This is a genomic window from Mycobacterium lentiflavum (genome assembly GCF_022374895.2).
GTDB lineage: Bacteria > Actinomycetota > Actinomycetes > Mycobacteriales > Mycobacteriaceae > Mycobacterium > Mycobacterium lentiflavum.
In genome coordinates, this window is record NZ_CP092423.2 from 571,431 (window position 1) to 629,101 (window position 57,671).

Consider the following 57,671-nt stretch of genomic DNA (forward strand, 5'->3'; position numbering starts at 1 on the left):
CGGCATTGTCTTCGTCGCCGTGTCCGCGTCGACGGTCGCGATCCCGATCCTGGCCTATGCGGCCGCGGGCCATCGCCTCGACGATTTCCTGGAGCGCGTCCGGGACTGGATGGAGAAGCACAATGCCGCACTGATGGCGGCCATCCTGGTCCTGATCGGTTTGATGGTGCTGCACAACGGAATCCGCGCCCTGTAGCACGGGCGCTCCAGCGGCTATCGGTAGCCGCCATCGGCCAGGCCGGCCTGCTCCTCGAGCCGGTTCGTCTTGCCAAACAGCCTGTCGCGGGCCACTTCCCACAGATAGGCAACGATCATCCGGGAGTGGCCCTTGGCGGCCCACTGCTGAGAATGCAGCTCCTCGTGGTGCAGTACCCGGTCCAGCGCGAGAGCGCTTTCCACGGGCCGGCCCTTGCGATCGGTGTACCACGCGTGCCCCGACTCGACGATCTGGCGCAGCCGTCGGGCGGTCGAGTCCGTGGCGTCGACCGCGACGTTGACCATGAAGATGTCACCCCACGCAGTGCCGCCCTGCTGGCTGAACAGCCGCTGAATCCAGTTGCCGCCCAAGCCCATCAGCATGCCGTTCGGTGTCGTAACGAGGCGTCCGCCATTGCGGTCGACAAACCCGACGTCCTCGTCGTAACTCCAGCTGTTCGCGTGCTGGCGATCGACGATTCGCTGCACCTCGTCGGCGGAGTACGGCGTCGCGGGAAAGTCGGTGGGCGGGCCGGTCGGGGCGCCGTAGCCGCTGCCCGCGTTGAGGATGTAGGTCATCAGCGTGGCCGTGCGCGCCGTGTCGCCGGTGGTGCCCGGAGGGATCAGGAAGAACGACTTGCCATCCGGATCGGTGATCTCAGCCAGTTCTTCCAGGACCCGAAAGCTCTCGTGCGTGATTCCGTGTTGCTCCGCGATCGCGGAGGTGACCGCGGCGGGCACGCCCAGACGTTCGGCATTGGCCAGCCACTTCAGGTGATGGTCCGCCGCCGGTCGTCTGGCCATAGTCCGTCAATTGTTATCAGTCGCACCGCTAGGGTGTAGCGAATGAGCAGGGGGCCCTGGCAACGCGCGCGTGGAGTCAAACAGATCACCCGGGGTTTGGGCACCCTTGATCGCGAGTTGTTCGTCGCCGTGGCCGAAACCCCCACGCCACTGCTCGACACGCTGATGCCGCCGCTGACGCGAGCGGCCGACCACTCCAAGCTGTGGTTCTTCATCGCCGCCGGGCTGCTCGCGACCAGGAAGCCCGGCGCGCAGCGCGGCGCGACGCGTGGGCTCGTGACGCTCGGCGTGACGAGCTTGTTCACCAATCAGATCGCCAAGCGAATCCGCCGGCGCTCGCGACCGCTCTACGAATCGGTGCCGGTGGTCAGACGAGCCCACCGCCGCCCGACATCCAACTCGTTCCCGTCGGGACACTCGGCCAGCGCGGCCGCATTCGCGGTCGGCGTGGGCCTGGAGAGTCCGCCGTTGGGCTTCGCACTGTCGCTGCTGGCCGGGCTGGTCGGGCTGTCGCGAGTGGCGACCGGCGCGCACTACCCAGGCGACGTCGTGGCGGGGCTAAGCGTCGGTGCCGGGATCGCTGTGCTGGGCGGCAAGCTGGTCCCACCCGTCGCCGAAACCGCTCTGCCGCAATCCGAACCACTGCGCATCGACACGCCGGAACGGCCCGACGGCGCCGGCGTGGTGTTCGTGGTCAATCCGGCCTCGGGCAGCGGCACCGGTGCTCGCGTCATCTCGCAGGTTCGCACCGAGTTGCCGAAGGCCGAGATCGTCGAGCTCGGTCCCGACGATGACCCCGAGCAAGTGCTGCGCACTGCCGCTGCGCGCGCCGAGGTGCTCGCGGTCGGCGGCGGCGACGGCACCGTGGCTACCGCCGCGGCGGTGGCTGTCGAGGCGGGGCTCCCGCTGGCTGTCTTTCCGGCCGGAACGTTCAACCACTTCGCTAAGGACATCGGCTGCGACACCGTCGGCAAAACGGTCGAGTCGATCCGTCGCGGCAGCGTGGCGTGCGTTGATCTGGTGCGCCTCAACGAAAGTCGGATGGTGATCAACACCGCCAGCATCGGCGCGTATCCGGCGTTCGTGCAGCAGCGCGAAAAGCTGGAGAAACGAATCGGCAAGCCGCTGGCCGGCTTCTACGCGATGCTGCACACGCTGCGCAACGATCAGCCCGTCCGCATCCGCTACGACAACAAGACCTTGCTGACGTCGCTGTTCTTTCTGGGCAATTCGCTTTATCTGCCAACGGGATTCGCCCCGTCGCGTCGAACTCGCATGGACGACGGTCTGATCGATGTGCGCATTCTCGAATCCGGCCGCCGGTTCGCCACGACCAGGATCCTGACCGCGCTCGCCTTCGGTCGGTTGCAGCGCAGCCCGCTCTACCACGAGCTGCAGGTGCCCGAATTCAGCTTCACGGCCGTTGACGCACCGACGGTGATCGCGCACGACGGCGAGGTCGGCGACGAATACCGCGAAGCGAGCTTCACCGCGAAATACCGGGTGCTACCGGTGTTCTCTCCGGTTCGCTGAGCTACCCGTTCGGCCGATCGGCCAGGCGATCGAGCCATTCCGCCACCATCGCGTTTTCCCCGGCGGTCAACACGCCATTAGCGCTGTCGCGCAATGCTTCTCGCAATGCCACGGCGCGTCCGGGAATCACCGAAGGTGCCGGCTGCCGCGAGCCGTCGATCCCGTCCGCCGACACGGCGGTCTATGCAATCGCCGAGATGATCGGCGGGTGAGGCCGCGGTTTTGCGACACGGACGATCACCCTGCCACGGTGAGAGCGCACGCCGGCACCTGGCATCGCGGCCGGGTCTGCGAAGTGTTCGTCGGTCGCCGGAAGTTCGGTGCCGGTGGGCGCGACGTTGGTGAGGCGTAGCGTGACACCGTGCAGTCGCCACAGAGTCTGCTGGAGGACACGGATTGGAGCAGCCTCGAACACGCCTACGGCCGAGCCGATGAGGCGCCGTTCGAATTGCTGCATCTGCTCACTGAGGATGCCGAATTATGCGGCAACGCAATCGCTTTCCTCGACGCAGTAGTCCTGCATCAGGACGCGATCTACTCCGCGACAGCTCCGGCGGCGCTGTTCGTGGCGGCGATCCTCGGCGACTCACGCACCCTCTTCGTGTGCGACACCACGCTGCCCTGGGATGATCGCGAACGGCCGGTGCGGGCGGCGCTGCTCGAGTGGCTCGCTCGTGTCGCCGCGGCCGCAGCATGGCGCGAACTCGACCCGGACGTCGACCTCGAGGACGAGGGTGCCGGCGCGATCGAGGCGTGCCGGGCCATTCGGCGCGACTTGCACGCTTGTGTCGCACCATTTCTCGATGACCCGGATGCGGTAGTACGCCAAGAGGCCACCAATGCCATGGCCCAGCTGCTGCAAGCCCCGGAACTGGCGGAGTTCCGCCCCGCGGCTGCCGAGCGCTTGTTGCGCCGGGCGGCTGACGCGGCGCCGGTGGAACGAGCGGGCATCGCGCTCACGGTCGGCGCCTGGGGTATACCACCCGGAATGTTCCTGACCGACGAGCACTTCGGGGTGCGAATCTGCGCGGCGTTGAGCCCGGCGCACGATGATGTACCAGGGGCTCTTGAGGAAATCCGTGCAGCACTGCGTGACCCACACGCCGCGGATGAAATCTTCGACGAGAACCCGCCCCAAATCTGGGGCCAGATGCGGTTCGCCCTCGTCGAGGCCTTGTTGCGCCGCACCGCGACATTCGACGAGATTGTGGACGAAGCGGTCGCGGTGGCACGGATGACCAATGCCCACACCGTCGGCTCCGATTGGGGGCCGCTGCTTGTGCGCGCTTTTCCGAACGGCCATGCGCCCGGTGCTTCGCCGTCAGAGAACCAGCGTCGTTTCCTGGCGGCGATCGTCGACAACGACGAGTGCTGGGGCGTCACCGCTAATCCCTACGGCTGGTTCCGCGGCGTCGGGCTGCCCACGGAACGTGACGAATTAAGTTCCCTCGCCTAAGCGAGCGCAGGGTCCGCGCATGGGCATTAAGGTGTGTGCGTGGCTTTCGCCGCGAGTCGCAGCTTGGCACGCAACCCGCAGTTGCGCATGCTCATGTCTGCCTGGACGGTCTTCTACATCGGGGCGTTTGCGCATTTGGTCTTGCTCATCGCTTTCACCTTCGCGGCCGGAGGTGCTGCCACTGTCGGTGCGGCGACCGTGCTGGCAACGCTGCCAGCGGGGCTGGTCGGGCCGCTGACTGCGTCGCTTGCCACTAGTTCGCGTCCGCAGTTTCATCTGGCGCTTGGGATCGGGGTTCGTTGCCTGGCGATGGTCGCGACGATCATTGCGGTGCTCAGCGGAGCGCCCGTCGGCGTCGTGCTGGTGCTCGTGGCCGTCGACTCCATTCTTTCGGCGGGGGTGCGGCCGCTGCACGGCGCGTTGGTGGTCCGACTTTCCAACACCGCAGCCGAAGCGGCCGCGGGAAATGCCATGACCAGCTCACTGGTCAGCGCCAGCGCGTTAATCGGACCGGCGATGGCAGCAGTGGCGTTAGAGTTTGGGGGCATCGCCTGGGCCTTCGCGCTCCCGGCTACCACCTTCGCTGTCGGCTTGGTCGTGGCGCTGCTGATCCGGGTGCCGGATGCCGACGATTCCCAAACTCCTACCTCGGGGCGGTCGGGCGGGTCGGTGAGGTCGCAGCTCAGGATGCTGGGGGCGGGGTTTCGCGCCATCGCCGCAAGCCGTCCGGCCGCCGCGGCCACCGTGTTGTTCGTGGCCAACGTCACCGTATTGGGCGTCTGGTTTGTCGCCAGTGCATTGGTGGCCAAGGAGCGGCTGCATCTAGGCGATGGCGGTGTCACAACGATCATGACGCTGTACGGCGCCGGGGGATTGGTCGGCGCGCTGGCGACGCTGTCGATTGTCGCGCGGCGCGGCCTGGCCGGCGTGCTCGTCGGGGCGCTGCTCGGCTTAGCCCTGGCCTTCGCGTCGCTAGGAGCGATCACTTCCCCTGGCATCGGCCTGACGCTGGCCGCTGGCCTTGGTGGCGCCGGTGCGGTCACTTACGCCATCGCGCCGACGTTGGTGCAGCGAAGTGTCGCCCGCGCCACGATGGTGCCGGCGGTGGCGAGCTTGCAGAGCCTGTACATGGTCGGCATGGCTTCGGGCGCGGTAATCGCGCCATTCCTGATCAGTCCGTTGGGGGTGCCCGAGACATTGAGCGTTGTGGGGGGTTTGGCGGGCCTGATCACGCTGTTGGCGTGGCCGCGGTTGCGCGGCGCCGACGAGTTGAGTGCTGAGGATGCCGCCAAGCTGGCGGTGATTCGCGCCGCCCCGATGCTGGCCCCGTTGCCGGCGCTGGCACTCGAACAGCTTGCCCGCGCCGCAACGCACGTGACGTTGCCGGCGGGGTGTGAGGTGTTCCGGCAGGGCGACAGCGGTGACCGCTTCTACGTGATCGCCGCGGGCCTGGCCGAGGTCGCGGTCGACGGGCGCCGGGTGGCGACGCTGGGGCCTGGTGGGTCGTTCGGGGAAATCGCGTTGTTGCATAAGGCGCCACGGTCCTCGACAGTGACAGCGCGCGAGGACCTCGACCTGGTCGCCATCGACCGCGCTGAGTTCCTCAGCGCGCTCTCCACCGACAATGTGTCAATGGGCCGCCTCGGTCGGATTGCCGAGACCCGCGTGGAGACCCCGCCGGTTGCCGAGCGACTCGTCGAGTTGAACCGCGAGGCGGCGCTGGGCAGCGGGGCCGCCCGCGAGCTGCTGTCGTCGCAGCCACCGATGGCCACGATCGAGGCAACGGCGCTGGGTGAGCTTGCCGATACGGCGCGGGTGTTCGAGGCCGGCGACGGTGCGCTGATCGCCCGCGAGGGCGACTACGGCGACACGTATTACGTGATCGTCGACGGCGCCGCAACGGTTTTCGAGGGCGACACCGAGATCCGTGAACTGCGGCCCGGGGACGGATTCGGCGAGCTGGCGATCCTGCGCGACGTCCCCCGCACCGCCACCGTGAAGGCACTGGGCGACACCACGCTGTTGGCCGTCGACCGGGACGCCTTTCAGCGTGCTCGACAAGCGGGCTAGCGCTCGACGAGCCAACCCGGAGGATCCGTCGCGACACAGACTGGTCGCCGGCTGTCGAGCGATGAGCGAATTATGTTGTCTGAGTTAACTTTCCGCGTCGGAACCCAGGTATGCGTCGGCCCAGGCGCCGATGATTCGGCCGGCCCGATGGGCCTGGCCGCGGGCGGTGAGCAGGTGATCGGATCCCTCGAGCGAGACGAAGCTGCGCGGGTGGCGGGCCAGCCGGAAGATCTCGCTCGCGTTCTCGATGCCGACCGTGTTGTCGGTGGGCGAGTGCAGGATGAGCAGCGGTAGGCGCAGGCTTTCGATTTTGTCGTGCAGGCGCGCCGCGCGGACATCCTCGACGAATGACCGCTTGAGGATCAGCGTGCGCCCACCGACCATCCACTCGGCGCTGCCGTCGGAAATGCAGCGGTCGACCACGGCGTCGTAATGCTTTTCGACGTGGCTGGGGTCAAACGGTGCCGCGACCGTGACGATCGACCGTACGCCCGGGGCCCGCATCGCCGCCGCGATCACCGCCGCGCCACCCCACGAGTGCCCGACCAGGATGTCGGCCGGGGTCCCGCGGCCGGCCATGAACTCGCATGCCTGGACGACGTCGTCGACCTTGACGGTGAACGACCCGTCGCCCCAGTTGCCGTCGGATCCACCGAGACCCAGCGCGTCGAAGCGCAGCATCCCAATGCCGTCCGACGCCAGCTGCTTGCAGATCCGGGCCGCGGCCGGACTGTCCTTGCCGAGGGTGAACCCGTGCGCGAACACACCCCAGCCGCGAACGGCCGTGTCCGGGACCTCTATGACCCCGGCCAGATTCGCGCCCGTGCAGCTTTGGAACGTGACGCGTTCGCCCATAGTGCCGATCTAACTACGTGTGGCCCGACGGTGCCCCGCGCGCGGCTACGTCGGTCATCGGGTAGCGCCTGCCCGGGCGGTGATTTCCAACCGGCTATGAACCGCATTTGAAACCAGCCTTGCAAGACGCGGCCGGCACCCATCCGCATAAGGTGTGTGCGTGGCCTTCGCCGCGAGTCGCAGGTTGGCGCGTAACCGACAGCTGTGCACGCTCATGGCGGCGTGGACTGCCTTTTATATCGGCGCGTTTTCGCACTTCGTCCTGGTCGTCACCTTCCTTTTCGCGGCGGGCGGTGCCACCACCGTCGGACTGGCGACCGTGCTGGTCACGCTGCCGGCGGGGCTGCTCGGGCCGCTGACGTCGCCACTGGCCGCGAGCGCGCGCCCAGAGCTTCATCTGGCTTTCGGTATCGGAAGTCGTTGCGTGGCAATGGCCGCGACCATCGCCACGGTGCTCAGCCACGGGTCCGTCGACGTGGTGCTGGTGCTCGTCACCGCGGAGTCACTGTTGTCGGCGGGAGTACGGCCGCTGCACGGTGCGCTGGTGGTTCGGCTTTCCAATACCGCCGGCGAGGCGGCCGCAGGGAATGCACTGACCAGCTCACTGGTCAGTGCCGCTGCGCTGGCCGGTCCGGCGTTGGCGGGAACGGCGCTGGATGTCGTGGGAATCGGGTGGGCCTTTGCGCTCCCGGCTATCGCGTTCGCCGTCGCGATGGCAGCGGCGCTGTTGATCCGGGTGCCGCGCGCCGACGGTGACTCATCGCGTAGCTCGGGAGGGTCGAAGGCTCCACGGGGATCACAACTCAAATTGCTCGGGGCCGGCTTTCGCGGGATCTTCGCCAGCCGTGCCGCCGCGGCGGCCACGATGCTGTTCGCCGTCAACGTGATTGTGCTGGGCGTCTGGTACGTCGGCGCCGCGCCGGTCGCCGCATACCGGCTACACCTGGGCGAGGCCGGCGTCGCGACGATCATGGCGTTCTACGGTGGCGGGGGATTGGTCGGCGCGCTGGCGACCCTGTCGATCGTCACGTGGCGCCGCCTGGCCGGAGTGCTCGGCGCGGGACTGCTCGGCATGGCGGCGGTGTTCGTGGGGCTGGGAGCGATCGGATCGCCGCCGGTCGGCCTGGCGCTTTCCGCTGTCCTGGGCGCCACGGGTGCGGTTATTTACGCCATCGCGCCGACCCTGGTACAGCGGGGCGTCTCGCGCGAGGCGATGGTGCCGGCGGTCGCGACATTGCAGAGCCTGTACCTCGTTGGCGAGGCGGTGGGCGCCGTCGTTACGCCGGTGCTCCTCGGTTCGTTGGGAGTTGCGGCCACGTTCGGCATCGTGGGTGGTGTGACAGGCCTGATCACGCTGCTGGCGTGGCCGCAGCTGCGGGGTGCCGACAAGCTCAGCGATGAGGACGCGGCCAAGCTGGCCCTGATTCGCGCCGCCCCGATGCTGCAACCCCTGCCGGCGCTGGCGCTCGAACAACTTGCTCGAGCCGCGACGCGTGTCGCGCTGCCCGCGGGGTGTGAGGTCTTCCGGCAGGGTGACCGTGGTGATCGGTTCTACGTCATTGCCGCGGGCGTGGCCGAGGTCGCGGTCGACGGGCGCCGGGTGGCGACGCTGGGACCCGGTGGGTCGTTCGGGGAAATCGCCTTGCTGCACAAGGTTCCACGCTCGTCCACCGTGACGGCGCGCGAGGATCTGGATCTGGTTGCCATCGACGGCGAGGAATTCCTCGCTGCGCTCAGCACCGACAGCGTGTCGGTCGGTCGCGTCGGCCGAATTGTCCGCGCCCGGATGGACACTCCGCCGGTTGCCGAACGCCTCGTCGAGGTCAACCGTGACAGGACGCTGAGCAGTGGGGCCGCCCGCGAGCTGCTGTCCTCGCAGCCACCGATGGCCGCGATCGAGGCGGCGGCGCTCGGCGAGCTTGCCGATACGGCGCGGGTGTTCGAGGCCGGCGACGGTGCGCTGATCACCCGCGAGGGCGACTACGGCGACACGTACTACGTGATAGTCGACGGCGCCGCAAAGGTTTTCGAAAGCGACACCGAGATCCGTGAACTGCGGCCCGGGGACGGATTCGGCGAGTTGGCGATCCTGCGCGACGTGCCCCGCACCGCCACCGTGCGCGCGCATGGCGACACCACGTTGCTGGCCGTGGACCGCGACGCGTTTCAGCGTGCCCGGCAGGCGCACTAGCAGCCGATTTGCGCAGGCGCGGGGCAGTATTCGCGCTACCTACTTGTGACGGCGTCGTAACGTCACCATTTGGAAACGGCGCGGTGCGGCGTGCGTCGTGCTGCGGGTCGCCCACCAACAATGGGGGCGGTCGTCGAGGGGCGACTTGGCTACGGCGATGTGGTTCTGCTGCGCGAATGAAGGAGTTGGACGTTGATGACGATCTTCGATCGATTCAACATCGGTGTTATTGCTAGCGCTGGATTGTGCGGTGCCGCTATAGCGTTGAGCCCGGACGCTGCAGCCGTCCCATATATGACGGGCGGCGGTGCGTGCATGTACGGCCAGTCTGGCGAAGCCGGTGCGCCGGCAGCGGGACCTGTGGGTGCCGGGGGCGCAGCCGGAGCGGCGGCACCGTGTGCCGCCCCGTTGACTGACATGGCCGGTGTTCCCATGGTGGTGCCCGGCCCCGGAATTGTCCCGGTTCCCGCGGGTGCTCCGTTGATCGCCCTCGGACCGCCGATTCCTCCGGTGCCGGTGGTCCCCCCGTTGCCGTTTGCGCCTCCGGTGCCGATCGGTGCTCCGTTGCCGCTGGGTGCTCCGCTGGTTGCCCTCGGTGGCGTCGCGGATGCCCTTCCGGTCGCCCCGCTGATCGACATGTCGGGGGTGAAGGACGCGCCGACTGGTCCGGCGCCGACCGGTGGGCCGGTGGCCGGTCAGCCCGTTTCGCCCGGTCCCTCGCCGGTGCACGGAGGCTAAACCCAAGCAGTGCAGTCAATGACCCGCTGGGCCGCACCCAGCGGGCATTTTCATTGCGGGAGAGCACCTTTGGCCGGGAGCACACGCCCATCGGGCCGGCGCACACCCCACGGCGGGTCTGCCGTCGAGTGTGACGCCACGGCGGGTCCGCCGTCGAGTGTGACGCCACGGCGGCCCCCCGTTGAGCGTGACGGCACGGCGGAAAATCCGCTGAAATCCCGCCGCGAGTTCACACTCGACGCCGCCAAGCCTCGCTAGAGATAGCGCTAGCGATTGTGCGACAACGGTTTACGACGAGGGCAGTTCGTTGGTGGCCTCGCGCACGACTACTGGGTCGCCGACGTTGACCGTGTTGTAGTACCACTCGGCGTCCTCGGGGCTCAGGCTGATGCACCCGTGGCTGACATTCTCCAGCCCGAGCGAATTGACCGCCCAGGGGGCGGAGTGCACGAAAAGACCATGGTTGGTGATGCGGACGGCGTAGTCGACCGTGACGAGATAACCGTCGGGATCGTTGACGGGAATGCCGACGCTGCTCGAATCCATTTGAACCGAGCGATCTTTGGACAGAACCGTGTAGGAGCCGATCGGGGTGGGATACTCGGGTCTGCCCAACGAGGCGGGCAGCACGCCTTCTTGGCCGAAGTGCGGCCGATGGTGCGGCGACGGCAGTGACGACGGCGGTCCCGCCTCAGCCCCGTCGATGCTCACGGTGAAAGTATGCTCGGAGATGCTGGCAATACCGATGACCCTTGGGCCCGTCTTGATCTCCGTAGGCTGGCCTTCCACCGTCAGCGCGATCGTGGAGTGCGCGGGCCAGTATCGGTCCGGAATCCACTGCACCACTTTGTTGTCGAGCCACTCGTATTTACCGGTCATCGCGGGCGTCGATTTCACGTCCAGGGCACGCTCGGCGGCGCGCCGGTCGGTGACGGGGGCGCGGAAAGTCACGATCACGGGGTGTGCCACGCCGACGGCCTGGCCGCTTGTGGGCTGCACGGACGCGATGGGGAACGGTACATAGGACAGGCTGGCCGCCGCGAGGTTCACATCGGCTGGCGCCGGCAGATTCACGACGGCGGTCCCCGCGACCACGCTCGCGCCGATTCCGATGACAGCCACGGCACACCGAATACCCGCGCGCATAACCCCAATTCCTTTTAACTGACAGAGTTGCAATAGGAATGGTAAATGCCCGCTGAACTGCGGAAGCGTAAGGGCGCGTTTGTAATTGATCAAGTGTCTGTCACGATTTGGCCACAGCGGTCCGATCTGCCAACGTGGGTCATACGCAGGGCGGATGTCTGAGCACCAGGGTTGTCAGCAGAGGAGGACGGCGTGTCGGCATGTTGGGTTCGTGGCATTGGTCTGGTGGGTGCCGCGCTGGTGTGCGCGACGGGTCTCGCGGGCCCGGCGGTCGCCGCGCCGCCTCCCGCGCCCGGGATTCTGGTCAGCGATGGAATCACCAAGTGCTCAACGGGTTTCGCGGCCCAAGGCGGCGACGGCAGCTACTATTTGTTCACCAGCGGGCATTGTGACCACGGGGCGCCGTTCACTTACGACGACAATGTCCCGCTCGGACACGTCACCGCCAGCGAGATGCTGGGCGACCTGAAAGACGCCGCGATCATCCGTCTGGACCCGGGCGTCGGCGCCCCCGGCGCTGACGTCGGCGGCCAACGCGTTCGGGGCGCCTTGAGCGCTTCCCAGATCAAGGCGGGTATGCCGTTCTGCAAGTTCGGCGCGATGTCCGGTGAGACCTGTGGCTCCGTCAAGAACATCGATGGCGAAGTCGTCCAAGCCAACGTGTTCGCCCAGCCCGGCGACAGCGGCGGTCCGGGCTATGTCAAGAACCCGGACGGCACCGTGACCGCGGTCGGCCTGGTGATGGAGACGTCGCTCACGGGTGACCCCAACACGACGTATTTCGTACTGGTGCAGCCCCTACTCGGCAGCTGGGGTGTGCACCTCCTGGGCTGACGACGGCGTTAGCTCGCGCCCGCCGCGATCACCTGGTCCACCTCGAGGGCCCGCTCGGCCATTTCGGCGTGTGCTTTGTCGAGCGCGTCGGCCTGATCCTCGTCGGCCTTCATCAGCGATTCGATGTCGAAGCCGGCCATGTCCAGGACACCCATGTCCGAGAAGGCCTTCTGGATCTTGTTCCCCCACAGTCCGATGTCCTTGACGATCGGCACGATGCGGCTGAACAGGTGCGAGCGGAACTGGATCATCAGTGGCGACGTGTCGACCCAGGCGGCGCACTCCTGGACGTCGAGGTCGAGGGTCTCGAACACCTCCTCGCCGCGGAACCGGTCGCGCATCAGGTAGCAGGCATCCACGACGAACTCTTCCCGCTCGTCGCGCTCGGCGTCCGTCAGCGCGCTGTAGTAGTCCTTCAGCGAGATTCGGCCAAAGGCGACGTGCCGGGCCTCGTCCTGCATGACGTAGGCCAGCAACTGCTTGGCCAGCGAGTCCGGTGCCGCCATGTCGCGCAGCACGCCGAACGCGGCGAGCGCTAGCCCTTCGATGAGGACCTGCATGCCGAGATACGGCATGTCCCAGCGCGAGTCGCGCAGGGTGTCCTCCAGCAGCGCGGTCAGGTGCTTGTTGATCGGGTAGACCAGGCCGACCTTCTCCTGCAGGAACCGCCCGAACGTCTCGACGTGCCGGGCCTCGTCCATCGTCTGGGTGGCCGCGTAGAACTTCGCGTCCAAGTCAGGGACGACCTCGACGATCTTGGCCGCGCACACCAGCGCGCCCTGCTCGCCGTGCAGGAACTGCGAGAAATTCCAGGCCTGGGAGTGCCGGCGCATCTCGGCGCGTCGTGATTCGTCGGCCGCCTCCCACGCCGGGCTGCCGAACAGCGGATTGAACTCGTCGGGCAGCCCGACCGGGTTCATCGGGTCGACGTCTTGTTCCCAGTCGATGCGCGACTGGGCGTCCCACTGCTTGTCCTTGCCCTTCTGATATAGGGAAAGGAGCCGTGCGCGCCCCTCGTCGTACTCCCAGGTGAACCTGGCGTCGCCGGTGCTGGGGACCTGCCACGAATAGGGCTCGGGCACTTGCGTGTACTTGTCTCTCGTGGTCATGGGCTGCCGCCTTTCTCCAGCGTGACCAGTGGTCATGTGATGGCTATCACAGTGCGCCGGATACGGCGGCACTGTCAACCCTCGTGAGCGAGCAAATGACCGCAGTCAAATGTCAGTGGAGGCGCGCGCTGCCGCCCAGGCCGATCTCGAGCACGCTTCCGGTGATGACCCCGGGATCGGTGACCAGATACAGCACGCCGCGACTGACGTCCTCGGGCTGCAGCCAGGGCTGTGGGATGGGGTTGGCTCTCATCATCCGGCGCACCAGATCGTCTGGGATGTCGTCACTTCCAGCCGGTTGCACCATCGGGGTTTGGACGGTGGTGGGGCAGATGACGTTGATCGTGATGCCCTCCTTGGCGACCTCTAACGCCGCGGACTTCGCCAGGCCGATGACACCCCACTTGGTGGCGTTGTAGGCGGCCAGCTCGGGAATGCCCATGCGGCCGCCCATCGAGGAGGTCACGACGATCCTGCCGAACCGCTGCTGTCGCATCACCGGTATCGCGGCCCGCAGGGTGTGGAATGTGCCGGTCAGGTTCGTATCGATGAGCTGTTGCCAGACCACATCGCTGACGTCTTCCAGCAGCCCGGTGCTGACGATTCCGGCATTGGCCACGACGATGTCGAGGCTGCCCATGTCGGCGACTATCTGCATGATCGCGGCGCCGACCGCGGCAGAATCACGCACGTCCAGGGTCAGCGGTAGGCACCGCCGGCCCAGTTCCTCGACGAGTTTTGTCGTCTGCTCCAAGTCTTCCTCGGTGCCCAGGGGGTAGGTCAGCTCCGCCATCGCTTCGGGGGCATCGGCGACCACGATGTCGGCTCCGGCTGCAGCCAACGCCAGCGCATGCGAGCGGCCCTGCCCTCGAGCCCCGCCGGTGATCAAGGCCACGCGTCCATCCAAGGCACCCATGGGGATAGAAGCTACCAGCGAGTTAGCCGCTTACCGGCCGCCGGTGTTGTCTCATGAAAGCTATTGTCGCGGAGCAGATTTCGTGGCTCACAGTCGGCTAGTGGTGGCCGCTACCGCTCTCGCCGCCGGAGCTGCTGCCGGTGCTGGAGCTTCCGCTGCTGCCGGATCCCGAGCTGCTGCTGCCGCTACTGCTAGAGCTGCTGCCAACTTCGGCGCCACCGCTGCTGCTGGAAGTGCTGCCACCGCCAACTTCGGCGCCACCGCTGCTCGGGCTGCTGCCGCCGCCGCTCGGGGTGCTGCCACCGCTGACGGGCCCGCCGGCGCTGGGGGTTTCGCCACCGCCGGTCGGCACACCGGCACTTGGGCCGCTGCCGCTGCCGCTGCTGCTCGGGGTGCTGCCGCCGCCGGTAGGCGTGCCGCCGGTAGGCGTGCCACCGGTTGCGGGCTCGCCAACGCCGGTCGGCGTGCCGCCGTGCGGACTGCCGCTGGTCGACCCGCCGCTGCCGGGCGAAGTGCCGCCCTCAGCAGGCCCGCCGCCCGGAGTGCCGGGGCCGGAAGCGGGCCCACCTCCGCCGGGAGAGCCGTGGCCGGGGCCGGTTCCCGGCAGTGGCCCGCCAGGGTGCGGCCCGCCGCTGCCGGGATTGCTGTGACCGGATCCCGGGCCACCAACCGGCCCGCCACCGCCGGAGCTGGGCGGTGGGCCTTGCCACGGGGGGCGGCCGGTGCAACGGCGGCGGGACGTAGATCGGCGGCCACGAGTGCGGCGGAGCCTCGACCACGGGCGGAGTCACCGTTGGGTTGGGCAGCTGAACCGGAGGCTCGGGAGCCGGGACGAACACGGGAACAGGCAGGGCCGGGGCCGCGGGGACCACAGCGGCCGGGGCCGCGGGCACCACAACGGGCGGCGCCGCCGGAGCCGGAGGCGGCATGATCCGCGGTGGACTCAACGGTTGAGGCGCCTCCATCTTCATCGCAGCGACTTCTGGAGCGGGCAAGAGTGCCTGCTGGACCGGGGCGACGATGCCCTTGATCGGGGCGGGCAACGCATCGACGGTCGTGCGGATGCCGAGTGACAGCGCGATCTCCAAGGCCAGTGCCGCACTGAATCCGGCTATTGCCACCACACTTCCGACCAGCAGCGCCGGCCTCGGGCGGGGCTGACTGTCATCCGGCGCGCCCAGGATCACCGTCGGGGCGTCGGCCTCGTCGTCGGCCACGGCGCTGTACGCGAGGTCGTCCTGGCCGAGCTGGGCGTCGGTGGCACTCAAATATTCAGGCACGGCAGATACGTGGACGGCACCCGTGCCGGGGTCTTGGGCGTAGGCCCACGCGGTGGTGGCCGACGCGAGCGTGTTCGCGGACGCCAGCGCCGCACCTCGGGCCAGTGCCGTCTCCGGTTCTTCCGGCACATTCACGACGAGCGACGTCGCCTCTTCTAACCGCCGCCTGATCGCGGTGACGTCGACACCGGTGCCGACCACGAACACGCCGCCGGGAGGAGTCGGCAGCTCGTCAAGGCCGGCGACCAGCTCGAGCAGCTCCGCGGTGACGATCTGCCCGGCCTCGGTATCCCACTGGTCTTCGTGGACATCGTTGATGGAGCCGTCGGAGGTCTCCACGACGGCCAACGTCGCGGTCTCGGGCCCCACGAAAAGCACTGCGGTGCGTTCGTAACCCATTGCCCCGCCGACAGATTGGGTCAATGCGGCCGCGGCCACAAACGCTGAGACCAGCAAGACGTTCTCAATCTTGTGGGCGGCCAGCACATCACGCAGCACTGCGGCTTCGAGCTGGTCGGTGCATGCCACGCCGATGGAGTCCAGTTCGAGTCCTGCGTCGGCCGCATCCTCGCGAGTACACGTGATCGCGGCAATCACGCGATCGGACGCGCTGACGGTAGGCGAATTGTCGGCAGCGGTGATGGGGAACTCGGTCTCGTCGATCGTTGCGCCGTCGGCATTTTCGCCTTGCAGCATCACCATTTGAACCGATTCCGGCGCTATCGAAACTCCGAGCACGATGTCCATTGCCCACGCCTCCCAGCCACGCGGTCTCAATGACCTGATCGTCGCTGTCGCGGCTGTGTCCAGATCCTGCGGATGCTATGTAGGCGTTATGAAGCCATGAAGCCATGAAGGCTATGACGGCTCGCCTTCGGCGGTGATACTGGTTGACAGATCGCAGAAACCTATCGATGTCGGCGGACGATGGTCAGTCCCTACCCAGCCGATCTGCATCACGCGCTGAACGTGTTGCGCGCGGGGCTGATCACTCGGGCTTACGGACCTCAACGAGCAGCCGGGTCGAGTGCGCGACGAACGGGCCCTCGCTCTCGATCTGTTCGTGAAGTTCCCGCAGCCGGTCCCGGTAGCGCTGCACGGTGAAGTCCGGCACCGTCCAAACCACCTTGCGCAGGAAATAGATAACGGCGCCGATGTCGAAAAATTCGGCCCGCAGCCGCTCCATGCGTAAGTCCACGATCTGTAGGCCCGCAGCTTGTGCTTGCGCGCGCACGGTGTCCGGATGCAACTCGGCCCATATCTCCAGTTGCGGCGCGGTGAAATACTCGACCAGCTCGCGCACCGTGGCAGGCCCGATGTGCTGCGCGAAGTAGGTGCCGCCCGGCCGAAGCACCCGAAGGATCTCGGCCCACCACACGGAGATCGGATGACGCGTGGTCACCAGGTCGAACGCTTCATCAGCGAACGGCAACGGTGGCTCATCTCGGGTCGCCACGAGCACCACGCCGAGCGGATGTAAGCGTTGGGTTGCCAGGGCCGCGTTCGGGGGCCAGGTCTCGAGGGCCGCCATGGTGGGTGGAAACGGTCCCGCGCCGGCCAGCACCTCCCCACCTCCGGTGTGAATGTCCAGCGCGGCCGACACCGTCGCCAAACGGTTGCTCAGCAACCGCTGATAGCCCCAGGACGGCCTTTCCTCGGTCGCACGGCCGTCGAGCCAGGAGAAGTCCCAGCCGTCAACGGATACTGACTCGGCTTCGGCAACGAGATCTTCGAATGTTCGAGACATACATTGCATCCTCGTCAAGTGTCGATCGCACGTCGTGGAAGCGATCGTAGGCACGCTCGACACAATGGCAACAACGCATAAAACTTCTGGATGGCGGCGTACGAGCAACCCGGGAGGGGTCGAATGCCATGAGACATGCAACGTATGTCATCGCCTCGACTCCTCGTTCGGGTAGTTCACTTCTGGCCGCGGGCCTCGTTGCGACTGGAGTTGCCGGGCGGCCCGAGGAGTACTTCACGCCCGACCACATCGGGGCCTACAAAAAAGATCTCAAACTGCCGATGAATTGCTCATGGGAGGAATATCTGGCGAAGGTTACGGAGTTCGCGGCGACCCCGAATGGTGTTCGGGGCGTGAAAATTCATTGGCGGCATGTCGTTTCGCTTGCGCAGACCCTGGGCTTGGGTGGCGATCCGGGAGTTGTTCTCGAAAAACTTTTCCCTACAGCAGTTTTCGTAAATATCGTCCGCGCTGATCAGCGCGCGCAGGCCCTTTCGCTGTTTCGTGCCGAAACGACCGGCGAGTGGTTTCGTTCTCGCGGATCATCGCGAAGTGTGCGCCCCTGGGGGCTCTATATGGCTCGGCCTACACCCGGCGAGGTCGCGGTCGATCTCACCCGCGTCGCGCCGACATACGAGCAGATAGTGGAGATAGAACGCAGTCTCAACGCCGAACAGGCAGCGTGGATCGACTACTTCACCACTCGGCGTCGTACGGTTCTGACGGTCCAGTACGAAGAGCTCGACGCGAATTATGCCGGTGCGATTGCGCGAGTTCTGCAGTTCCTCGGCGCCGATCCCGCGCGTGCCGCCGGCTTGCCCCAGCCCCCGCTTGAGCGTCAGTCCGACCACATCAACGACAGCTGGCGGCGACAAATTGACCAGCAGCATCGCGAGTTTCGCGGCTGGTGATAGCAGCGTCGATGTTGGGATCGGTAGCAACCCGCTGGGTGTGCACTTACCGCGACGAGATAATCCGCGCCACCCGAGGGAGTTCCCATGAGGATTGCCGCCATCGCACTTGCCGGTCTTTTGGCCGGCACATCGCTTACCGCTGGTCCCGCCCAGGCGGCCGTGACGGCCGGGCCGCTGCAAGCCCACAGCTATCCGCTGCAGCCACCGCCCGGTCCCGTTGTCGATCCCGATCCGCTGGTGGCGGTGCAGAACTTTCAAGCCCACATCTCCGATCTGCACGACAATTGGGATGCCCTCAGCCCGGACGAGCGGAATCGGCGGCTACAGGCCTTACAACAGGAGGCCCCCGTGGTCGAGGCCGAGACTCGCAATCTGCCGCCGGGTCAGCAGCTGCAGGTCGAGGGCATGCTCTTGTCGGCGATGTTTCAGCTGACCGATCTGCTTCGGCGCATGCGATAAGTGCACTGGCTCGGCTCCGCCCGTGGGAGTGATGCGTGGCGCGACGAGGACTGGCTCGGCTAACGGATCGCAGAGATCCGGAGTGTCCAGACAGTCCTGCGCACAGCACGACTCCCCGACGAAGACACTGAATCGCGTTGTGCGCGAGGTCGCTCACCCAGCCGCATTATTGCGTTTTCATCTGACTATTGATGTAATAGTTGACTTACGTAAAAATAGTAACGTGCGAAAAGAGAGGCCCTCCATGCCCGTGTATCAATGTGTCAGCTCTGCGGGGCTGGTATCCGCCGACGCCCGCGCCCGCATCGCGCAGGACATAACGCGCTTACACTGCGAAGTCACCGGCGCACCAGCAGCTTTCGTCAACGTGCTGTTCTCGGAGTACGTCAGCGGTGAGCTGTTCACCGGCGGCCAGCCCTCCCAGAATTCGTTCATTGCCGCAGAGATCCGGGCGGGCCGCGACTTGGACACCCGCCAGGCACTGCTGCGGGAACTGAGTGGGATTTGGACCGAGGCGACGGGTCAGAACGAAGCCCAACTGCTGGTCGCGATCAAGGAGACTCCTGCCGAGAATGCAATGGAGGCCGGACTGATGTTTCCCAAGCCCGGCGAGGAAGCGCAGTGGATGAGCGAAAACAGTGACAAGCTGGCGGCGCTCGGATGGAACGTCTCCACGTAGCATGCCCAAATGACCCGCGTGCCAGGGAGTAAGGGCTGGCTGCCGTACTGCCCTTACTACGCAGTGGCCGGTGACATTCTGAGCCAGCGATGGGCTGCGCTGATTCTGCGCGTGCTGGTGGCTGGTCCGGCGCGGTTTGGCGAGATCTCTTCGGCCATCCCCAACATGACCGACCGACTGCTGTCTCAACGCCTCAAGGACCTTGAGGCGGCCGGGCTTGTCGAACGTACCCTCGGCGACGGCCGTCCAGCGCGAATTCACTACCAGCTCACCGAGAAAGGCGTCGAGCTTGGCGCGGTGCTGCTCGAACTCAATCGCTGGGCCCTGAAGTGGGTGAACCCCGAGGACGTGGAGCGGCCAACGCCCGTCGACTGAACTCTTTGGCGCCACCCCGTCTCGAAGTGGAGAAAAAGCCTGGTGCAAAGGTCGTAGGCTCGCTTGGGCGGCCGCTCACACAGCGGGCTCACCTTCAATGGAGGCTTGATATGCGCGCCATACAGATTGAACAGTTCGGCGATCCCGCACAGGTGATCCGGGTCGTGGACATCGAGGAGCCGCCACCGCCGGGTCCGCGTGAGGTTTTGGTGGGCGTTGAGTTCTCGCCGTTGAACAAACACGACCTACTCGTCGTCCTCGGTATGCTGGCGCGACCGCCGCTGCCCCATATACCTGGCGCAGAGGGGGTCGCTCGCGTGCTTGCCACTGGCTCCGAGGTTGACGGGCTTCAGGTCGGCGATCTGGTCGTGCTACCTCTGTATTCGGGTGCATGGCGTGAGCGGCTCGTCGTGCCCGCGGATGGCCTGTTCGCACTCCCCGCCGGTGGTGACATCGAGCAGTACTCGATGCTGGGCAGCAATCCCCCGACGGCGGGGTTGATGCTCAGTGAATGCACCCGTCTGCAGCCCGGTGACTGGGTGGTTCAGAACGCCGCGAATTCCGGTGTGGGGCGGTCATTGATCGCGCTAGCAAAGCTTCGTGGACTGAAGACGATCAACCTGGTCCGTGATGACGCAACGTTCGCCGAGCTGACTGCAGCCGGGGCCGACGTGGTCCATGTCGATGACGACGATGCGGTCGGTGATGTTCGAGCAGCCATAGGCGACGCGCGAGTGGCGTTGGCAGTGGATTCCGTGGGTGGTCCAGGGGTGGCGCAGCAGCTCGGTTTGCTGTCCGATGGTGGATGGTTGGTCAGCTATTCCTGGGCCCGGGACGAACCGATGTGGGTCGATACCCCGATACTTGTCGCTAAGCACATCACGGTCCGTGGATTCTTTGTCGGCGACTTCGATTACCGCGACAAGGTGGTTCCTGTAATTCGTGAGGTGGCACCGCTGGTTGCCGACGGCTCTCTTGCTGTCCCCGTAGCAGCCGTGTACCCCCTGGAACAGATCTCGGACGCGGTGCAGAATCTCTTACGAGGCGGCAAGATCCTGCTGAAAGTGGCGGGGTGAGGCGGCCCGCTCAGCCACTGCGCTCGCCCGGGTAGCCGCGTGCCTCTCTCCGCCGAGCCAGACCTTCAATGGCACGCTTGGGATAGTAAAGCCGAGTACGGGACCGTCAGGGGACCGCCAGTCATCGCGTCGGACGCTCCGGCGCATAAGCCCTAGTAATCGTGGAGCCGATGACGGGAATCGAACCCGCGTATTCAGCTTGGGAAGCTGATGTTCTGCCATTGAACTACATCGGCGCGGTTGCCCAAGAAGGCTAGCATCCGGGCGCGCAACCAGCCGCGACAGTCGAATGCCGATATGGAATTGCGGCTATCCACTGAAATTTAAAATGCTCACATTTATTCTTTCGTGATCATGCCGTAATGTGCCCTGGGTGGGCCGACACAGGTTAGCCAAGAAGCGGCGGAAGTCGCCGGTTGCCCTGGCAGCGATGCTGGCCCCTGCCGCGGTGTTCTTCGCGGTGGGCGGAGACGTCGGCCCATTTGTCACGCCATCGGAAGCCAAGTCCGTTATTGGAGACGTCACTCCGAGCCGATTGGAAATCGTCGGGGCGGAAACGAAATTGGTGCATAGCGCGGCCGATGTGGGTGCCCCCGATCGCCAGCCGATGGCGTCGCGATATCACGTTCGGTCCCGCTTCTTGCCCGTCGGGCTCTGCCCGGAACAGGGCCTGCAGGTGCGCACGATCCTGGCGTCGCGCGCCATCAGCGCGACCTTCCCCGAGATTCACGAAATCGGCGGTGTGCGACCGGATCCGCTGCCCTGGCATCCCCTCGGCTTTGCGCTGGACGTGATGATCCCGAACCCCCAGAGCGCCCAGGGCATTGCGCTGGGCAACGCGATCGTCGCCTACGTGCTGAAGAACGCGAACCGATTCGGCATCCAGGACGCTATTTGGCGCGGCGTCTACTACACGCCCAACGGGGCACAACCGAGCAGACTCGGCCACTACGACCACGTCCACGTCACGACGACTGGAGGCGGCTACCCCAAGGGCGGCGAAACGTACCTCGCCGACTGAACGCGAGACAACGCAGCAGATAGGCTCGTCGCGTGCTGCTCTCCGATCGTGACCTCAGGGCCGAAATCTCCGCCGGCCGGTTGGGCATCGACCCGTTCGACGACGCTCTCGTACAACCCTCGAGCGTCGACGTTCGCCTCGACAGCATGTTCCGGGTGTTCAACAACACCCGCTACACCCACATCGACCCCGCCAAGCAGCAGGACGAACTGACCAGCCTGGTGGAACCCGCCGAAGGGGAGCCCTTCGTGCTGCACCCGGGCGAGTTCGTGCTGGGCTCCACCTTGGAGCAGGTCGCGTTGGCCGACGACCTCGCCGGGCGTCTGGAAGGCAAGTCGTCGCTGGGCCGGCTCGGCTTACTGACGCACTCGACCGCCGGGTTCATCGATCCTGGCTTCACCGGTCACATCACCCTCGAGCTGTCCAACGTCGCCAATCTGCCCATCACGTTATGGCCAGGCATGAAGATCGGGCAGCTGTGCATCCTGCGTTTGACCAGCCCGGCTGAACACCCCTACGGCAGTTCCCGGGTTGGCTCGAAATACCAGGGCCAGCGCGGACCGACACCTTCTCGCTCCTACGAGAACTTCATAAGAACTACATAGCTGCGGCGGGCTGCCCGCACCGCCTTTCTAAGGAAGTATGTAGTAGTCGGGATCGTTTCTTCCGGTCCGGGCATGGCTTGTCTTGCAACGCTTTTGGAGTGGTTCTTCGTGGATGTCGTGCTCGGGGTGTCAATCGCACCGACTTCGGTTCAGATGATCGTGGTCGAGGGCGAGAACGCCGACGGCGCCCTGGTGGAAGAGGATCAGTTTCCCCTCGGCGCGGCCGCTGACACCGAACCCACAGCCGTTTCCGATCGGGTGATCTCCGCGATTCTCGGCACTCGCGAGGGTGCCGCCGATGCCGGGCTGGAGCTGTCCTCGATCGGCGTGACGTGGACCGACCAGTTGCACGCAGCGGTGCTTCGCGACGCGCTGGCCTCCTACAAGCTCGAGAACGTGATGCTGGTCTCGTCCTTCCTCGCTGCCGCCGCACTTGGTCAATCCGTCGGTGGCGCAATGGGTTACGACACCACCGCAGTGCTGTTCGTCGAGCCCGACACCGCGACGCTCGCCGTCGTCGAGACCTCCGACGGGTCCATCACCGACGTCTACAAGGAACAAATCATCGCCGAGTCCTATGACGAGGCCACCGCGCAACTCACCGGGATGATCGCCTGGCTCGACGAGCTGGAGGCACCTCCCGGCGGGGTGTTCGTCGTCGGATCGGGCGTCGACGTCGGCCCAATCAAGCCGGCATTGGATTCCGCGACCTCGCTCAGCGTGAACGCGGCGGAAGAGCCCGAGACGGCGCTGGCCCTAGGGGCCGCGCTGGCATCGGCCAACGCGCCGCTGTTCGCATCGTCGACGGCGGCGCTGGCCTACGCGCAAGACCCGGGCACCGGCGTCGTCCATCCGGCTGCCGGGCCCGAATACCTTGGCGTGCCGTACCTTTCCGACGCGACCCTCGGACGCGATGAGCTCGCCTACAGCCTGGTGTCCGACGAGGATGCCGACGCGCCAACCGTCGTGATCGATCCGTCCGACTTGGGCGGCCCGGACCTAGGCCAGCCGAGTCGCAGGCCAGTGCTGTTGGTCGGCAGTGGGATGGCGGTGGTCGCCGTCAGCGCGGTGGTCGCACTAGAGATCGCACTGGCCATCGGCATTCGCACCACGAACGTCGCTGTGCAGCCCAGTCCTAACCAAAACCTCATCGTGCCAACACAACCGGCCTCCGCGCCCCCGCCGGCTGAGGCGTCGGTCGCTCAGCCGAAGATTGTCTTGCCTGCCCCCGCCGCGGCGCCTAAGCCGTTGCGTCCAGCGTTGGCGGCACCGCTGCCGGCAGCTCCGGCTCCCGCCGCCTTGCCACCACTGCCCGCGGCTCCTGCCGCTTTGCCGCCGCTGCCCGCGGCTCCTGCTCCGATTGCTCCGGTGGTGCCGGCTCCGGTCGTGGTGCCGATCCCGGTGCCCCAGATCCGCATGCCGGCTCCGGAATGGTTGATGAGTCCGCCGGTGATCCAGGCGCCACCGCGACCGGTGTTGCCACCCGTGGTGGTGCAGCAACCGCCGCCGATGGTGGTGCAGCAACCGCCACCCGTGGTGATGCAGCAACCGCCACATCAGGCTCCTCCAGAATCTGGCCCTGGCGGCCAGGGCGGTTGGCACGTTCCGCCGCCTGGTTCGGGTTCGGGTGGTGCCAGCGGTGGCGGCCCGGGAGGCTTTCCGGGCTCGGGTCCTGGTGGTCCTGGCGGTGGGCATGTTCCGCCGCCTAGCACGGGTTCCGGCGGCGGTGGCCACGGTTCGGGTGATCCTGCCGGCGGCGGACCGTTCGGTGGTGGTCCGGCTGGTGGTGGGCCGATCGTTGGCGGACCTGGCCACGGTGGTGGCGGACCGTTCGGTGGTGGTCCGGCTGGTGGTGGGCCGATCGTTGGCGGACCTGGCCACGGGGGCGGCGGTCCCATCGGTGGCGGGCCGTTCGGTGGTGGGCCAGTAGGCGGCGGCCCGATTGGTGGTGGTCCGATTGGTGGTGGTCCGGCCGGCGGCGGACCGTTCGGTGGTGGGTCTGGCCACGGTGGTGGTCCGGCCGGTGGCGGGCCGATTGGTGGTGGTCCGGCCGGTGGTGGCCCGTTCGGCGGCAGCCACGGTGGCGGTGGACCCATCGGCGGTGGACCCATCGGCGGCGGCGGTCACAGCAGCGGTGGCTTTGGCGGAGGCGGCGGTCGGGGTGGCGGAGGTGGCCTCGGCGGAGGCGGCGGTCTGGGTGGCGGAGGTGGCCTCGGCGGAGGCGGCGGCCTGGGTGGCAGCGGTGGCCTCGGCGGAGGCGGCGGTCACAGCAGCGGTGGCGGCGGCGGTGGCCATCACTAGCTGCCTCGATCCACGCGACCACGCTCGAGGGTGCGTAAAATCGGGTCGCTAGGGGAATACAGGGTGGGGAATTGCGCCGTCTCGAGGTAGCCGGAGCCTGCGATGACGACGTCCTCCACAGCACTGTCTAGCAAACGACAATGGAGGGGCATTGGACACCGTACTTGGGGTGTCGATGGCGCCAACGGCAGTCCGGATGGTTCTGGTCGAAGGCGAAAATGGCGATGGCGCCACCGTCGATGAAGACAATTTCGACATCGCTTCCGATGACGACGCGGCGACGACAAGCGCTGCGGATCAAGTGGTTTCGGCGATCCTGGGAACCCAGGAGGGTGCGGCTCAGGGCGGCTACCAGCTGACGTCGACGGGCGTCACCTGGACCGATCCCGTCGAGGCGGCCGCCCTGCGCGACGCACTGGCCGCGCACAAGGTCGAGAACGTGATGTTGGTCTCGGCGTTCCTCGCCGCGGCCGCCTTGGCGCAGGCGGTCGGCAACGAAACCAATTACGCGCAGACCGCGCTGCTGTTCATCGAACCCGACACCGCGACCTTGGCGCTTGTCGATACCGCCGACGGGTCGATCGCCGATGTGCATCGTCAGCCCCTGCCCGAAGACGACGACGCCGCGGTGGCACAGCTGGCCACGATGGTTTCCGAGGCCGAGACGCTGGACACCCGCCCGGGCGCGGTATTCGTCGTGGGCTCCGGCGTCGATGTTCCGCTGATCAAGCCCGCCCTGGAGGCCGCGACCACGCTCCCGCTGGCAATGCCCGAGGAGCCCGACACCGCACTGGCTCGCGGCGCCGCCCTGGCGTCGGCCCACGCGCCGCTGTTCGCCTCGTCCACCGCTGCGCAGGCCTACGCGCAGGACCCCGGCACCGGTGCCATCGACCCCTTCGCGATTGCCCCCGGTTATTTCGACAGCCCGGACTCCGGCGAGGGTGCGCTGGCGTACAGCGCCGTTCCCGAGAACTATGTCGACGCCTACACAAGCGAACACACCGCCGCCACCTCACTCATTGACTACCAAGAAACTGACTACCCGGAACGCAGTTCGTTTGGACTCGTAGGCAGCGTGGTGGCGTCGATCTTCATCGTCGGGGTGGCGGCGCTGATCGTTTCGCTGGCGGTCGCGATCCGGCCGACCGCCGGTGTGAAGCCGGTTCCCAGCCACAACATCGTCGCCCCCGCCACACCGGCGCCGGCGGCTCCGGCTCCCGCCGCGCCCGCACCGGCTCCCGCTGCGCCCGCCTCGGCTCCTGCGGCTCCCGCGCCCGCGGCGGCCCCGATCCAGGCTCCGGCGCCTGTTCCTCAGGCGCCCGCTCCGGCTCCGATACCCGACGCCCCGGCGCCGGTTCCGGTCCAGATCCCGGACGCACCTGCACCGATACCCGACGCACCCGCGCCGGTCCCGGTTCCGGCGGCCCCGGCGCCCGCGCCCGTGGCGCCGATTCCCGTGCCGATCCCGTTGCCGATACCTCCGGTTATCGGCGTGCCCGGCGTGCCGATCGGACCCGGCGGTGGTGGGTTCCCCGGCAGCCAGGGCCGCGGCGGTGGTGGCTTCCCCGGTAGCCAAGGCCCCGGCGAAGGTGGCTTCCCCGGCGGTGGTCACGGTGGCGGCGGCTTCCCCGGGGGTGGCGGTGGTCACGGTGGCGGCGGTTTTCCCGGCTTCCCCGGCGGTGGCGGCGGTCACGGTGGTTTCGGCGGCGGTCACGGCGGGTTTGGCCGCCATTAGGTCTCCGAGAGCCAGCTGTCACCTCCCGTTTGCCTCCCGCTCAGCACTGCGATGCAGTTAGCTCATCGCGACCACCTACACACGGTGGTATGCGATGCACCGTCTTCGGTACTGGATATCTGGGTGCTACGCACGCAGTCGGCATGGCTGTGCTGGGACACGAGGTCGTCGGGGTTGATATCGACCCAGGCAAAGTCGCCAAGCTCGCCGCGGGTGACATTCCCTTCTACGAGCCCGGTCTCCGAGAGTTGTTGACCGACAACCTGGCTGCCGGCAGATTGCGGTTCACCACCGACTACGACTTGGCGGCCGATTTCGCCGACGTGCACTTCCTGGGCGTCGGTACACCGCAAAAGAAGGGCGAGTACGGCGCCGACCTCAGCCACGTCAACGCCGTCATCGACAACCTTGTACCCCGGCTGGCTAGGCCGGCCGTGCTGGTCGGCAAATCGACTGTGCCAGTGGGCACTGCGGCCGAGCTCGCCGAGCGCGCCGCTGCACTGGCGCCCGCGGGGGTCGACGTCGAAATCGCGTGGAATCCCGAGTTCCTGCGTGAGGGACACGCGGTGCATGACACCTTGGAGCCCGACCGCATTGTGCTTGGTATTCAACAGGATTCGGTGCGCTCAGAGATCGTCATCCGCGAGTTGTACGCACCAATCCTCGAAGCGGGTGTGCCTTTCCTCGTAACCGATTTGCAGACAGCGGAATTGGTTAAGGTTTCAGCCAATGCCTTTCTTGCGACCAAGATTTCGTTCATCAATGCCGTCTCCGAGGTGTGTGAGGCCGCGGGGGCCGACGTCACGCTGCTCGCCGACGCGCTTGGGTACGATTCCCGCATCGGGCGCAAATTCCTGAACGCCGGCTTGGGTTTTGGCGGTGGCTGCCTGCCCAAGGACATTCGAGCTTTCATGGCGCGCGCCGGTGAGCTAGGTGCCAACCAGGCGCTGACGTTCCTGCGCGAGGTAGACAGCATCAACATGCGCCGGCGCACCAAGATGGTTGAGCTGGCCACCGCCGCGTGCGGCGGTTCGCTGTTGGGCGCCAATATCGCCGTGCTCGGAGCGGCTTTCAAGCCCGAGTCCGACGATGTCCGGGATTCACCGGCGCTCAACGTCGCCGGTCAGCTGCAGCTCAACGGGGCCGTGGTCAACGTCTACGACCCGAAAGCCCTGGAGAACGCGCGCCGCCTGTTCCCGACGCTGAACTACGCGGTGTCGGTGACCGAGGCCTGCGAGGGCGCGGACGCGGTCCTGGTGCTGACAGAGTGGCAGGAATTCACTGACCTCGACCCGGAAGACCTCGCCGATCGGGTGCGTGCCCGCGTCGTCGTCGACGGCCGCAACTGCCTGGACGTCGAGCGCTGGACGCACGCGGGCTGGAAGGTGTTCCGGCTCGGGGCGCGACGTCCGTAGATCGCACCCTGGCGAGTAGCCTGATCGCGTGGACTACGCGGCAGCCTTTCTCGACGAAAACCGGTCTTTTTCCGAGCTTTTCCGCGATGTCGACGAATCGCTGCCGGTGCCGACCTGCCCGGAGTGGAGCCTCAAGCAGCTGTTCCGCCATGTCGGCCGCGGCGATCGCTGGGCGGCGCAAATCGTGCGCGACCGACTCGACCAGCCGCCCGATGTCCGCAGCGTCGAAGGCGGCAAGCCGCCACCGGATCCCGCCGACGCGATCTCCTGGTTGCACGGCGGAGCCCAACGCCTGCTCGACGCCGTCGAGCTGTCCGGCGTCCAGACACCGGTATGGACCTTTCTCGGTGAGCGCCCAGCGAATTGGTGGATCCGACGCCGACTGCACGAGACGTCGGTACATCGCGCCGACGCGGCCATCGCGCTCGGGCGCGAATTCACCCTCGATCCCGCCGTCGCGGCGGACGGGATCACCGAGTTCCTCGAGCGCATCGCGGTCCAGGCCGGCAGCAACGGCGCCCCGCTGCCGCTCGAGGACGGCCACACCCTGCACCTGCACGCGACCGACCCCGGGCTGGGCGAAGCCGGCGAATGGACGATCAGTGTCGCGGACGGCGGCGTCGTCTGGTCACACGAGCACGGCAAGGGCAGTGCGGCGTTACGCGGCGGTGCCACCGAGCTGTTGCTGGCGATGGCGCGTCGAACTCGGCTCGGCGACACCGGTATCGAGATGTTCGGCGACGAGGCCGTCTGGCAAACCTGGCTGGAGCGCACGCCGCTCTAGCAACGTCGGGGAAACGACGTGCTGAGAAGTGGTACACGGTAATTTTTAGTCCATGACGACATCGGAGATTGCCACCGTGCTGGCTTGGCACGACGCTCTCGCCAGCGCGGACATCGAGACCTTGACGGCCCTATCCAGCGACGACATCGACCTGGGTGACGCGCACGGAGCAGCGCAGGGCCATGAGGCGCTGCGCACCTGGGCCTCCTCCAACCCGGCGACCACCGAACTCGGCAAGATGTACGTGCACGACGGCGTCGTGGTCGCCGAACAAACGGGCGGCGCGCCCGGCGCGTTGGCGTTCCGCGTGGTCCACGACCATGTCACCTCGGTGTTCCGCCACCAGGACTTGGCGTCGGCGCTGGCGGCCACCGAACTCACCCAGGCCGACCTCGTCACCTAGGACTTAGGAGCCATTTCATGCGCGGAATCATCTTGGCCGGCGGTTCGGGCACGCGCCTGCACCCGATCACGATGGGCATCAGCAAGCAGTTGCTGCCGGTCTACGACAAGCCGATGGTCTACTACCCGTTGTCCACCTTGATGATGGCCGGAATCCGCGACATCTTGGTGATCACCACCCCACACGACGCGGCCGGCTTTCAGCGACTGCTGGGCGACGGTTCGCAGTTCGGCATCAACCTCAGCTATGTCGAGCAGGCGAGCCCCGATGGCCTGGCACAGGCTTTTGTATTGGGCGACAAGCACATCGGCAACGATTCGGTGGCCTTGGTATTGGGGGACAACATCTTCTACGGCCCGGGACTGGGCACCAGCCTTGATCGCTTCCAATCCATCGACGGTGGGGCGATTTTCGCGTACTGGGTGGCCAACCCGTCGGCCTACGGTGTGGTCGAATTCAGTCCCGACGGACTGGCGTTGTCACTGGAGGAGAAACCGGCCACGCCGAAGTCGAATTACGCGGTGCCCGGGCTGTACTTCTACGACAACGACGTCATCGAAATCGCCAAGAGCCTGAAGCCGTCGGCGCGCGGCGAGTACGAGATCACCGACGTCAACCGGATCTACCTGAACCGCGGCCGGCTTGCGGTCGAGGTGATGGCCCGCGGCACCGCCTGGCTGGACACCGGAACCTTCGACTCGCTGCTGGACGCCAGTGACTTCGTGCGCACCCTGGAACGACGGCAAGGCCTGAAAGTCAGTGTGCCCGAAGAGGTTGGGTGGCGGCGGGGCTGGATCAACGACGACGAGCTGGCCACGCGTGCTCGCACGCTGCTCAAGTCCGGGTATGGCGGCTACCTGCTGGAGATGATGGAGCGGGGCTGAGCTCGCCCGGTTTGGCCAGCACGGCGGCGATCGCCGTGGTCAACGGCACCGACAGCGCGAGCGCAATTCCGCCCACCGCGGAACGCACGAGTTCGATCGCCACGCTCTCGCTGATCAGCACGTCGCTCAGCGATCGATTTGCGACGCTGAAGAGCAGCAGCAGCGGCAGCGAGCTGCCGGCGTATGCCAGCACCAGCGTGTAGACGGTGCTGGCAATGTGATCGCGCCCCACCCGTATTGCGCTCAGGAAGATCGTGCGCCGCGAGGTGTCGCCGCCGACATGGGCGAGCTCGAAGACGGTTGACGCCTGCGTCACCGTCACATCGTTGAGCACACCCAGCGACCCGATGATGAATCCGGCGAGCAGCAGCCCACTGATCGACACGCTGCCGAGATACGCGCTGACCGCCGAGTTCTGTTCATCAGACAGCCCGGTCAGATGCGCTAATTCGATTGCTCCCCAAGATAATCCGGCTGCCAACAGCAACGCCGCCAACGTGCCCAGCAGGGCGGCGCTGGTGCGCAGGTTGACTCCGTGGGCGAGATAGATGACCACGTACAGGATCGCCGCCGACGCCACCAGCGCCACCGGAACCGCGGGTGCGCCGTCGCGCAGCGCCGGCAGCAAGAAGACCACCAGCACCAGAAACGCGACCACGATACCGACCAGCGCCAGCAATCCGCGCCAACGCGCGACCGCGACGATGACCAATGCGAACGCCACGGCCAGCCCCACCAGCGCCCAGCCGCGCTCGAAGTCGTAGAACGCGTACGTGGTGGCGCCCTGCGGGTCGACCTGCCGCACCACCCGGATGTGGTCGTCCGCTGTGAAGTGCGGCTGACCGGGACCGGGCGAGAACTCCAACAGGGTCTTCGCGCCGGCATTCGGCCCCGAGTCGATCGCGACCAAGGTCTCGACGCATCGTCCCGTGCCCGGTGTCCCCGGTTGCGGAGCCGTGGTGAGCACCTGACTGGCCGACGGGCTGCCGCAGTCGGCCAGCCCGCTGGACAGCACGTGCGCACGCTCGGTGGTCACCGCCCCGCCGGTGGCGCTCTGAAACGGCATCGGGATGTCGACGTGCTGGCGGCTCGGCCACAACACCACCGCACCGGCAATCACGCCTATCCCGATCGCTACCAACAGCCCCACGACGATTTTGGCGGGCAGCGGACCCAGCAGGGACGGTCCTGACGACAGGTTGTGCGAATGCGAGTGGGTCACCCGCTCCACCGTAGAGGCGCTTACTGCCGATAGGCGGTCAGGAAGTTGCCCAGCCGTTCAATCGCCGCCGACAGATCACGTGCCCACGGCAGGGTGACGATGCGCAGGTGATCGGGGGCCGGCCAGTTGAAGCCGGTGCCCTGGCCTACCAGGATCTTCTCCTGCAGCAGCAGGTCGAGGACCAGCTGTTCGTCATCCTCGATGTCGTAGACCTCGGGGTCCAGCCGCGGAAACGCGTACAACGCCCCATCCGGCTTAACACAGGACACCCCGGGAATCTGGTTGAGCTTGGTCCATGCGATGTCACGTTGCTCGAGCAGCCGGCCCCCGGGCAGCACCAGGTCGTCGATGCTTTGGTAGCCGCCGAGGGCGACCTGGATCGCGTGCTGGGCAGGCACATTCGGGCATAGCCGCATGTTGGCCAGCAGGCTGATTCCCTCGATGAAGCTGCTGGCGTGGTCCTTGGGTCCGGTGATCGCCAGCCAGCCGGCCCGGTACCCGGCCACCCGGTAGGCCTTCGACAGGCCGTTGAAGGTCAGGCACAGCAGGTCCGGCGCGAGCGTGGCCAGGCTGATGTGCTTGGCGTCGCCGTAGAGGATCTTGTCGTAGATCTCGTCGGCCAGCAGCAGCAGCTGGTGCTTGCGGGCCAGCTCGACGATCTGGGTGAGGATTTCGCGGCTGTACACGGCGCCGGTGGGGTTGTTCGGATTGATCACGACCAGCGCCTTCGTGCGCGCGGTGATCTTCGACTCCATGTCGGCGATGTCGGGCTGCCACCCCTGGGTCTCGTCGCACAGGTAGTGCACCGGCGTGCCCCCCGCCAGGGATGTCGACGCCGTCCACAACGGGTAGTCGGGGGAGGGAATCAGCACCTGATCGCCGTTGTCGAGCAGGGCTTGCAGCGTCATCGTGATCAGCTCGGAGCACCCGTTGCCCAGGAAGACGTCGTCGACGTCGAAACGCGGGAAGCCGTCGACCAGCTCATAGCGGGTGACCACCGCGCGCCGGGCCGGCAGGATGCCCTGCGAATCCGAGTAACCCTGTGCGTAGGGCAGCGCCTGGATCATGTCGCGCATGATCACGTCGGGTGCGTCGAAGCCGAATGGCGCCGGGTTGCCGATGTTGAGCTTGAGGATGCGGTGGCCCTCGGCCTCGAGCCGCGCAGCGTGCTGGTGCACCGGGCCGCGGATTTCGTACAGAACGTCCTGAAGCTTGGACGACTGCGCGAAGGTCCGCTGCCGGTGGTGGCCGGGGATGTGCACGGGCACCTGGTGAGTGGTCACGTCACCAATGGTGCCATCGCCGTCCACCGATTTTTGCTGATAGAGGCCAATCTGTGATCAGCGCTTCCCCGGGGGGCGCGCCCCGCGCGCGATGCCGAGCCCCTTAACAGGGGCTGCCGGGGGCGCCGCGTCGCCGTTGGTGTCTTCGGACGGCTCCGGGCTCGGCTCGGGTTTGGTCTCAGCCTTTTGCTCGACGGGCGCGGCTGCCTCTGCTTTCGCTTCGGCGGCTGGGGCCGCCGGCGCGGCGGCCTTCTTGGCCCCCGGACGCTTGGCGCCGGCGGCGATGCCCAGGCCCTTGACGGGTGCGGCCGGCGCCTTGGGTTCCGCAGCCTCGGCGGGCTCGGTCTTTTCCTCGGTTTTTTCCGCGGCCTTCGGTGCGGCGGCCTCCGTGCTCTCCGGCGGCGCTTCGGTCGCCGGGGCCGCGGCGGCCGGTGCTGCCTTCTTGGCCCCCGGACGCTTGGCGCCGGCGGCCAGGCCCAGGCCCTTGGCGGGCGCGGCTTCCGTCTTGGCTTCCGCGGCCTCGGTGGCCGGTGCTGGCGCCGCAGGAGCCGCGGGTGCTTGCGCCGCTGGAGCCGCGGCCTTCTTGGCGCCGGGACGCTTGGCGCCGCCGGCGATACCCAGCCCCTTCGCGGGCGCTGCGGCCTTGGCGGGCTGCTCGGGCTCGGCGGGCGCGGGCTCCGCAACCGTCGCGGGCGCCTCCTCCGGTGCTGTCGCGGCGGGGGCAGCGGCCTTGGGCTCGGCCTTCGCGGCCCGCTCGCCTGCCTTTTCCGAAGCTTCCTTTGCGGCGGTGCCCTTCTCCGGCAGCGTCGCCTTGTCGTACTCGAGCGAGCCCAGCAGGATCTGCGCCACGTCGAGCACTTCGACCCCGCTGCGGCCCGCCTCTTCCTGCCGGTCGTTGACGCCGTCGGTGACCATCACCCGGCAGAACGGGCACCCGGTCGCGATCGTCGCGGCGTTGGTGGCCAGCGCTTCGTCGACGCGCTCGTGGTTGATGCGCTTACCGATGTGCTCTTCCATCCACATGCGCGCACCGCCGGCGCCGCAGCAGAAGCTGCGGTCGGAGTTGCGCGGCATCTCGGTGAGGTTCGCCCCGGCGAAGCCGATCAGCTCACGCGGCGCCTCGTACACCTTGTTGTGGCGGCCCAGGTAGCAAGGGTCGTGATACGTAATGTCTTGCGAGACAGGCGTTACGGGCACCAGCTTCTTGTCGCGCACCAACCGGTTCAGCAGCTGGGTGTGGTGCAGCACGCTGTAGTTGGCGCCCAGCTGGCGGTATTCCCTGCCGATTGTGTTGAAGCAGTGCGGGCAGGTGACGACGATCTTTCGGTCGACGGTCTCCACGCCCTCGAAGACACCGTCCAGCGTCTCGACGGCCTGGGCTGCCAGTTGCTGGAACAGGAACTCGTTGCCGGACCGGCGCGCCGAGTCACCGTTGCAGGTCTCCCCGGTGCCCAGCACCATGAACTTCACCCCGGCGATGGAAAGCAGCTCGGCGACGGCCTTCGTGGTCTTCTTGGCCTTGTCGTCGTAGGCGCCGGCGCAGCCCACCCAGAACAGGTACTCGTAGCCGTCGAAGCTTTCGACGTCCTCGCCGTAGACCGGGACGTCGAAGTCGACCTCGTCGATCCAGTTGGTCCGGTCGCCGGCGTTCTGGCCCCACGGGTTGCCCTTGGTCTCCAGGTTCTTGAACAGCACCGACAGCTCGGACGGGAACTCCGACTCCATCATCACCTGGTAGCGGCGCATATCGATGATGTGATCGACGTGCTCGATGTCCACCGGGCACTGTTCGACGCAGGCGCCGCAGGACACGCACGACCACAGCACGTCGGGATCGATCACACCGCCCTGCTCGGCGGTGCCGACCAGCGGGCGCGCCACCTGCTCGGGTCCGTGGCCGGGAACGCGGCCGAAGCCGGACTCCGGAACGTGATGGGCTTCTTCTTCGACCGTCTCGAGGTCCAGACCCTCCAGCGGCTCGGCGGTCTTCTCGCCCAGGATGTAGGGCGCCTTGGCCATCCAGTGATCGCGCAGGTCCATGATGACGAGCTTGGGCGACAACGGCTTTCCGGTATTCCAGGCTGGGCACTGCGACTGGCAGCGCCCGCACTCGGTACACGTGGCGAAGTCGAGGTTCGCCTTCCAGGTGAAGTCCTCGATCTTGCCGCGACCGAAAACGTCGTCCTCGCCTGGATCTTCGAAGTTGATCGGCTTGCCGCCGGATTCCATCGGCAGCAGCGGACCAAGGCCGTCGGGCAGGCGTTTGAAGGTGACGTTGATCGGCGCCAGGAAGATGTGCAGGTGCTTGGAGTGCAGCACGATGATCAAGAAGAACAGCGCCACCGCGATGTGAGCCAGCAGAGCGAAGGTCTCGATCCATTCGTTAGCAGTCACGCCCAGTGGTTGCATGAGGGCGCCCATGGCGTGCGAGAAGAACGCACCCCGGCCGTACGGGAAGTTGCCGGTGACGACAGAGGCGCCTCGGAAGATCGCGAAGCTGACGATGACCAGCGAGATCATGAACAGAATCAGCCAAGCGCCGCCGGTGTGGGAACCGTAGAACCGTGACGAACGGCCGTGTTCCTTTGGCTCACTGCGCAATCGGATGATCGCGAACGTGATGATGCCGGCCAGCACGGCGAGCGCGATGAAGTCCTGCAAGAAACCCAGTGCATCCCAGCGGCCGACGATCGGGATGTGGAAATTGGGTTGGAACAGGGTGCCGTATGCCTCGATGTACACCGTGATGAGGATGAAGAAGCCCCACATGGTGAAGAAGTGCGCAAGGCCGGGGATCGACCACTTCAGCAGCTTGCGCTGACCGAATACCTCGGCGATCTGCGTCCAGATGCGGGTGCCGATGTCGTTGGTGCGACCGCTGACCGGCTGCCCGGACATGACGAGTCGGTAGAGCCACCAGACGCGTTTGAGGGCGAACAACGCCACGATCGCCGTCAGGCCCAGCCCTAACACCAATCTGATGATCGTTTGCGTGGTCACCGAAGGTCTCTCCCCATTGCATCGTCGCTCAACGAAAACTCGTTCGATCTTTGCTAGCTCATAGTGACATCTGGGCTGCTAACGCCGCGAGAAAGGTTGCCCTAACTGGGATTCGTAAAAGCCTTTGACCTGCGGCTTAGCCTTCTGGGGCGAGCATGGCACGTAACATAGACAACATTTCCGAGCGTGAGCCAGCGCCCAGCCGACGGCGAATACGGGCTACGTGGTGCTCAACGGTCTTCGCCGAGATGAACAGTTGGGCGCCGATGTCGCGGTATGGCATGCCCAACAATAGGAGTTCGGCGACTTCGCGTTCGCGATGCGACAGCGGCGATCCCGAGGTTGGCTGGTGGGAGGGCGACGCAGCGGTGCCGTCGGGTTCGTCGCCGGGCATCCCGGTGGTGGGAAGGTCGCCTGGGGCCGCGCCCAATTTGAGATCCCGGGCCAGTTGCAGCATCGCTCCGGACACCCTGCCGTCGGGTGTCTGCAGCGCGGCCTGCCCGGCTAGCCGGGTCGCATCCGAGGTCAGCCCGACATGCGACAGCGCCCGGGCCGACGCGGTGACCTCGTCGGCGTCGACCTGGTTGGCCAGGACACGTAGCCAGGTGCGGCCGGAACCCGACAGGGCGTGCGCGAGGGTGCTGGCTCCGGCCGCAGCACCCAGCGCCTGCCCATGCGGGGCAACCAAATCCGGCGCGTTGGCGAGGATTCCCGCGTGCACGCCGGCCCAATGCAGTGGGATTGCCCACAAGGTCGGGTTGCCCAGCGATTCCAGCAGGGTGAACGCCTGATCCAAGGCGTGGCGCACCTGTTCGACCTGGCGTATTCGGGCGGCGCCCACCCACAATTCGCCCAACGGCAGCAGCGCGAACAGGTCGATGGAGTACTCGGACAGCACCTCCATGCCTGCGTACCAATGCTTTTGCAGCGCGCCGGGGTCGCCGCTACGACGCGCGATCGCCGTCTGCAGTGCCGCCGCCCACAACGCGTCGCGCCGGTGCAACCCTGCCGAACCGACCGCCGCGACGTCGGCGCTGGCCGACGACAGCTGCCCGTCCTGCATCTTGATCCAGCCGGACAGCAAGGTGTGCCGAGGTGCAAACAGCGCGTCACCGCCGGTGCGCACGGCGCGGCCGATCACGCTGCGGGCGCGGACCGGATCGCCGCCGTGGATCGCGGCCAGGGTCACCAGAGCGGCCGGACTGTCAGGAAGGACTTCGTTCACGGTCTGTTCGGCCGTGATGGCCTGGCCCAATTTCGTCATCGCGGCCGGATACGGCTGGTCCATCGTCAGCAGCAACCCCTCCGCCAGACTGCGCGCGGTGCGGGCGGCCATCGTCGGCGGGCCAGCGTCCTTGAGGCGCAGCGCGGCACGCGCCGCTACCAGATCACCGGTCGAGGCCAGCGCGATCGCGGCGGCGGCACCGACCAGTGCGTCCGGGTGCGGGCCCAGCCAGCTGAACAATTCCGCCGCCTGATTCGCGCTGCCCTCGTGGGCTGCAACGCTGGCCGAAATCCGAACCGCTGCAGCGCGTTCGGCCGAATCGGGTGAGCTCAGCAGCTTGTCGGCCAGTGCTGCCGCGGCGGCACAGTCCCCGTTGAGGGCCAGCGCGTCGGCGACCCGAGACGTTAGCCCTTCGGCGCCGGCCTCAATGGCAGCCTGGTAAAGCCTTGCGGCCCTGGTAGATTCGCCGCGTGCAGCCGTGGCTTGCTCAGCGAGGATGGCCGCTAGCCGGTCGTCTTTGAGCCCGTGTTCGGCGAGGCGCAACGCGAACGGCAGTGAAACCGTCGACATGTCCAATTGTGAACGCAGCAGTGCAGTTTCGACCTCGTGGTGGTGGGCATTGCCGACAATCTGGGCGATCGCGCCATGAACCAGCTGGAGGAATTCGGGCGAGTGCGAGGGCTCGATCAGCCCGCTGGCGCGGGCCCGATCTACGAGCTGGCGTGCGTCTGTTGCCGAAATATCCAGTGCCGCAGCTACATCAGCTGCTCCTAGCTCTTGGGTCAGCGACATGATGAGCAGCGCGTCGAGGTCGGGTTCGTCGAGGCGACGCAATCGCGCGATCAGGGCGAAGCCGGCTGCTTGCGCCGGGGCGGATGTGCTCTCGGACGTTGCGCGCACCAGAAAGGGGAGTCCCGCGGTGCATGCCAGAAGGTCTTCGTCGACGGGAAGCGGGCCCAGCGATATCGGCGGTCGATCCCGCTCCATCGCCACGGTCAGCTGGCGCAGGCGCTGCTGCGGCTCGGCGGCCACCACCACCGTGGTCCGCGGGTCGGCGACGCACTCGGTGAGGCTGAGCAGGTCGGGCTCGGTCAGCAGGTGAGCGTCGTCGATCACCCGCGCGGCGTCGGGCGGATCGCCGGCCCGAGGTGGGCGCGCGAGCACGGTCAGCCCGGCACCCCGCAGCGCGTCGCGCGCGGCGGCCAGGGCCGCGGTCTTGCCGGTCCCGATGCCGCCACTGATCACGAGCTTCACCGGAATCGTCGCCGCGTCGGCCAGGGCCTGGATGACTTGTTCGAGCATCGGGGAGTCGCTCACATCGCGTCCCCCTATCGGTGCTGCGCTGGTGGTCAGGAGCAGTTTCACACCATAGCCGCTCCAACCCCCGTATCAGGGTAGCCATCCCCGTAACCCCCCGGTTCCCCTAAACCACTACCCCCTAATGTCGACGGCCCGCAGGTGGGTTGTACACCGATCACAGCGCTCGGTCGGGCCGATAACATCGTGGTAATTGACTGGGCGGCCCCTGTGGATGCCGCCGGCAAGGGCAGCGAACGGCGAGGAGGTGTGCCCGATGGCAAACTCATTGCTCGACTTCGTGATTTCGCTGGTCCGCGACCCCGATGCTGCGGCGCGCTATGCGGCCAACCCCGCGCAGTCCATCGCGGATGCTCATCTTACCGATGTGACCAGCGCCGATGTGAATAACCTGATTCCAATGGTGACGGATTCGCTGTCGATGGGTACTCCCGCCGGGCCTGCCTTGGGCGTGCCCGTCCCCGATCACGGAAACGTCTGGGCAAGCGGCGCGGCCGCCGCCGCCCTGGATGCATTCACGCCGCACACCCCCACGGGAATCGTCGATTCGCATGGCCCGGCGAGCAGCGTGATCCATCCGCCGTCGACCCCCGCGCCCGTCCAGCCGCCGGCTGATCCGCGGCCCTTCGGCATTGACTCTCCGGCGGCATCGGTGCAGTTCACGGGGTCTGAGACGCCAGATAGTCCGGTCGATCACGGGGGAGTCCCGGCCCATGACCCGGGCCTCTGGGATCACCAGGTCACCCACCCGCACCCCGGCGAGCCCGACCACCACGACTTCGGCCTGCACGGCTGATTCTTCGGCTGCCGCAGTCCAATCCTGCAGTCCCGAGCTGCGTTAACACCGTCCAGTAGGGCGTCTTTAGTGGCGCGTTGGGGTTACCCCGCATATCCCCTAACCCCCTAACGGGCAGCCCCCATGGATCCCGATGGGGAACCGATCAGCCGGGGGATCCGTCCCCGATTCCGGGCAGGGGCGGAATCCATAGCGTGTATTGCAGACGCCGGTCGATCCGGCGCAGGGATTTGGAGGGGAATGAATCATGGACCGGCTGATCCAATACATCATGGATTTGTTTGGCAACCCGGACGCGGCCCGCGCTTTCGTCGCCGGCCCCGGGCAGGCCATGACCGACGCGGGCTTAGTCAACGTGGCTCCGGAGCAGTTCTCTTCCGCGGTGGCCAGCGCTCTCCCGGGCGTGCCCCTCGGTGCGGGCGACCCGATCGGTGGGTTGCAGCAGGTGCTGACCGACCAGTACGGCTTTGCCCCAAGTTATGACGGCTATGGCTACGACCAAGGTTATGGCGGCTACGACCCGGGCTACGGATACGGCCCCGTCGGCCTTGTCGGCGAAGTTGCCCAGGACGCGGGCGCCCTGGTGGGCGACGCGATTGCCCCGGTTGCCGACGGCGCCGGCGCCGTTCTCGGCCTGGGCAGCGCGATCGTCGGAAACGTGGGCGGCGGACTACTCGGCGCTGTCGACGCCGGACTCTACGGCGGCGCGTACGGCGGGTTCGGCCTGCAGCCTGGTTGGGGTTTTGGTCCCGGCACCGGCGGGTTTGGTCCCGGCTTCGGACCTGGCTGGGGCGAGCCCGGCTGGGGACATGGCTGGGGCGACGGGCGGCCCGGCTGGGGACATGGTTGGGGTGACGGGCGACCCGGCTGGGGACATGGTTGGGGCGACCGGCCCGGTTGGGGACATGGTTGGGGTGACGACCGACCTGGCTGGGGACATGGTTGGGGCGACGGGCGGCCCGGTTGGGGACATGGCTGGGGTGACCGGCCCGGCTTCGGCGAATTCGGCCATGGCACCGGCTTCGGTACCGGCTTCGGCGGCGAGTTTGGTCTGGGCGTTGGGATCAACGCCGGCCTGGGTCTTGGAGGTGGCTTTGGCGGACACACGGGCCTTGGTCTCGGCGGCGGCGGCCTGACGGGCATCGGTTTGGGTGCACAGACCGGATTCGGCGGCCGCGCAGGACTTGGTCTCGGCGGCGAGAGTGGCCTTGGCCTCGGTGGCGGCTTTGGCGGACATACCGGTTTCGGTCTGGCCAGTGAGGTCGGCCTGGGTGGTCGCACCGGCATCGGCGTCGGTGGTGAGAGCGGCTTTGGTGGCCACGCTGGTTTCGGTGAGGGTGTTGGGCTGCGGGCCGGCGGTGGACTTGAGGGTGGCGCTGGGTTCGGTGGCGGCGCTGGTCTTGGTGGTGAGAGCGGTCTTGGTGGCCACGCTGGTTTCGGTGAGGGTGTTGGGCTGCGGGCCGGCGGTGGACTTGAGGGTGGCGCTGGGTTCGGTGGCGGCGCTGGTCTTGGTGGTGAGGCTGGTCTTGGTGGTCGCACCGCGGTCGGTGCTGGTGCTGGATTCAACGGCGGTGGCGGATTTGGCGGCGACGGCGCGGGCCACGCGGGTGTTGGCTTGCGGGGTGAAGCCGGTGACGGGTTCGGCGCCGGTGCTGGAGTTGGCGGCCAAGCCGGTGGTGGTTTGGGCGTCGGAAGCCAGCTCGGTGGTGGCTTCGGTGCTGGTGTTGGTGCTGGTGGCCAGGCGGGTCTGGGGGGTCAGGCGGGTCTGGGGAGCCAGGCGGGCTTGGGTGCCGGTGGTCAGGCTGGCGTTGGTGGTGGCTTTGGCGGCCAAGCCGGTGGCGGTTTCGGTGCTGGTGGCCAGGCGGGTCTGGGGAGCCAGGCTGGTATGGCGAGCCAGGCGGGCTATGGTGCCGGCGGTCAAGCTGGCTTCGGCGGTCAGGCGGGTCTGGGGGGTCAGGCGGGCTTAGGTGCCGGTGGTCAGGCTGGCGTTGGTGGTGGCTTTGGCGGCCAAGCTGGTGGTGGTTTCGGCGTCGGAAGCCAGCTCGGTGGTGGCTTCGGTGCTGGTGCTGGTGCTGGTGGCCAGGCGGGTCTGGCGAGCCAGGCGGGCTTCGGTGCCGGTGGTCAGGCCGGCGGCGCGTTCGGTGCCGGCGGTGGACTGGCCGGCGCCAGCAACTTGGGCGGTCAAACTGGCTTCGGTGGTCAGGCCGCTCTCGCGAGCCAGGCCAGTTTCGGTGCCGGCAGCCAGCTGGCGGGTGCCGGCAATGCCGGCGCACTGGCCGGTGCAGGCGGTAATGCAGCCCTGGGGGTGGGCGGCAACGCAGCGCTGGGCGCGAGCGGTCAGGCGGGGTTGATCGCTAGCGAGGGCGCAGCGCTCAACGGCGCCGCCACTCCCCACGTCGCCGGCCCGCTTGGGGGTGTCGGGGTCGGCGGTCAAGGCGGTGCCACCGCGGCCGGTGGCGCTGGCCTTGGTATCGGCGGCGCCCGCAGCACCGGCTCGTTGAGCGGCGAGGGCGGGCTGGGAGGCCACGCCTCACCGCAATCCGCGGCTGTCGCCGGCGGCGCCGGCTTGGGCAGTCACGCTGAAGTCGGCGGGACCGGCGGCGCAGGTCTAGGCGGCCACGCCGGAGCTAACGGTGCCGCGGGGGCCGGCGTCGGTGGTGGCTTTCCGTCCGGCGGAGCCGGCGGCGGTGTCAACGCGGGTGCCGGCGCCGGAGCACACGGCGGCATCCTCGGCCAGGAGGGCGCGACGCTCGGCGGCGGTGTTGCCGGCGGTGGCGGCGTCGGCGCTCACGGCCCGGCCGGGCCTGCTGGACAGGCCCCGGTAATCCAGGGCGGCGGCGGTGCCGGAGGCGGTGTCGGCGGACACGCGACGCCGCCGTCGAACCCCGGCTCGGTCTTCCAGGGTGGAGGCTCGGGCGGTGCCGGCGGCCACGGCAGTGCGGGCGGACCGGTGATCCATGAGCCGGCGCAGCAGGCCCCGGTGCAGCACTCGCCGGCGCCGGTCCAGCATGCGCCGATCGAGCATTCACCTGCCCCGGTCCAGCATTCGCCGGCCCCGGTGCAGCATTCGCCGGCTCCGGTCGAGCACGCTCCGGCGCCGCACAGCCCGTCGGTGTTCGAAGGCACTCCGCACGCTCCGGCTCCGGTGCACGCTCCCGCGCCGGAACCGCACCCGTCGCCGTCGCACGTCGGCGGCCCGCACGGGTAACGCGTGGACGCAGCAAATCGGCGGGGATCTTTTGATCCCCGCCGATTCGCGCGCATACCGTAAGCACTGATGCGAGAAAGTGGGGGAACCGCGGTGACTCAAGCCAGTGATCCGAGGCGCGTCAGCGTGATCGTCGAGTTGATCGACCACACCATCGCAATCGCCGAACTCAACGACCGCAATGACCTCAAGCAGCGGCTGGTGCGCGCCCGCGAGCGCATCACCGACCCGCAGATCCGGGTGGTCATCGCGGGGCAACTCAAGCAGGGCAAGAGTCAGCTGCTCAACTCGTTGCTCAACCTGCCGGTGGCGCGCGTCGGCGACGACGAGGCCACCGTCGTGATCACCGTCGTCAGCCACGGCGACCCGCCGTCGGCCCGGCTGATCGTCGCCGCGGGCCCCAACGGCGAGCCCGTACCCGTCGACATCCCGGTCGACGACATCAGCACCGATCTGCGACGAGCGCCGCAAGCCGGCAACCGGGAAGTGCTGCGCATCGAGATCGGTGCCCCCAGCCCGCTGCTGCAGGGGGGCTTGGCCTTCATCGACACCCCGGGGGTGGGTGGCCATGGGCAGCCGCACTTGTCGGCGACGCTCGGACTGCTGCCCAACGCGGACGCACTGATCATGGTCAGCGACACCAGCCAGGAATTGACCGAACCCGAGATGTGGTTCATCCGGCAGGCGCACCGGATCTGCCCGGTCGCCGTATTGGCGGCCACCAAGACCGACCTTTATCCGCACTGGCGCGACATCGTCGACGCCAACACCGCGCACTTGCAGCGCGCCGGTGTATCGATGCCAATCCTGCCGGTCTCGTCGCTGCTGCGCAGTCACGCCGTCACATCCAATGACACCGAACTCAACGAGGAATCCAACTTCCCGGCGATCGTGAAGTTCCTCAGCGAGCGGGTGCTCTCCGGTGAGAGCGACCGGGTGCGCGACGAGGTTCTTCGCGATATCCGTTCGGCGGCAGAACAATTGACGATGGCTGCGGGCTCGGAACTCGCGGTCGTCAACGATCCGGGGCTTCGTGACCGGCTCGCCGACGACCTGGAGCGACGCAAGCGTGACGCGCTGGACGCGCTGGAACAGACCGCGCTGTGGCAGCAGGTGCTCAATGACGGCTTCACCGACCTGAGCACTGACGTCGATCACGACATGCGGGCCCGGTTCCGCGCGCTCACCGAGGACATCGAGCGCCAGATCGATTCGTGCGACCCGACCCGGCATTGGGCCGAAATCGGCAGCGACGTCGAGGAAGCGGTGGCCACCGCTGTCGGGGACAACTTCGTCTGGGCCTACCAACGCGCCGAGGAGCTGGCCGACGCCGTGGCGAATTCGTTCGCGGCGGCGGGGCTGGATTCAGTGCTAACGCCCGAGCTGAATCAACGCGCGATGGGCGAGGACTTCGGCCAGCTCAAGTCGGTGTCCGACCTGGAGTCCAAGCCGGCGGGCAAGGGTCAGAAGATGGTGAGCGGACTGCGTGGTTCCTATGGCGGCGTGGTGATGATCGGCATGTTGTCCTCGGTGGCGGGGCTCGGCCTGTTCAACCCGTTGTCGGTGGGCGCCGGGCTGATCCTTGGCCGCATGGCCTACAAGGAGGACAAGGAAAACCGGCTGCTGCGGGCGCGTGCCGAGGCCAAGACGAATGTGCGGCGCTTCGTCGACGACGTCTCGTTCGTGGTGGGCAAGGAATCTCGCGACAGGCTCAAGATCATCCACCGCACGCTGCGCGACCATTACCGCGACATCGCCAATGAGATCTCCCGTTCGCTTAACGAATCGCTGCAGTCCACCATCGCCGCGGCGCATGTGGAAGAAGCCGAACGCGACGCCAAGATCCGGGAACTCGAGCGGCAGTTGAATATCCTGAACCAGGTCATCGACAATGTGGACAAACTAACGCCACAGGTGACCGTAGGACGGGTGTGAGCACTAGCGATCGAGTCCGTGCGATTTTGGGCGGGACCGTCCAGGCCTACCGTGGTGAGCCCGCGTTCCGGAACCGGCCCGAAGTTTTCTACGAACTGGACCGCATCGGCGCGCGGCTGAACGAGCCGATTCGCATCGCCCTGGCCGGCACGCTCAAGGCCGGAAAGTCCACTCTGCTCAACGCTTTGGTGGGCCAAGACATCGCCCCGACCGACGCCACCGAGGCCACCCGTATCGTGACCTGGTTCCGGCACGGCCCTACCCCGAAGGTTACCGCAAACCATTGGGGTGGAAGGCATTCCAATGTGCCGATCAACCACAGCGCCGGGCTGACGTTCGACTTCCGGACACTCAACCCGGCCGACGTGGCCGATCTGGATGTCGAGTGGCCCGCCGAAGAGCTGGTCGAGACCACGATCATCGACACCCCGGGAACGTCGTCGCTGACGCGTGAGGCCTCCGATCGCACACTGAGGTTGCTGGTGCCCCCCGACGGGGTGCCGCGGGTCGACGCCGTGGTCTTCTTGCTGCGCACCCTCAACGCCGCAGATATCGCCCTGCTCAAGCAGATTGGGCAACTCGTCGGCGGATCCGCGGGCGCGCTGGGCATCATCGGTGTGGCGTCGCGGGCCGACGAGATCGGCGCGGGCCGCATCGACGCGATGCTCTCGGCCGCCGACGTCGCGCAGCGGTTCACCAAGGAGATGAACGAGACCGGCATCTGCCAAGCCGTGGTGCCGGTCTCGGGGCTGTTGGCGCTGACCGCGCGCACGCTACGGCAAAGCGAGTTCATCGCCCTGCAGAAGCTGGCCGCGGCCGACAAGACCGAACTCAGTAAGGCCATGCTCAGCGTGGACCGTTTCGTTCGTGTCGAGAGCCCGCTGCCCGTCGACGCGGCGACCCGTGCCCAATTGCTGGACCGGTTCGGCATGTTCGGACTGCGGATTTCCCTCGCGGTGTTGGCTACCGGTGTCGCCGACGCGGTGGGGCTGGCCGACGAATTGCTGGAGCGCAGTGGGCTGGTGGCGCTGCGTGAGGTCATCGATCAGCAATTCGCGCAACGCGCCGACATGCTCAAGGCACACACCGCGCTGGTGTCGTTGCGCCGGTTCGTAGAGGCGTTCCCGATCGTCGCGACGCCCTACGTCATCGCCGACATCGACCCGCTACTGGCCGACACGCACGCATTCGAAGAGCTTCGGCTGCTCAGCCAATTATCCTCTCGTCCAACATCTTTGAATGACGAAGAGCTGGCGTCGCTGCGCCGGATCATCGGCGGATCGGGCACCCGCCCGGCCAGCCGGCTAGGCCTGGACCCCGAGAACAAAAACCCCGGCGAGGGGCCACGGGCGGCGTTCGCCGCGGCGCAGCGCTGGCGCCGCCGGGCCGAGCATCCGCTCAACGACCCATTCACCACCAGGGCGTGCCGCGCCGCGGTGCGCAGCGCCGAGGCGATGGTCGCCGACTTCCACGGCGCCAACATCGCGCCTCAGTAGCGCCGCCACGGCCAGTGCGGCCGCTCCCGTTCGGTCGGCAGCGGCGGCGGAACGGTCGTGGTTGGCGGTGGGACCGTCGTCGTGGGCGGCGGCTGATAGGTCGTGGTGGGCGGCGGCTGATATGTCGTCGTGGGCACCTCGGTGGTGGTCGGGGTCGTCGACGGCGGCGGTGGTGGCGGCGCGGTCACCGTCTCGGTCGACTCGGTCACGGTCACCGTTTGCTCGGGCGGCGGGGCGGTCGGCTGGGTCGGCGTCGGGGTCTGCACCGGGCGGGGGCTCTCCTCGCCGAGGGTCAACGCCAGGATCACGGCAACGAGTATGGCCATGGCCGCGGCGGCCAGGCTCAAGACGATGGCGGTGCGCTTGTACCATACCGGCGGCGGAGCACCGTAAGGTTCTTCGTCATCGAAATCCATTGCGTCCCGGACATATTGGCCACTATGCTCGGGCCCGGTGTAGGGGACGGGATCTTCCTCGTCGTCATCCTCCGACCAGGCCAGGGGACGCTCTTCTTCGATCCGGGCGTTTGGCATGACTTGGGTCATGTCGGCCGGCGCCGCGGCGGCCAATTGCGTCGGGGTCTCGACGACTGGGCTCGGCACCGCGCCCGGCACGGGGTGCTGCTGACCGAAGCTGGCCGCGCCGAGGGCGGCGGTGAGGGCGGGGCGCGGTGCGGTGCGGATCGGCACCCCGAGACGTTCGGACAGCCGGGTGGCCAGCAGTGGGATGGCGGCCCCGCCGCCGACGGTGGCCACGGCGGCCAGGCGTTCGGTCGGAATCTCGTTGCGCTGCAGCATGTTTTCGATGCCGGTGATGAAATCGTTCAGCGGCCCGGCGATCAGCTCCTCGAATTCGTTGCGGGACAACTCGATATCCTCGCCGGTTACGGCAGGGACCGTGGTGACAGTCGCTGTCGACAGCTGCTCCTTGGCAGCGCGGTACTGATCGAGCAGGCGGGCCAGCGATCCCATCCGTGTCGTGCTGGCCAGCCCGCCGGAGGTGTCGCTCGGGGCGCGGTCCCGCATGTGATCGAGGATCAGTTGGTCGATCCCGTCGCCGGAGAATTCGGAGTACCGCATCGACGGCCCGATCTGGGCAAAGTCCGACCCGGCGTCGCTCAGCGTCACGGTGGTGCCGCTGGCGCCGAAGTCGCACAACGCGACGATGCCCTCGGTGGGGAAGTCAGGTTCGGCCCGCAGCGCGGTGAGCGCGGCGGTGGCATCGGAGATCAGCGCCGGCGGTACGCCGCCCGGCGCCAGGCCCGGTTGGGCGAAGAATTCCTCACGCAGTGCCGTGGACTGCTCCGGCGACCAGTACGCGGGTATCGCGATCGTGACCGGTGTTCCGTAGTCGACGGTCCGGGCCATCGCCTCGAGCGCTTCGACCGTCAGGGCGTCGCCCAGGTACTTCGTCCCATCGGCTGCCACCAGCGGAGTGCGGTCCCCGACCCGTTCGACGAATCCCCGCATCACCAGGCCGGCTTCGGCCGCATCTGGACGTTCCTCCGGCAGGCCGACTTCTGATGCCCGCTGGTCAAACAGGGTGAGCACGGAGCTGCGAGTCACCGCATCGCCACCCGCACGGGCGGCGACCAGATTGGCCGTCCCGATGGACAACCCGAGCGACTCGGACATCTGGCGTTCCCCTGTGCTTTGGCGTAAGAGTGGCTGTGGGTTCCCGCGAGTCTAGGTGGGAGCCCATCTCACAGACCGGGCGGCAGCGTGATCTCGGTCGGTAGCCCGGGCAGCGCGGGCAGCGTGATCACGGACGGCAGCTGTGGCAATGGGTACGTCTGGCCCGACGGCGTGGTCGCGGTGGTGGTGGCGGTCGACGGCAGCGTGTCCTCGGTGGACGCCGTCGGAGCGTCGGTGGGTGTGGTGACCGGCGGCGCGCTCGATTGCGGCGGAGCCACGCTGGCGGTGCTCGACGGCCGGGGCACCGTGGTGGTGGCGGTCGCGGGGGTGGGGTTGGTTACCGGCTCCTGCGGCGGGGCGCCATGTATGAGCTGGATGATGCCCCAGACGATCAGCGCGATCAGGACCGCGATGAGGACGCCCCACCCGGCCAACGCAATCGGTTTACGCCAACCGGGAATCGGGTCGTCAGGGTCGGGCTCCGTGCTGCCGTCTTCTCCGTAGTGGATGTAGACGGTCGGTTCGTCGTCGACGAAATAGTCTGCCGGCGCGTGCCTTGCCATGGTCGCAGAGACTAGCGGGGCGGTGTCGGCCGAGGTGGGACCCACACGGGCAGGTTCGGATCGGCCGTCAAACGTTGACTTAATTGCAACCAACTCGTTAGGGGATCGCGGGGATGGTGGTCGGTAGCCACGATGGCCAGTGATGCCGACGCGTCGGTTCTTGGCGCGTGGGTTGTGGTGCCGGCGCGACCGCAGTGCTGGTGGTCGGCGGCTCAGTCGTGGCGGTTGTGGTGGTCGGCGCTGTGGTCGTCGTGGGGGGCGTCGTCGTGCTGGTGGTGGTGGTCGGCGCCGTCGTGGTGGTCGTCGGGTGGGTGCTGGGGGCGTTACCGGTGCCCTTGTCTCCGATGAGCTCGATGATGCCGTAGACGATCAGGGCGATCAGGATCAGAACGGACAGGCCCCAGATGAGGAGCCCCACCGGCTTGCGGTACCACGGGGTGGGCTCGGTGTCCTCGTCGAAAGGATGGAGCGGGGGGTCCGCCGGGTCGGGCTGATCGGGCGCAGGCGGCGGTTCACCGGCGGGCGGGTGCTCGCCCCTGCCGACGTCTCGATACCGCGTCGGCTCATTGTTGAAGTCGTCCGGTGGGCCTGCCACGGCACCGATCGTACTGACCGGCGTCAGAAGGTGGTGACCTTCTCCACGCTTACGAACATGCCGTGCCCGGTGCGCCCGTTGGTGAACTTGGTGCCGGCCTCGGATGCCTCGATCGTCCAGCCCTGCGCGTCGTAGGTCTTGTAGTCGATCGGGACGGTGGGAATGGCGCCCAGATTGCCCAGCACCCACTGCACGGATCCGGCAGAGGTGATGTGGACGCCGTTGGCGTGTTCACCATCCTGCATGGGCGAGTCGGTGAACGGTGCCTCGCATCCGACGCTGTCCTTGTTGATTTGGCAGCGCGTGACGCCGGACTTGGTCTCGATGAAGACGTAGCCGTTCTGGTCTGGCGGTAGCGGGATGGCGCCGGCCGGTGCGTTCGGGTTGACCGGCGTTGTCGGTGGGATCCCGGTGGGGTTCGACGGCGCGGCGCTCGGGCGCGGAGCGGGAAATGCGGGTTCGGTCGGTCCGGCGCCCGGCGCGGCGACCGGCCTGCCCTCGATGACGGACGAACAGCCGTTGATCAGCATCGGACTAAGCACCAATACGGGCGAAAGCAGCAAGGTTCCGCCGGCCAGACTCCACCGTGTCCTCTGCGAAAACCGCACGCGTCGCTCCCGAATCTCGGAGGTATCAGAAGCAGACTACGCAGCAGACGGCGCAATGTGCTGAGGTGACGCGCGTTTGAAATGTCGCTGATAGCAAAGTGTTATCGCCACGCGGCAGGCGCGTGGCGACGGATTGTCCTGAGGCATCATGGGAGTGTGGCGCAGTTCACCGGAGTGTTGCTGGCCGCGGGCGCCGGCCGCCGGTACGGGAAGCCCAAAGTCTTGGTCGAGGGCTGGCTGGACATCGCGGTCGGGGCGCTGCGCGACGGGGGGTGTTCCGACGTCGTCCTGGTCTTGGGGGCCGCCGAGGTCGCGGCCCCGCCCGGCGTCACGGCCATCACCGCGCCGCAATGGCACGACGGGCTCAGCGCGTCGGTGCGCGCCGGGCTGGCCGAGGCCGACCGGATGGGCGCCGACTACGCCGTGGTGCACGTGATCGACACTCCCGACGTGGGCCCCGACGTCGTCGCGCGGGTGCTCGGCCGCGTCACGGACACCGGGCTGGCGCGCGCGTACTTCGGCGACCGGCCGGGGCATCCGGTGGTTATCGCGCGCCGGCACTGGCCCGAGGTGCTGGCCCGGATCTCCGGAGACAACGGCGCCGGGACGTATCTGCGCGGCCGCCACGACGTCGAGATCGTCGACTGCGGTGACCTCGCCGGCGGTCACGACGTCGACGAGCCCGGCTAAGTCACAGACCCAGCAGCTTCTCGGCGTTGCGATGGCTGATGCGCGCCCGGTCGTCGTCGCTCAGGGGGAGCCCGTCCAGGAACGCGCGGGCTGCCTTCATCGACCCGAACGGGTAGTCGGCCGAGAACGCCACTCGGTCGATCCCCACCTGAGCGACCAGATTGGCGTATGTCGCTTCGTCGTTGAAGTTGGCGAAGGTGTAGTGCACATTGCGTCGCAGGTAGGTGCTGACGGGGTGTTCGAGTCCGGTCAATTCCGGCGTCAGCGTGGCGTCGAAGCGCGGCAGCATGAACGACGTCGCCTCGCCCATGTGCCCGATCACGATCTGCAACGCCGGGTAGCGGTCGAACACGCCACCGAGAATCAGCCGCAGCAGATGTGTGGCGGTGTTGATGTGCCAGCCCCAGCCCACCGTCGCGAATGCGAACGTCACCGCGGGGGAGAAACCCGCGTAGCTGGATTCGATGACGCCCGCCGGCGGGATGGTCGGGTGCAGGTAGATCGGAGCGTGAAGCCGCGCCGCGCGATCGAGAATCGGCTCGAAGAACGGGTCGTCCAGATAGCGACCTTGGCTGTGTCCGTTGATCACCGCGCCCTTGAAGCCGAGCGTGCGCATCGCCCGCTCCAATTCGTCGGCCGCCGCGTTGGGCGCGCTGATCGGCACGCACGCAAAGCCCGCCAGCCGCTCGGGGTACCGGGCGACCGCCGCCGCGAGTTCGTCGTTGCAGTCGCGGGCCAGCGGGGCGGCTTCCGAGCCGTCCAGCTGCTCGACACCGGGCGCGGCCAGCGACAGCACCGCCAGATCGATACCGGCCTCGTCCATCGCGGCGATGCGGTCGTCGCCGAGATCGGCGATGGCCTCGATCACGCCGGCGCGCGACGCAAGCCAGCTCCCCGGTCCGCGCAGGAATCCCGCTGTGGCGTAATGCTCTTCGAGTGCGATGGTCCGCACCGGGTTCTCCTTAAGTCTCCAGCACGCGGCTGGCCGCGGTCCAGTAGGGCAGCTCATCGCGCTTGGCGGCCCACCGAATCGTCTTGGTGTAGCCGTATTCGGCCAGCGTCTCCTCGGCGTGCTCGCGTCCGAATCCGCTGTGGCCGACCCCGCCGAATCCCGTGCCGATCGCGATCCGGACATAGTTGTTGACGAAGACGGCTCCGGCGCGGATCTGCCGGCTCACCCGCAACGCGCGGTCGCCGTCCTGAGTGAACACCGCCGCCACCAGTCCGAACGGGGTGCTATTGGCGATCCGCACCGCCTCACCCTCTTCGGTGAACGGGATCAGGGTGACGACCGGTCCGAAGATCTCCTCCCGGGCGACCCGCATCCGCGGAGTCACGTCGGTCAGCACGGTGGGCGACACGTAGAACCCGTCCGCCAGGCGAGGATCGTCGGGCAGCGGCGCCTGGGCGGCGATCCGCGCACCTTCGGCCACCCCGAGTTTGAGGTAGTCCAGCACCTGCTTCTGCTGCGCACGGGTGACCAACGGCCCGACGTCCGTCGTGGGATCGGCTCCGTCACCCACCCGCAGCTTGGTCACCGCCTTGCACAACTTCGCGGAGAACTCCTTATAAATCTTGTCCTGCACCAAGATTCGCGACGACGCGGTACACGCCTCGCCTTGGTTGAAGAAGCCACCGTCGATGGCGGCCATCAGCGCCTCGTGCATGTTGGCGTCGTCGAACACGATCAACGGGTTCTTGCCGCCCAGCTCCATCAGCGTCGGGGTCAGGTTGCAGGCGGCATTGCGCATCACGGCCGAACCCGTCCGCGGCGACCCGGTGAAGGACACCTTGCCCACCAGGCGATGTCCGGCGAGCGCGGCACCCACCTCGCCCTTGCCCGGCACGGCGTGCACCACGCGGTCCGGCAGCACCGACTGGATCAGCTCGACCATGCGCAGCACGACCGAGGGCGTCTGCTCCGGTGGCTTCAGCACGACGGCGTTACCGACGGCGAGTGCCGGAGCGATCTTTCCGGCGGTGTGGATCGGCGGCCAGTTGAACGGCACGATGGCCGCGATCACGCCGTACGGCTCGAGCGTCGTGACGTCCAGGACGGTGTCGTGGTCCCGCGCCTTGTTCGGCAGATTCTCCACGATGCTGCTGAAGAATTCGAAGATGGAGATCGCCGCTTCGAGATCGAACTGGCGCGCCTGGACGATCGGCTTGCCCATTTCCCGGGACTCGAGCATCGCGAGTTCGTCCGCATGCGCGCGGATGACCTCGGCGACCTGGCGCAGATAGGCCCCGCGCTCCCGAGCCGGCCGCAACTTCCAGCGCAGGTGTGCCGCGTGGGCTTTGCGCACCGCCTGGTCGACCTCGTTGGGCCCCGCTCCCTGCACCACCGTGACGGTTCGGCCCGTCGCGGGATTCTCGACGACGAATTGGTCGTCGGTGGAGGGAGACGACCAGCGCGTTCTGGTTCTGGTCAGGGCGGCAGCTTGCACAGTCATTGGCACGTCCAGCAAGGTTGGGGGTGAGGGCGGTCGACGGGCGGTCAGGCACGCTCGACGTCGTCGACGTTACGTTTACCTGCGGCATCAGGACCAACGAAATGTTCTGATGGGTACTAGCACGGGCGGTGATAATTGCTGCATGGAGCTGCGTCATCTGGAGTATTTCCTCGCCGTCGCGGACAACCGGAGCTTCACCGAGGCCGCGAAAAAGTTGCACGTCGTCCAATCGGGTGTGTCCGCGACGATCAAGGCCCTGGAACGAGAACTCGGCGCAGAGCTATTCGTCCGGGGTTCGGCGGGCGTCGAGCTGACTCCAGCGGGCGAGGAGCTACGACCCCGCGCCCGCGAAACCCTGGATGCCGCCCGCGCGGCCAAGGATGCCGTCAACGCCACCCGCGGCTCGATCCGCGGCACCGTCACGGTGGGGATTCTGACGTCGATCAGCGTGATCGACATGCCCGCGGTGCTGGCCGAACTGCACACCCGGCATCCGGGAGTTACGGTGCACTTGCGTGCCGCGAGCGCCGGATCGGCCGGCCTCGCCCGCCAGCTCCGCGACGGCGATCTCGACGTCGCCTTTCTGGTCTTCACCGGGCCACCGCCGGCCGACCTAACCGCCCGGCTCGTCGCGGCCGTCCCGCTGCTTCTGGTCGTACCCGCCGATCATCCACTGGCCCAACGGGATTCGGTGGCGTTGGCTGAGCTGGAAGGAATGTCGTTCGTCGACAGCCCACCGGGATACGGCACCAGGACCGTGATCGACAACGCGTTCACCGCCGCGGGCGTGGAACGGACCGTCGCGGTGGAGGTCGCCGACCTCGGTACGGCCGCGACCTACATCCGCAACGGCCTGGGAATCGGCTTTCTCAGTTGGACCATCCTCGACGAAATCGACGATTTCGGCCTGGCCACCCTACGTGTCAGCGACTACGACCTGGAATGGCGATTGTTCGTCACCACGTCCGCGGCCCGGTCGACCAGCGCGGCTACCCGCGCCGTCCTCGCGTTGATCGAGGAAGTCGCCTCCCGCTGAATCAGCTTGCGATGGCTACCTGTTCGACCGCAGCGTCCTCGGCCACCGCCCCGTAGCCGTAGCGATCGATGACCTCGGCCCAGCGGTCCGCGATGATCGCGCGCTGCTCGGCCGTCACCTCATACTTGTTCGTCCGGTAGGAAGCCTTGTCGTCCAGGTATTTCCGCAGCCGTGGCAGGTACCGATCAAAGTCACCCAGATCCAGGTGCTCGTACATCGTGCGCAACTGACCCTCGGGATCGTCGATCAGATCCTCATAGCGCAATTCGAAAAACCTTGACGGGTCGACGAGCTCGCGCCCTTCGTCCAGCTTCCGATGCAAATCGAGATAGTTGGACAAGACGTTTTCATCCAGTCCCTGGAAAGTCGGCCGCTGTAGCCCGTGCACCAGAGAGAACGCCTTGAAGAGGTTGACGGTAGAGGGATAGACGACGTAGGGATCCCGGACGATGTGAATGAACTTCGCCTGTGGAAATATGTCCAGCAGCACCTTGATCCGGAAACTGTGCGTCGGACTCTTCAGGACGATTGCCTGGCGGCGGCGGAAGTACACCTGCCGAACGAACCGGAAAAAGGTCTGCTTCCAGGTTTCCAGTTCTTGGGCGCTGAGCTTGTCCATGTCCAGGTAATGCTCGTCCTGGGTGGGCCGGTTCGGGAACGCGATGGTGAGGTAGGGCGAGGGCAGTCCCAGCATGCACCAGGCGAACTCGTCTTCCTGGGGGTGCGCCATGCTCATGTCCATGTTGTCCATCGCGCGATGCTTCGACGTCAGGCATTCGGCGAAACGGGCGAACCGCTGGGTCAGCAGAAAGTGGTGCGGCGCAATGCATTCGTAGGTCGTCGGACCGGTGTGATGCTCGTCGAGCACCATCATCTCGTGCAGCATGGTGGTGCCGCTGCGCCAGTGCCCGATGATGAAGATCGGCGCATGTCCGATTGCCGTGTTGGCGACTCGTTTGCCGAACACGATGTTCTGGCACAACCCCAAGAGAGAGTTCACGACCGACAGACCCGTGTAGAGCACCGCGTAGTGCCAGCGGCTCCAGTGCACGGCGAAGCGGTTGCGGATCAGCAGGCGGGTCCAGGCGGTGAAGTTACAGCCGATCCACAGCGGCGCGGCCCACTCTTGCCACCGCGCTACCGGCGATGCCGAACGGCCGGCCTTCATCGCGGGTGGGAACAACAGTCTGGGGTTGCGCGAAGCGCAACGACGACCCGCGGATCAGCCATGACCATTCGCCCTTCTCGTGGTGAAACTGGAGCAGACGTACAACCTGGAACAGATGTACAACTCGGTGCGGACGCTAACATCCAGTTGTCTTACGCATGCCTAATTAACAAGAACGTCATTGCCAAGACACGGCGGATTCAAGATGGGCGCCGTCTTTGCTGTTAGCCGGGCCAATCGCGACCTTGAGAAAAATCGTAAGTCCCCCGGGAACAAGCTCCCGACACCAATCGTTAGGATGGTCGACAAGTTGAGTGACCCAGACTCAATACTGGGTTGACAGGCGGGCTCTCCCGGGGGCAGGCTTGAGCGGGGTTCACTCAGCATAGTGGCACCAAAGAAGCTCTACACAATCAGGAGGAATCACTATGGCTCGTGCGGTCGGTATCGACCTCGGGACCACCAACTCCGTCGTCGCGGTCCTGGAAGGTGGCGACCCCGTGGTCGTCGCGAACTCCGAGGGCTCACGCACCACACCGTCTATCGTCGCCTTCGCGCGCAACGGTGAGGTGCTCGTCGGCCAGCCCGCCAAGAACCAGGCGGTCACCAACGTTGACCGCACTATCCGTTCGGTCAAGCGGCACATGGGCACGGACTGGTCCATCGAGATCGACGACAAGAAATACACCGCTCAGGAGATCAGCGCCCGCATTCTGCAGAAGCTGAAGCGCGACGCGGAAGCTTACCTGGGTGAGGACGTCGCCGACGCGGTCGTGACCGTTCCCGCGTACTTCAACGACGCCCAGCGTCAGGCCACCAAGGAAGCCGGCCAGATCGCCGGCCTCAACGTGCTGCGCATCGTCAACGAGCCGACCGCGGCGGCACTTGCCTACGGTCTGGACAAGGGCGAGAAGGAACAAACCATCCTGGTGTTCGACCTCGGGGGCGGTACGTTCGACGTCTCGCTGCTCGAGATCGGCGAGGGTGTGGTCGAGGTCCGTGCCACCAGTGGTGACAACCACCTCGGTGGTGACGACTGGGATGACCGTGTCGTCGAGTGGCTCGTCGACAAGTTCAAGGGCACCAGTGGAATTGACCTGACCAAGGACAAGATGGCGATGCAGCGGCTGCGTGAGGCCGCCGAGAAGGCCAAGATCGAGCTCTCGAGTTCGCAGAGCACCTCGATCAACCTGCCTTACATCACCGTCGACGCGGACAAGAACCCGCTGTTCCTCGACGAGCAGCTGACCCGCGCCGAATTCCAGCGCATCACCCAGGATCTGCTCGACCGCACGCGTCAGCCGTTCCAGTCGGTCATCAAGGACGCTGGCATCTCGGTGTCCGAGATCGACCACGTGGTGCTGGTGGGTGGTTCCACCCGCATGCCGGCGGTGACCGAGCTGGTCAAGGAGCTCACCGGCGGTAAGGAGCCCAACAAGGGCGTCAACCCCGACGAGGTTGTGGCCGTTGGTGCCGCGCTGCAGGCGGGTGTCCTCAAGGGCGAGGTGAAAGATGTTCTGCTGCTTGACGTCACACCGCTGAGCCTCGGCATTGAGACCAAGGGTGGCGTGATGACCAAGCTGATCGAGCGCAACACCACGATCCCGACCAAGCGGTCGGAGACCTTCACCACGGCCGACGACAATCAGCCGTCGGTGCAGATCCAGGTCTTCCAGGGTGAGCGCGAAATCGCTTCGCACAACAAGCTCCTCGGCTCGTTCGAGCTGACCGGTATCCCGCCGGCTCCGCGCGGTGTCCCGCAGATCGAGGTCACCTTCGACATCGACGCCAACGGCATCGTGCACGTCACGGCCAAGGACAAGGGCACCGGCAAGGAGAACACGATCAAAATCCAAGAGGGCTCCGGCCTGTCCAAGGAGGAGATCGACCGGATGATCAAGGACGCCGAGGCGCATGCCGAGGAGGACCGCAAGCGTCGCGAAGAGGCCGATGTCCGTAACCAGGCCGAGTCGCTGGTCTACCAGACCGAGAAGTTCATCGCTGAACAACGGAGCGCAGCGTCCGAGTCTGGCGGGTCGCAGGTTCCCGAGGAGACGCTGGCCAAGGTCGACGGCGCGATCGCCGAGGCCAAGTCGGCGCTGGGCGGCACCGACATCGCCGCGATCAAGACGGCGATGGAGAAGCTCGGCCAGGAGTCTCAGGCGCTGGGTCAGGCGATCTACGAAGCTACTCAAGCGGCCGGCGGACAGTCCGGCGGCGCCGAGTCCGGCGGCTCATCCGGCTCCGCTGATGATGTCGTGGACGCGGAGGTGGTCGACGACGACCGGGAGTCCAAGTGACTCAAGGAGATCAACAACGGGATGGCAATCCGCAAGAACAGGTAACTGTCACCGACAAGCGGCGGATTGATCCCGAGACCGGAGAAGTACGCGATGTCCCACCCGGCCCCCAAACAGCAGGGGCGCCGGGCGGGGCGGCGTCCGGACCATTCGCCGGCGAAACTCCGGAGGAGGCAGGCAAGGCGGCCGAACTGATCGCCGACCTGCAACGGGTTCAAGCCGATTTCGCGAACTACCGCAAGCGTGCGCTGCGCGACCAGCAGGCTGCGGCGGATCGGGCCAAGGCCACCGTTGTGAGCCAATTGCTGGGCGTGCTCGACGATCTCGACCGCGCGCGCAAGCACGGTGACCTGGAGTCCGGCCCGCTGAAGTCGGTTGCCGACAAGCTGATGAGCGCGCTGACCGGACTCGGCCTGGTGGCGTTCGGTGCCGAGGGCGAAGATTTCGACCCGGTGCTACACGAAGCCGTCCAGCATGAGGGTGATGGCGGCGAGGGCTCCAAACCGGTGATCGGCACCGTGATGCGCGAGGGCTACAAACTGGGCGACAACGTATTGCGTCACGCCCTGGTTGGCGTCGTGGACACGGTCTCGGGCGGGGGCGACGAAGCCAACGCCTCGCCGAGCGCGGCCCCCGCCGCGAGCGACACCGACGAAAATGCCGACACCTCCGGTGGTTAAGGCACAGAATCAGCACAACAGAAATAGCGAAAGGTGAGGGGAGGTGACGCGACATGGCCCAGCGTGAGTGGGTCGAAAAGGACTTCTACAAGGAGCTTGGCGTCTCCTCCGACGCCAGCCCCGAAGAGATAAAGCGCGCCTATCGCAAGTTGGCGCGCGACCTGCATCCGGATGCGAATCCCGACAACCCCGCCGCCGGTGAACGGTTCAAAGCGGTGTCGGAAGCGCATAACGTGCTGTCGGATCCGGCCAAGCGCAAGGAGTACGACGAAACCCGCCGGCTCTTCGCCGGTGGTGGCCTGGGCGGTCGGCGGTTCGACACCGGCGGCTTCGGTGGCTTCAACGTCGGCGGCGACGGTGCCGAGTTCAATCTCAACGATTTGTTCGACGCAGCGGGCCGCAGTGGGGGCACCAACATCGGCGACCTCTTCGGTGGCTTGTTCGGACGCGGCGCGGGTGCTCGTCCCAGCCGGCCCCGGCGTGGCAACGATCTGGAAACCGAAACCGAGCTGGATTTCGTCGAGGCCGCCAATGGCGTCGCGATGCCGTTGCGGTTGACCAGCCCCGCACCATGCACCAATTGCCATGGCAGCGGCGCACGTCCGGGTACCAGTCCGAAGGTGTGTCCCACCTGTAACGGAGCCGGTGTGGTCAGCAGCAACCAGGGTGCATTCGGTTTCTCCGAGCCCTGCACCGACTGCCGGGGCAGTGGCTCGATCATCGAGCACCCGTGCGACGAGTGCAAAGGCACCGGCGTCACCACTCGCACCCGCACCATCAACGTGCGTATCCCTCCCGGCGTCGAAGACGGACAACGGATTCGACTGCCCGGGCAGGGTGAGGCGGGATTGCGCGGTGCGCCGTCGGGTGACCTCTACGTGACGGTGCATGTGCGGCCGGACAAGGTCTTCAGCCGCGACGGCGACGACCTGACCGT

49 protein-coding genes, 1 tRNA gene and 1 pseudogene (2 of these 51 cut by a window edge) are annotated in these 57,671 nt (G+C 66.9%); 30 read left to right on the forward strand and 21 right to left on the reverse strand.

Features of this window, described 5'->3' with window-relative positions:
- Window positions 1-196 carry the 3' end of a GAP family protein gene (locus MJO58_RS02735; protein ID WP_090608372.1) on the forward strand. Its footprint begins 497 nt before the window's first position, so the window shows 196 of its 693 coding nt (coding positions 498-693); its start codon lies off the left edge, out of view; the stop codon is at window positions 194-196.
- Window positions 197-213: 17 nt separating this feature from the next.
- On the opposite strand, the gene MJO58_RS02740 is transcribed toward MJO58_RS02735, so the two are convergent.
- Window positions 214-999: a hypothetical protein gene (locus tag MJO58_RS02740; RefSeq protein ID WP_090599056.1), complete on the reverse strand. Its 786-nt coding sequence runs from the start codon at window positions 997-999 to the stop codon at window positions 214-216.
- 42 nt (window positions 1,000-1,041) lie between these two features.
- Between MJO58_RS02740 and MJO58_RS02745 the strand changes: the two genes are divergently transcribed.
- The 3 genes from MJO58_RS02745 to MJO58_RS02755 all read left to right on the forward strand — a co-directional run bounded on the left by MJO58_RS02745 (window position 1,042) and on the right by MJO58_RS02755 (window position 6,058).
- Complete coding sequence (locus tag MJO58_RS02745) at window positions 1,042-2,532, forward strand: bifunctional phosphatase PAP2/diacylglycerol kinase family protein (protein ID WP_239721944.1); 1,491 nt, start codon at window positions 1,042-1,044, stop codon at window positions 2,530-2,532.
- A 361-nt stretch (window positions 2,533-2,893) separates the two neighbouring features.
- Entirely contained in the window at window positions 2,894-3,988 is a 1,095-nt protein-coding gene (locus MJO58_RS02750) for a hypothetical protein (protein WP_239721945.1), read from the forward strand.
- 39 nt (window positions 3,989-4,027) lie between these two features.
- Complete coding sequence (locus MJO58_RS02755) at window positions 4,028-6,058, forward strand: cyclic nucleotide-binding domain-containing protein (protein WP_239721946.1); 2,031 nt, start codon at window positions 4,028-4,030, stop codon at window positions 6,056-6,058.
- Between the two features lie 84 nt (window positions 6,059-6,142).
- Here the strand turns inward: MJO58_RS02755 and MJO58_RS02760 are convergent, their stop codons facing one another.
- Window positions 6,143-6,913 carry an alpha/beta hydrolase family protein gene (locus MJO58_RS02760; RefSeq protein WP_090599068.1) on the reverse strand — a complete coding sequence of 257 codons (771 nt, stop codon included), beginning with the start codon at window positions 6,911-6,913 and terminating at the stop codon, window positions 6,143-6,145.
- Window positions 6,914-7,073: 160 nt separating this feature from the next.
- Between MJO58_RS02760 and MJO58_RS02765 the strand changes: the two genes are divergently transcribed.
- Both MJO58_RS02765 and MJO58_RS02770 read left to right on the forward strand, forming a co-directional pair.
- Entirely contained in the window at window positions 7,074-9,104 is a 2,031-nt protein-coding gene (locus MJO58_RS02765; RefSeq protein WP_239721947.1) for a cyclic nucleotide-binding domain-containing protein, read from the forward strand.
- Window positions 9,105-9,299: 195 nt separating this feature from the next.
- The gene (locus tag MJO58_RS02770) at window positions 9,300-9,842 is read left to right on the forward strand and encodes a hypothetical protein (RefSeq protein ID WP_090599078.1); all 543 of its coding nucleotides are present in this window, start codon (window positions 9,300-9,302) and stop codon (window positions 9,840-9,842) included.
- A gap of 288 nt (window positions 9,843-10,130) precedes the next feature.
- On the opposite strand, the gene MJO58_RS02775 is transcribed toward MJO58_RS02770, so the two are convergent.
- Entirely contained in the window at window positions 10,131-10,988 is an 858-nt protein-coding gene (locus MJO58_RS02775) for a L,D-transpeptidase (protein ID WP_090599081.1), read from the reverse strand.
- A gap of 192 nt (window positions 10,989-11,180) precedes the next feature.
- On the opposite strand from MJO58_RS02775, the gene MJO58_RS02780 reads away from it, so the two are divergent.
- Window positions 11,181-11,822 (forward strand): S1 family peptidase, encoded by a 642-nt coding sequence (locus MJO58_RS02780; protein ID WP_239721948.1) that lies wholly within the window; start codon window positions 11,181-11,183, stop codon window positions 11,820-11,822.
- Between the two features lie 8 nt (window positions 11,823-11,830).
- Here the strand turns inward: MJO58_RS02780 and MJO58_RS02785 are convergent, their stop codons facing one another.
- From MJO58_RS02785 to MJO58_RS02800, 4 genes are all read right to left on the reverse strand, one after another.
- Window positions 11,831-12,931: a ferritin-like domain-containing protein gene (locus MJO58_RS02785; RefSeq protein WP_239721949.1), complete on the reverse strand. Its 1,101-nt coding sequence runs from the start codon at window positions 12,929-12,931 to the stop codon at window positions 11,831-11,833.
- A gap of 112 nt (window positions 12,932-13,043) precedes the next feature.
- Complete coding sequence (locus MJO58_RS02790) at window positions 13,044-13,847, reverse strand: mycofactocin-coupled SDR family oxidoreductase (protein WP_239721950.1); 804 nt, start codon at window positions 13,845-13,847, stop codon at window positions 13,044-13,046.
- A gap of 521 nt (window positions 13,848-14,368) precedes the next feature.
- Complete coding sequence (locus tag MJO58_RS02795; RefSeq protein WP_239721951.1) at window positions 14,369-15,874, reverse strand: DUF7159 family protein; 1,506 nt, start codon at window positions 15,872-15,874, stop codon at window positions 14,369-14,371.
- 241 nt (window positions 15,875-16,115) lie between these two features.
- Complete coding sequence (locus MJO58_RS02800) at window positions 16,116-16,874, reverse strand: class I SAM-dependent methyltransferase (RefSeq protein ID WP_090599099.1); 759 nt, start codon at window positions 16,872-16,874, stop codon at window positions 16,116-16,118.
- Window positions 16,875-17,002: 128 nt separating this feature from the next.
- On the opposite strand from MJO58_RS02800, the gene MJO58_RS02805 reads away from it, so the two are divergent.
- The 5 genes from MJO58_RS02805 to MJO58_RS02825 all read left to right on the forward strand — a co-directional run bounded on the left by MJO58_RS02805 (window position 17,003) and on the right by MJO58_RS02825 (window position 20,377).
- The gene (locus MJO58_RS02805; RefSeq protein ID WP_239721952.1) at window positions 17,003-17,785 is read left to right on the forward strand and encodes a Stf0 family sulfotransferase; all 783 of its coding nucleotides are present in this window, start codon (window positions 17,003-17,005) and stop codon (window positions 17,783-17,785) included.
- A gap of 87 nt (window positions 17,786-17,872) precedes the next feature.
- A complete protein-coding gene (locus MJO58_RS02810; protein WP_090599106.1) occupies window positions 17,873-18,247 on the forward strand; it encodes a hypothetical protein in 375 nt (124 codons plus the stop codon).
- Between the two features lie 244 nt (window positions 18,248-18,491).
- On the forward strand, window positions 18,492-18,926 hold the full coding sequence (locus MJO58_RS02815; protein WP_090599109.1) for a tautomerase family protein: 435 nt from the start codon (window positions 18,492-18,494) through the stop codon (window positions 18,924-18,926).
- 9 nt (window positions 18,927-18,935) lie between these two features.
- Entirely contained in the window at window positions 18,936-19,301 is a 366-nt protein-coding gene (locus tag MJO58_RS02820; RefSeq protein ID WP_239721953.1) for a winged helix-turn-helix transcriptional regulator, read from the forward strand.
- Between the two features lie 26 nt (window positions 19,302-19,327).
- On the forward strand, window positions 19,328-20,377 hold the full coding sequence (locus MJO58_RS02825; protein WP_239721954.1) for a zinc-dependent alcohol dehydrogenase family protein: 1,050 nt from the start codon (window positions 19,328-19,330) through the stop codon (window positions 20,375-20,377).
- A 162-nt stretch (window positions 20,378-20,539) separates the two neighbouring features.
- Here the strand turns inward: MJO58_RS02825 and MJO58_RS02830 are convergent.
- Window positions 20,540-20,613 (reverse strand) — tRNA-Gly (locus MJO58_RS02830).
- A gap of 137 nt (window positions 20,614-20,750) precedes the next feature.
- Between MJO58_RS02830 and MJO58_RS02835 the strand changes: the two genes are divergently transcribed.
- The 8 genes from MJO58_RS02835 to rfbA all read left to right on the forward strand — a co-directional run bounded on the left by MJO58_RS02835 (window position 20,751) and on the right by rfbA (window position 29,525).
- A complete protein-coding gene (locus MJO58_RS02835) occupies window positions 20,751-21,398 on the forward strand; it encodes a VldE C-terminal domain-containing protein (protein WP_239721955.1) in 648 nt (215 codons plus the stop codon).
- A 32-nt stretch (window positions 21,399-21,430) separates the two neighbouring features.
- A complete protein-coding gene (gene dcd / locus MJO58_RS02840) occupies window positions 21,431-22,003 on the forward strand; it encodes a dCTP deaminase (RefSeq protein WP_090599144.1) in 573 nt (190 codons plus the stop codon).
- Window positions 22,004-22,075: 72 nt separating this feature from the next.
- A complete protein-coding gene (locus MJO58_RS02845; protein WP_239721956.1) occupies window positions 22,076-24,304 on the forward strand; it encodes a DUF7159 family protein in 2,229 nt (742 codons plus the stop codon).
- A gap of 151 nt (window positions 24,305-24,455) precedes the next feature.
- Window positions 24,456-26,039 carry a DUF7159 family protein gene (locus tag MJO58_RS02850; protein ID WP_434086297.1) on the forward strand — a complete coding sequence of 528 codons (1,584 nt, stop codon included), beginning with the start codon at window positions 24,456-24,458 and terminating at the stop codon, window positions 26,037-26,039.
- Between the two features lie 89 nt (window positions 26,040-26,128).
- A complete protein-coding gene (locus tag MJO58_RS02855) occupies window positions 26,129-27,454 on the forward strand; it encodes a UDP-glucose dehydrogenase family protein (RefSeq protein WP_239721957.1) in 1,326 nt (441 codons plus the stop codon).
- Window positions 27,455-27,482: 28 nt separating this feature from the next.
- The gene (locus MJO58_RS02860; RefSeq protein WP_090599152.1) at window positions 27,483-28,238 is read left to right on the forward strand and encodes a maleylpyruvate isomerase family mycothiol-dependent enzyme; all 756 of its coding nucleotides are present in this window, start codon (window positions 27,483-27,485) and stop codon (window positions 28,236-28,238) included.
- A 52-nt stretch (window positions 28,239-28,290) separates the two neighbouring features.
- On the forward strand, window positions 28,291-28,641 hold the full coding sequence (locus MJO58_RS02865) for a nuclear transport factor 2 family protein (protein WP_090599156.1): 351 nt from the start codon (window positions 28,291-28,293) through the stop codon (window positions 28,639-28,641).
- A 17-nt stretch (window positions 28,642-28,658) separates the two neighbouring features.
- Entirely contained in the window at window positions 28,659-29,525 is an 867-nt protein-coding gene (gene rfbA, locus MJO58_RS02870) for a glucose-1-phosphate thymidylyltransferase RfbA (protein WP_090599159.1), read from the forward strand.
- On the opposite strand, the gene MJO58_RS02875 is transcribed toward rfbA, so the two are convergent.
- From MJO58_RS02875 to iniR, 4 genes are all read right to left on the reverse strand, one after another.
- Window positions 29,476-30,747, reverse strand: a complete 1,272-nt coding sequence (locus MJO58_RS02875) for a YibE/F family protein (protein WP_239721958.1) — start codon at window positions 30,745-30,747, stop codon at window positions 29,476-29,478. The genes rfbA and MJO58_RS02875 overlap by 50 nt on opposite strands.
- A 20-nt stretch (window positions 30,748-30,767) precedes the next feature.
- A complete protein-coding gene (locus tag MJO58_RS02880; protein ID WP_239721959.1) occupies window positions 30,768-32,057 on the reverse strand; it encodes a pyridoxal phosphate-dependent aminotransferase in 1,290 nt (429 codons plus the stop codon).
- A 30-nt stretch (window positions 32,058-32,087) separates the two neighbouring features.
- Window positions 32,088-35,030, reverse strand: coding sequence for a (Fe-S)-binding protein (locus MJO58_RS02885; RefSeq protein ID WP_239721960.1), 2,943 nt, complete (start codon window positions 35,028-35,030; stop codon window positions 32,088-32,090).
- Between the two features lie 136 nt (window positions 35,031-35,166).
- A complete protein-coding gene (gene iniR / locus MJO58_RS02890; protein ID WP_239723145.1) occupies window positions 35,167-37,557 on the reverse strand; it encodes an isoniazid response ATPase/transcriptional regulator IniR in 2,391 nt (796 codons plus the stop codon).
- Between the two features lie 271 nt (window positions 37,558-37,828).
- On the opposite strand from iniR, the gene MJO58_RS02895 reads away from it, so the two are divergent.
- Window positions 37,829-38,368 (forward strand): Rv0340 family IniB-related protein, encoded by a 540-nt coding sequence (locus MJO58_RS02895; protein ID WP_239721961.1) that lies wholly within the window; start codon window positions 37,829-37,831, stop codon window positions 38,366-38,368.
- Between the two features lie 247 nt (window positions 38,369-38,615).
- Window positions 38,616-38,834: pseudogene (locus tag MJO58_RS29020) on the forward strand (IniB N-terminal domain-containing protein); the annotation flags it as partial.
- Window positions 38,835-39,038: 204 nt separating this feature from the next.
- Here the strand turns inward: MJO58_RS29020 and MJO58_RS28705 are convergent.
- Window positions 39,039-40,289 (reverse strand): hypothetical protein, encoded by a 1,251-nt coding sequence (locus MJO58_RS28705; RefSeq protein WP_276553185.1) that lies wholly within the window; start codon window positions 40,287-40,289, stop codon window positions 39,039-39,041.
- A gap of 42 nt (window positions 40,290-40,331) precedes the next feature.
- Window positions 40,332-40,895 carry a hypothetical protein gene (locus MJO58_RS02910; RefSeq protein WP_239721962.1) on the reverse strand — a complete coding sequence of 188 codons (564 nt, stop codon included), beginning with the start codon at window positions 40,893-40,895 and terminating at the stop codon, window positions 40,332-40,334.
- A gap of 39 nt (window positions 40,896-40,934) precedes the next feature.
- Here MJO58_RS02910 and MJO58_RS02915 point away from each other — a divergent pair, with 39 nt between their 5' ends.
- The 3 genes from MJO58_RS02915 to iniC all read left to right on the forward strand — a co-directional run bounded on the left by MJO58_RS02915 (window position 40,935) and on the right by iniC (window position 45,007).
- Window positions 40,935-41,576: a hypothetical protein gene (locus tag MJO58_RS02915; RefSeq protein ID WP_239723488.1), complete on the forward strand. Its 642-nt coding sequence runs from the start codon at window positions 40,935-40,937 to the stop codon at window positions 41,574-41,576.
- Between the two features lie 93 nt (window positions 41,577-41,669).
- On the forward strand, window positions 41,670-43,511 hold the full coding sequence (locus MJO58_RS02920) for a dynamin family protein (protein WP_239723146.1): 1,842 nt from the start codon (window positions 41,670-41,672) through the stop codon (window positions 43,509-43,511).
- On the forward strand, window positions 43,508-45,007 hold the full coding sequence (iniC, locus tag MJO58_RS02925) for an isoniazid-induced dynamin-like GTPase IniC (RefSeq protein ID WP_239721963.1): 1,500 nt from the start codon (window positions 43,508-43,510) through the stop codon (window positions 45,005-45,007). Before MJO58_RS02920 ends, iniC begins: the two co-directional genes overlap by 4 nt.
- Here iniC and MJO58_RS02930 read toward each other — a convergent pair.
- The 4 genes from MJO58_RS02930 to MJO58_RS02945 all read right to left on the reverse strand — a co-directional run bounded on the left by MJO58_RS02930 (window position 45,001) and on the right by MJO58_RS02945 (window position 48,329).
- Window positions 45,001-46,641, reverse strand: a complete 1,641-nt coding sequence (locus MJO58_RS02930; RefSeq protein WP_239721964.1) for an Hsp70 family protein — start codon at window positions 46,639-46,641, stop codon at window positions 45,001-45,003. The two genes, iniC and MJO58_RS02930, sit on opposite strands and share 7 nt — an antisense overlap.
- A gap of 68 nt (window positions 46,642-46,709) precedes the next feature.
- Complete coding sequence (locus MJO58_RS02935) at window positions 46,710-47,204, reverse strand: oligopeptide transporter substrate-binding protein (RefSeq protein WP_239721965.1); 495 nt, start codon at window positions 47,202-47,204, stop codon at window positions 46,710-46,712.
- Between the two features lie 97 nt (window positions 47,205-47,301).
- The gene (locus MJO58_RS02940; RefSeq protein ID WP_239721966.1) at window positions 47,302-47,799 is read right to left on the reverse strand and encodes a hypothetical protein; all 498 of its coding nucleotides are present in this window, start codon (window positions 47,797-47,799) and stop codon (window positions 47,302-47,304) included.
- Window positions 47,800-47,822: 23 nt separating this feature from the next.
- The gene (locus tag MJO58_RS02945; RefSeq protein WP_420845400.1) at window positions 47,823-48,329 is read right to left on the reverse strand and encodes a hypothetical protein; all 507 of its coding nucleotides are present in this window, start codon (window positions 48,327-48,329) and stop codon (window positions 47,823-47,825) included.
- A 216-nt stretch (window positions 48,330-48,545) separates the two neighbouring features.
- Here MJO58_RS02945 and MJO58_RS02950 point away from each other — a divergent pair, with 216 nt between their 5' ends.
- Window positions 48,546-49,097 carry a nucleotidyltransferase family protein gene (locus MJO58_RS02950; RefSeq protein WP_239723147.1) on the forward strand — a complete coding sequence of 184 codons (552 nt, stop codon included), beginning with the start codon at window positions 48,546-48,548 and terminating at the stop codon, window positions 49,095-49,097.
- Between the two features lies 1 nt (window position 49,098).
- Here MJO58_RS02950 and MJO58_RS02955 read toward each other — a convergent pair whose 3' ends face one another.
- Window positions 49,099-50,049, reverse strand: a complete 951-nt coding sequence (locus MJO58_RS02955) for an amidohydrolase family protein (protein WP_090599195.1) — start codon at window positions 50,047-50,049, stop codon at window positions 49,099-49,101.
- Between the two features lie 10 nt (window positions 50,050-50,059).
- Complete coding sequence (locus MJO58_RS02960; protein ID WP_239721967.1) at window positions 50,060-51,550, reverse strand: aldehyde dehydrogenase family protein; 1,491 nt, start codon at window positions 51,548-51,550, stop codon at window positions 50,060-50,062.
- A 142-nt stretch (window positions 51,551-51,692) separates the two neighbouring features.
- On the opposite strand from MJO58_RS02960, the gene MJO58_RS02965 reads away from it, so the two are divergent.
- On the forward strand, window positions 51,693-52,586 hold the full coding sequence (locus MJO58_RS02965) for a LysR family transcriptional regulator (protein ID WP_090599203.1): 894 nt from the start codon (window positions 51,693-51,695) through the stop codon (window positions 52,584-52,586).
- Window position 52,587: 1 nt separating this feature from the next.
- On the opposite strand, the gene MJO58_RS02970 is transcribed toward MJO58_RS02965, so the two are convergent.
- On the reverse strand, window positions 52,588-53,754 hold the full coding sequence (locus tag MJO58_RS02970) for a sulfotransferase family protein (RefSeq protein ID WP_090599206.1): 1,167 nt from the start codon (window positions 53,752-53,754) through the stop codon (window positions 52,588-52,590).
- Window positions 53,755-54,182: 428 nt separating this feature from the next.
- Between MJO58_RS02970 and dnaK the strand changes: the two genes are divergently transcribed.
- The 3 genes in view from dnaK to dnaJ are tightly spaced (at most 53 nt apart) and all read left to right on the forward strand, a layout consistent with a single transcriptional unit that may run on beyond the window.
- Window positions 54,183-56,054: a molecular chaperone DnaK gene (gene dnaK, locus MJO58_RS02975; RefSeq protein WP_090599209.1), complete on the forward strand. Its 1,872-nt coding sequence runs from the start codon at window positions 54,183-54,185 to the stop codon at window positions 56,052-56,054.
- Window positions 56,051-56,734, forward strand: coding sequence for a nucleotide exchange factor GrpE (gene grpE / locus MJO58_RS02980; RefSeq protein WP_090599212.1), 684 nt, complete (start codon window positions 56,051-56,053; stop codon window positions 56,732-56,734). Before dnaK ends, grpE begins: the two co-directional genes overlap by 4 nt.
- 53 nt (window positions 56,735-56,787) lie before the next feature.
- Window positions 56,788-57,671: the 5' portion of a molecular chaperone DnaJ gene (gene dnaJ / locus MJO58_RS02985; protein ID WP_090599215.1), read on the forward strand. 295 nt of this gene lie beyond the right edge of the window; only the first 884 of its 1,179 coding nucleotides appear in the window; its start codon is at window positions 56,788-56,790; its stop codon lies beyond the right edge, outside the window.

What these genes read in the sequence shown, in the direction of transcription:
- MJO58_RS02740 (WP_090599056.1), bottom strand. Translation starts at nt 999, where the DNA reads ATGGCCAGACGACCGGCGGCGGACCATCACCTGAAGTGGCTGGCCAAT.
- MJO58_RS02745 (WP_239721944.1), top strand. Translation starts at nt 1,042, where the DNA reads ATGAGCAGGGGGCCCTGGCAACGCGCGCGTGGAGTCAAACAGATCACC.
- MJO58_RS02760 (WP_090599068.1), bottom strand. Translation starts at nt 6,913, where the DNA reads ATGGGCGAACGCGTCACGTTCCAAAGCTGCACGGGCGCGAATCTGGCC.
- MJO58_RS02770 (WP_090599078.1), top strand. Translation starts at nt 9,300, where the DNA reads ATGACGATCTTCGATCGATTCAACATCGGTGTTATTGCTAGCGCTGGA.
- MJO58_RS02775 (WP_090599081.1), bottom strand. Translation starts at nt 10,988, where the DNA reads ATGCGCGCGGGTATTCGGTGTGCCGTGGCTGTCATCGGAATCGGCGCG.
- MJO58_RS02785 (WP_239721949.1), bottom strand. Translation starts at nt 12,931, where the DNA reads ATGACCACGAGAGACAAGTACACGCAAGTGCCCGAGCCCTATTCGTGG.
- MJO58_RS02790 (WP_239721950.1), bottom strand. Translation starts at nt 13,847, where the DNA reads ATGGGTGCCTTGGATGGACGCGTGGCCTTGATCACCGGCGGGGCTCGA.
- MJO58_RS02795 (WP_239721951.1), bottom strand. Translation starts at nt 15,874, where the DNA reads ATGGACATCGTGCTCGGAGTTTCGATAGCGCCGGAATCGGTTCAAATG.
- MJO58_RS02800 (WP_090599099.1), bottom strand. Translation starts at nt 16,874, where the DNA reads ATGTCTCGAACATTCGAAGATCTCGTTGCCGAAGCCGAGTCAGTATCC.
- MJO58_RS02805 (WP_239721952.1), top strand. Translation starts at nt 17,003, where the DNA reads ATGAGACATGCAACGTATGTCATCGCCTCGACTCCTCGTTCGGGTAGT.
- MJO58_RS02810 (WP_090599106.1), top strand. Translation starts at nt 17,873, where the DNA reads ATGAGGATTGCCGCCATCGCACTTGCCGGTCTTTTGGCCGGCACATCG.
- MJO58_RS02815 (WP_090599109.1), top strand. Translation starts at nt 18,492, where the DNA reads ATGCCCGTGTATCAATGTGTCAGCTCTGCGGGGCTGGTATCCGCCGAC.
- MJO58_RS02820 (WP_239721953.1), top strand. Translation starts at nt 18,936, where the DNA reads ATGACCCGCGTGCCAGGGAGTAAGGGCTGGCTGCCGTACTGCCCTTAC.
- MJO58_RS02845 (WP_239721956.1), top strand. Translation starts at nt 22,076, where the DNA reads ATGGCTTGTCTTGCAACGCTTTTGGAGTGGTTCTTCGTGGATGTCGTG.
- MJO58_RS02855 (WP_239721957.1), top strand. Translation starts at nt 26,129, where the DNA reads ATGCGATGCACCGTCTTCGGTACTGGATATCTGGGTGCTACGCACGCA.
- MJO58_RS02865 (WP_090599156.1), top strand. Translation starts at nt 28,291, where the DNA reads ATGACGACATCGGAGATTGCCACCGTGCTGGCTTGGCACGACGCTCTC.
- rfbA (WP_090599159.1), top strand. Translation starts at nt 28,659, where the DNA reads ATGCGCGGAATCATCTTGGCCGGCGGTTCGGGCACGCGCCTGCACCCG.
- iniR (WP_239723145.1), bottom strand. Translation starts at nt 37,557, where the DNA reads ATGCTCGAACAAGTCATCCAGGCCCTGGCCGACGCGGCGACGATTCCG.
- MJO58_RS02895 (WP_239721961.1), top strand. Translation starts at nt 37,829, where the DNA reads ATGGCAAACTCATTGCTCGACTTCGTGATTTCGCTGGTCCGCGACCCC.
- MJO58_RS02930 (WP_239721964.1), bottom strand. Translation starts at nt 46,641, where the DNA reads ATGTCCGAGTCGCTCGGGTTGTCCATCGGGACGGCCAATCTGGTCGCC.
- MJO58_RS02935 (WP_239721965.1), bottom strand. Translation starts at nt 47,204, where the DNA reads ATGGCAAGGCACGCGCCGGCAGACTATTTCGTCGACGACGAACCGACC.
- MJO58_RS02945 (WP_420845400.1), bottom strand. Translation starts at nt 48,329, where the DNA reads ATGCTGATCAACGGCTGTTCGTCCGTCATCGAGGGCAGGCCGGTCGCC.
- MJO58_RS02960 (WP_239721967.1), bottom strand. Translation starts at nt 51,550, where the DNA reads ATGACTGTGCAAGCTGCCGCCCTGACCAGAACCAGAACGCGCTGGTCG.
- MJO58_RS02965 (WP_090599203.1), top strand. Translation starts at nt 51,693, where the DNA reads ATGGAGCTGCGTCATCTGGAGTATTTCCTCGCCGTCGCGGACAACCGG.
- MJO58_RS02970 (WP_090599206.1), bottom strand. Translation starts at nt 53,754, where the DNA reads ATGAAGGCCGGCCGTTCGGCATCGCCGGTAGCGCGGTGGCAAGAGTGG.
- dnaK (WP_090599209.1), top strand. Translation starts at nt 54,183, where the DNA reads ATGGCTCGTGCGGTCGGTATCGACCTCGGGACCACCAACTCCGTCGTC.